The sequence below is a fragment of the Sulfitobacter sp. TMED3 genome, from assembly GCF_002167505.1.
Lineage (GTDB): Bacteria > Pseudomonadota > Alphaproteobacteria > Rhodobacterales > Rhodobacteraceae > Sulfitobacter > Sulfitobacter pontiacus.
Genome location: NZ_NHBI01000035.1, coordinates 1 through 54079 on the forward strand (window position 1 = coordinate 1; position 54079 = coordinate 54079).

Sequence of the window (54079 nt, forward strand, 5' to 3'; positions counted from 1 at the left end):
TCCGCCCGGCCGGCCCCCCCCCCGCCAGCGCCCCCATATTGCCGATGTCGATGCCTGCGCAGAACGCCCGGCCCTCGCCCGAGATCACGACGACACGCGCGTTCGATGTAGCGACCTCGTTCCCGGCGGCGATGACGGCGTCGATCATATCCTGATCAACGGCATTCATTTTATCGGCGCGGGTCAGGCGCACATGGGCGATGTGATTGTCATAGGTAACGGAAACGCGGCTCATTGGGTCCTCCTTGAATTTTCGTGAGTTTGGGCATGAAGCCTGCGTGTTGCAAAGCGAAACGCTACGGCACCCAAAACCGCGCGCGGGCATGCTGATGTCACTTGCCCGAAGCANGNCAGATGCAGTAGCTGATCCCCATGACNCAGTATCGCCTCACCCCGCTTGCCGACGCCCTGCCCTCTACCGTGCCCTTTGTCGGCCCCGAAACGCAGGAGCGCGCCATGGGGCGCGCCTTTGATGCGCGGTTGGGGGCGAACGAGAACGTCTTTGGCCCCTCTCCCCGCGCGATAGAAGCNATGGCGCAGGCNCAGCAGTGGATGTACGGCGANCCGGAAAGCCACGACCTGCGCGCAGCACTTGCGGCGCATCATGGTATCTCGCCCGCCAACATCATCGTGGGCGAAGGGATTGACGGGTTGCTGGGCTATCTGGTGCGGCTCATGGTGACGGAGGGTGACGCGGTCGTGACCTCGGACGGGGCCTATCCGACATTCAATTATCACGTGGCAGGCTTTGGCGGTGTGCTGCATAAGGTGCCCTATGNCGGTGATCACGAGGATCCNGCGGCCCTATTTGCCAAAGCTGCCGAGGTAGANGCCAAGCTGGTCTATCTGGCGAACCCCGACAACCCCATGGGNAGCTGGCATGANGGGCCCGTCATTTCCAGCGCNCTAGAGGCATTGCCGAAGGGCTGTCTGCTGGTGCTGGACGAGGCCTATATCGATTGCGCCCCCGAGGGCACCGCCCCCGATCTTGNCGCCGATGACCCGCGTCTGATCCGGATGCGGACCTTNTCCAAGGCCCATGGTCTGGCGGGNGCGCGGGTNGGCTATGCCATCGGCGCACCGGATCTGATCACAGCCTTTGGGAAGGTGCGCAACCATTTCGGGATGAACCGCGCGGCCCAGGCCGGGGCGCTTGCNGCCTTGCAGGACAGCGACTGGCTGGCCCANGTGCAGGCTCGAATCGCTGANGCGCGGGACCGGNTTGCGCAGATCGCTGCGGATAACGGGTTGGTTGCCCTTCCCTCTGCCGCGAATTTCGTGGCGATTGATTGCGGGGCGGACGGCAGCTTTGCCAAGGCNGTGCTGGACGGTTTGGTGGCNCGCGGCGTCTTTGTGCGCATGCCCTTCGCNGCGCCGCAGAACCGCTGTATTCGGGTCAGCTGNGGCACGCCAGAAAACCTTGATGCCTTTGCCGCGGCGTTGCCGGGTGCCCTTGAGGATGCGAAAAAAGGCTGACGTAGCGCATATCCCGCCTATGCTGGGCCATGAACCAGTTGCGAGGTGGCATCATGCGCTCTTCAGACCGCGGCCAATCGGCCCCTAACTATACCAGCGCCTGCGTCGTGATGTTCGGCGTCAATATACTGTGGGTTTTCGTTGTGATCTGGGCGCTGTGGGGCTTGCTGGCGGTGGCGCTGTCGGGCTGGGCCGTCAATGCCATGATCGATCGCATAGCCGCGCGACGGGGCTAGGCCCCGCCGATCACCTTCGCCGCCGCCTCTAGCGCGCCGGAGCCGCGTTTGATCCCGAGTGCGGACATCCCGGCCTCTATNCCGCCGAGCATCCCCATGATCATCTGACCNTTCACGTGCCCCATGTGGCCCAGACGGAAGAAACCGTGGCTTTCGGGGCTGCCCTTGGGGGCCATGCCCAGACCGATGCCGAGGGTCAGGCCGATGTTGCCTTCGACCCAGTCGCGCAGCTCNGTCGCNTGGGGGGCCTTGAGCCGCAGNGCTGTCACCGCNTGGCTGCGCAAAGCGGGATCGGCGATGTTCANGGAAAGATCGCCCTCTGCNCCCCANGCGTCNCAGGCCGCCCACACNGCGCGNGCCAANGTCTCGTGACGCTGCCAGACGGCTTCCAGCCCNTCGTCGTGGATCATATCCAGCGCTGCGCGCAGGCCGTAAATATGGTGCGTCGGGGCTGTGCCGCAGTGGTACTGGTAGAACTCCTCGGGATTGGCGCGCGGGGTCCAATCCCAGAAACGGCTGACCCGTGACATCGCATCGCGCACCGCAGCCGCACGGTCGTTAAAAAAGACAAAGCTCACGCCGGGCGGGACCATCAGCCCCTTCTGGCAGGCCGTGACCATGACATCGGCGCCCCAATTGTCCATCTCGAAGCGGTCGCAGGCGAAGGACGCGATACAGTCCACCATCAGCAGCGCGGGGTGATCCGCCGCATCCAGTGCCGCGCGCAGACCGGCGATGTCATTGACCACCGAGGTCGAGGTATCCACATGCACGGCCAGCACGGCTTTGATCTCGTGGTTGGTGTCCGCCTCAAGACGATCGGCGATCCGGTCGATGTCCATTGTGGATTGCAGGCCGAAATCCATCACCTCGACGTCTGCCCCGATGCCTGTGGCGGTATCGCCCCAGCCGTGACCGAAACGCCCTGTCGCGGGCACCAGCACCTTGGCACCGGGGGCTACGACATTGCTCAGCGATGCCTCCCAGGCGGCGTGGCCGTTGCCAATATACATCGCCACCTGATGCTGCGTGCCCGCGATACGGCGCAGATCCTCCATCAACGGCGGCATCATATCGACGATCTCACCGGCATAGATATTGGGGGCCGGACGGTGCATCGCGTTCAACACAGCCTCTGGCATGACCGACGGACCGGGGATCGCGAGGTAGCCGCGCCCTTGTGACAGGTTGGGAAGTTTCGGCATGACACGGGGGCCCTTCAGCAGGAAAAATCTCTTGCAACTTATCCGCAGCAAGCGCCGCGTCAATCACACAAAGCGCGCAGGCAGCTTGCCCTGCCCCCAAGGGCTGCGTAAACCCGTAGCTGTATATGCCCAAAGGAACCGGCCTTTATATGAGTGATGTGACCTATACCTCGCGCGAACTGCTGACCTGGCTTTGGCGCGACTATCTGAAAAAGCATATGTGGGTGCTGCTTGTCGCGGTCATCTTCATGTCGATCGAGGCCTCGACCATGGGCGGCTTGGCAAAGCTGATGCAGCCGATGTTCGATCAGGTGTTCGTCGCTGGTGAGAAAGGCGCATTGCTGTGGGTTGGTTTGGTGCTGGTGGGCATTTTCGTCCTGCGCGCCGTGTCGGGTGTGGTGCAAAAGGTGCTGCTGACACGCATCAAGCAGAAGTCGGCGGCTGATATGCGGATCGATCTGCTGGACAGGATGATGGTGCAGGACGGGGCCTTTCACCAACAGAATCCGCCGGGGTTTCTGATCCAGCGCGTGCAATCGGATGTGAATGCCATCGGGTCGGTCTGGCAGGCGGTGATCACCGGTGCCGGTCGCGACTTGATCGGGCTGATTGTGTTGCTCGGCGTCGCGATCTCTATCGATCCGGTCTGGGCGCTGCTGGCCTGCATCGGCTTGCCGCTGATGGTGATGCCCGCAGCATTGGCGCAGCGCTTTGTGCGCGCGCGGTCGCGCGAGGCACGGGATCTGGGCGCGACCCTGTCGACACGGCTGGACGAGGTTTTCCACGGCATCGTGCAAATCAAGCTCAACGCGCTCGAGAAGTATCAGGCCAAGCAATACCGCGACCTGACCAGAACTTATATCCGCACCGAGGTACGTGCCTCCTTCGGGAACTCGGCCATTCCGGGGATGATCGACATCATCTCGGGCCTCGGGTTCATGGCCGTGATCCTTTATGGCGGCAACGAAATCATCGAGGGCGAGAAAACCATCGGTCAGTTCATGACCTTCTTTACCGCGATGGGGTTCACTTTTAACCCGCTGCGTCGTCTGGGCGCGATCAGCGGGTTGTGGCAGACGGCCGCTGCCGCGCTGGAACGTCTGAAAGAGCTGATGGACGAGCCGGTACACCTCACCTCGCCCGCCAAACCCACGCCTGTGCCCACCACCCCACCGCATATCGCGCTTGAAGGGGTGAGCCTGTCTTACGGTGATGCCAAGGTGCTGGACAATCTCACGCTGCATGCGGCGGCGGGCGAGACGACGGCGCTTGTCGGTGCATCTGGCGCGGGGAAATCGACGATATTCAACCTGCTGACCCGTCTGATCGACCCGCAAGAGGGCAACGTCAGCATCGCGGGCGTCCCGCTGACAGAGATGGACATCCCCGCGCTGCGCGGCTTGTTCTCTGTCGTGACGCAAGAGGCGCTTTTGTTTGATGAAACCCTGCGCGAGAATATCGTATTGGGCCGCGAGAATGTATCTGACGAAGAGCTGCAGCAGGCGCTGGATGCGGCGCATGTGTCGGACTTTTTGCCCAAGCTCGAACACGGGCTGGAAACCCGCGTCGGCCCGCGCGGCTCTGCCCTGTCGGGGGGGCAGCGCCAACGTGTCGTGATCGCCCGCGCCCTGCTGCGCAACACACCGATCCTGCTGTTGGACGAAGCCACCAGCGCGCTGGACGCGCAGTCAGAGAAAGTCGTGCAGCAAGCGCTGGACCGTCTCTCGCAGGGGCGCACCACCTTGGTCATCGCCCACCGTCTGTCTACAATCCGCGGCGCGGATAAGATCGTTGTGATGGACCGTGGCCGCGTCATGGACGAAGGCAAACACGAAGACCTTCTAGCCCGTGGCGGCATCTATGCCGATCTCTATCGGCTTCAGTTCGAGGATGGAAAAACCGTCAGCGACGGACGCAATCTAGCGGCGATGCGGCGCATGGAACGCGGCCTCAAACCTGTCGAGCCGAACCTGCTGCAACGTATCGGGCTCCGGCTGTTCGGCAACTAGGCCAACACCCGGCACGCTGATCACTTGGCATAGCCCTCGGCCAGCTTGGCCGGGGCCACCCCCGCGAAATAGCGGATCAATGTCCATAGGTTACGCGCCCCGCGACGCAACCAGCCCTGCCGCGCGTATTTGTCGGCCGACGTCACCGCAGTGACGTCCAGCCCCAGCAGATGGCCGCGCAGGGCACGAGCCAGCGCCACATCCTCCATCAGCGGCTGATCAGGATACCCACCAACCGATTGATACAGCGCACGTGGCAGCAGCAGCCCCTGATCCCCATAGGGAAGCCCCAAACGGCTACGCAGGTTCGCCCAAGCGGCCACCGCTTTGCCGGCCATGCCGCCTTGGTCAAATTGAAGCTGGCACCAGCCCGCTTTCTGCCCCCGCAGATGCGCGGTGACAGGCCCCGTCCACCCCGGTGCCAGCCGCGTATCGGCGTGTAATACCAGCAGCCAGTCGGATTGCGCTTTCGCACAGCCGCGCCGCAACTGTCCGCCCCGCGATGCCGGACCGGTGACGATCTCTGCGCCCCATGCGTCTGCCAATGTCAGGGTCATGTCGGTTGATCCCCCGTCGCTGATGATCAGCTCGCGGATCAGCCCCGCCTCCAGCCCCTCCATCAGGGCGGTCAGGCAGCCGGTCAGGGGCGCTTCGGCATTCAAGGTCGGAATGACAACAGATATAGGCGCGCGCATGGTTGCCCCTTTCAGCTTCGAACTGCGCTGCTATATGTCATGTTAACCATTGAAAGGACAAGCGATATGACCAGCCGCCGCATCCTGAGACTGTCAGGCCCCGACACCCGCGAGTTTCTGCAGGGCCTTGTGACCAATGATATCCGCAAGCTGGATCAGGCCCCGATCTATGCCGCGATCCTGACGCCCCAAGGCAAATTCATCACCGATTTCTTCCTGTCCGCCGACGGGGACAGCGTTTTGCTGGACGTGGCCGAGGCAGATGCCGACGCGCTGGTGCAACGCCTGACCATGTACAAGCTGCGGGCTGATGTCACCATAGACGCGACCGGCCTGCATCTGCACCGCGGGCTAGAGAACGCACCGGACGATGCCTATAGCGACCCCCGCGATGCCCGCATGGGCTGGCGCGCCTATCGCGACACACCGCAAACCGATGACACCACCGATTGGGACGCGCTGCGGGTGACCTATATGATCCCTGAAACCGGGGCAGAACTTACCTCGGACAGCTTCATCCTCGAAATGGGGTTCGAGCGGCTGAACGGCGTGGATTTTCGCAAGGGCTGCTATGTCGGACAAGAGGTAACGGCCCGCATGAAACACAAGACCGAGCTGCGCAAAGGCTTGGCCCAGGTCGAGATCAGCGCGCCGGTAGAACCCGGCACGGACATCACCGCCGATGGCAAACCTGCCGGTACGATCTTTACCCGCACCGGCACCCATGCGCTGGCCTATCTGCGGTATGACCGCGCCAAGGCGGCGATGCAGGCGGGGGATGCCACGGTGACCATGGTGACGGACGGCTAAGGCCCCGCAACGGCCCTGCGTAAATATTAGGCACGCCAAGATGACGGCGTGCGCAGCCCGCCGGAAAAGTTGCATATCAGCAACAAATACCCGCGATTGGGGAGATCCGAGGCTTCCAAACCCAATACCCCGCCTGCCCCGCAACGCAAAAGAGCCCCGGCGTTCACCGGGGCTCTGCATCGCAGCGAAGCTATGACGTAGCGTCACACCACAGCTTACGCGCGTTCGGAATATTCCATCGTTTCGGTGTTCACGATGATATCTTCGTCCTGTCCGACGAAGGGCGGCACCATCACTTTGACGCCGTTATCAAGCACCGCTGGCTTGAAGGAATTCGCCGCTGTCTGGCCTTTGACGACCGGTTCAGTTTCGACAATTTTACAGGTTACTTTTTGTGGCAAGGACGCGTTCAGCGCCTCTTCTTCGTGATACTCGACCACGACCATCATACCGTCCTGCAAGAAGGGGCGACGCTCTCCCAGAAGCTCGGCTGAAAGCTGCACTTGCTCGTATGTTTCGGTGTCCATCAGAACCAGCATACCTGCGTCTTCATACAGGAATTGTTGGTCTTTTTGCTCTAGCCGGACCTTTTCAACCTTGTCGGCGCTGCGGAAGCGTTCGTTCAGTTTCGACCCGTTGCGCAGGTTGCGCATTTCGACCTGAGCAAAGGCGCCGCCCTTGCCCGGTTTGACATGATCGACCTTGACCGCTGCCCAGAGACCACCGTTATGCTCGAGCACATTTCCTGGCCGAATTTCGTTCCCGTTAATCTTTGGCATGTATCAGCACCATAGCAATGAAGTTGAAGAGAGATTGGACCGACCTATATATATCAACGTCGACCCCCGCAAGACAGCGCACCCGATGCTGCAACCGCGAAAGCTATGCAGTAAATGCATGAGTGTTATGCAATAAAGGTGTATCCGAATCGAGCTCTTTCGGTCATAAGGAACCCCACGCCTAAATGACAAGAGCAAGAATAATAGAAAGGACGACGAGATGAAAGATTTCGTTGATGGCACTGCCTTTAACAATGAACAAGGTAACCGTGCCCGCAAACTTTTCGCAGCTGTGGTACTGGCTGCATTGGACGATGCGATTGCCGATGACAAAAAATACGGCAACGGTCCTGAACAGATTGCCCGTTGGGCCCGCTCCCGCGATGGCCGCGAAGTATTGAGCTGCGCGGGCATCGACCCCAACGAGCGTGTTGTCGAAGGTCTGATGGACTTTGTTGGCAAAGGTGTCCGTACCTCTGTCGCCCTGTCCCGCGAAGAGTCCGAGCGTCGCCACGCTGCACAACAGGCTGAAGCTGCCTGAAGACTGCCAAAAGTTTGAACAAAAAGACGCGGCTCACGGGCCGCGTTTTTTTTGGCTAAATGCGATTGTTCTATGCCGGAAAGCGTTGCGCCCGCCTGATGCGCAAACGGGCAAGGTGTGACGCCCGAGCCCCTTTATCCACTAAGATGCGCGTTCGCGCTAAAGGCTCTTTATTCCAGATCTTGCGACGTCAGGGCGCGGTGAATTTCACGGCGCACTAGTTTGCGGACGTTGCGGGTGATCCGTTCACCCAAGGCCCCCTGCAGCTCTGTGCGGACAATTTCAGACACCAGATCACGCAGCATCTCTTCGTCCAGATATTCATCCGGCCCGAAACCGAGCGTTGCATCATCATCCTGCGCCGCTTCGGCAGCCGCGTCGGTGGTATCGGTCACAGTCGCATCTGCTGCGGTCACGCGGGTGGCAAAGGGGCCGTCCACTACGCGGTCTTGGGGTTCGGCACGCTCTTGGGGTGCATGGGCCTCGACTGCATCGTGCCATCCCATATCCTCGCCCAGCAGGGCCTCTTCCGCATCGTTTGGGGCGGCATCGGACACAGGCGCGCCGGTGGCGTCGAATTCAACGTCGTCTTCCCAGGCCATCGCGGGGTCTTCGCTGCCGGAGTAATCGCTTTTGCCGGGCTCGTCAGGTTCCCAGTTTTCGGGAATGCGGCTGATCGCTGTTTCGAGGGCCGCGATTTTCGCGCTCAACCGGTCCGGCGTCGGTGGCACATCATCGACGAGCTCGGATGAGCCAAGGTTGAGCATATCGGTGGAGTATGCCGCAGCACGTGGCGCGCTAAAGGCCAACTTGCGCGGCGGCTCGGTCGTATCCTGCGGCTTGCCATCCCCTGCGGGCGTAGCGAACTGGGCGCGAAAACGCGGTTCGCGGCCGGAAATAAACTTAAAATCTTCGGCAACTTGATTGCGATCCGAGGCGGACAAATCCGCCCCCTCGTCCGTCTCAAGGTCGGTATCCATGTCCTGCATCGCATCCTGATAGGACGCCGACCGGGGCTGAACCGCCTCTGGCTTCGCCTCTTTCCGAGGGGCGGCCACAGGCGCGTCATTGGACACGCGCAAGGACGGCGTCAGCACAAGTTTCTCTTCAATCGCAGGCGCTTCCGACGGCTTCTGCGCCGGTTTGCGATCCTCTGAGACCAGACGGCGGATCGAAGACAGAACGTCTTCGACCTCTGCATTTGTGACGGTTTCGGACATATTTAATCACCACTCGTTCTTCGCGAATAGTCTAACCCGAAGGTTGGCTTCTCACAATGGGGGTGGTGAAAATGTCAGTCTTTTTGCAGCGCCTTCAGCACACGATCCAACTGCTTCCCCTCTTTGGAGTATTTCGTCGGGCCGTCCTTAACCATATTATAATAGGCGGATGGATCATAGATCTGCACCGGCAGTTTCAGGTCCTGCGCGGTCAGCTGACCCGTCGCGGAGAGCACGGAATAGGCCGCAACATAAAGCTGCGATTGCGCCGACACACGGGCAGAACGGGCGTCGAGCAAGGATTGCTCTGCGTCCAGCACATCAAGTGTGGTGCGCGCGCCCAAGCTGGCTTCCTCGCGGATACCGTCAAAGGCGATCTGTGCGGCGCGGACCTGACGCTGGGAGGCTTCGATCTGCGCCCGGGCAGAGGCAAGCCCCGCATAGGCATCGCTGACCGCGCGCTCCACGTCTTTAACCACCACATGCAGGTTGCCGCGCTGTGCGTCGCGCTGCGCCTGGCTTTTGCGAACACCGGCCGACAAGGCACCGCCTTGATAGATCGTTTGCCCGACCTGAAAGCCGATCGACCCGCTGCGTGTCGAGGCTTGGGAATCAAACGTCTCGGTCAGACCGTAAGACCCCTGCACCGAGACATTGGGCTTCAGCGCGGTTTCGTTGCTGCGTACCAGCAGATCGGCAGCCGCGACCTGGTGCTGGACGGTCAGGATATCGGGGTGCTGACGCACCGCCAGTGCCTTGGCGGTCGCGATGCTGTTGGACAGTTTCGGCAGGCTTGGTGGCGGGCTTAGACGACCGGGCTCACGCCCCACGGCGACCTTGTAATAGGCTTTCGCGCTGATGAAATCGCCCTGCGCACCGGCAAGATTGCTCCGCGCGGCGGCCAGCTGTGCTTCGGCAAGCGATACGTCGGTGCGGGTCACCTCCCCCACTTCGAAACGGTCACGGGCGGCGCGCAATTCCTGCGTCAGAACCCGCACGTTATTCTCGGCCAGAGAGACAAGCTGCTGCGTCTGGATCACGGTCATATAGGCATCAACGGCGCGCAGCAGAATCTGCTGTTCGGCGCTGACCAGCGTTTCGCGCGTGGCAAGCACGGTTTCTTTTGCCGCCTCGATCGCATAGCGCGAAGACCCGAAGTCATAGACCAGCAGCGACGCCACAAGATTCACCGATGTCGTCAGTGAATCGGTAGAGCTTTTGAAACCCGCCGGGATGGTGCTGGTGCCACCGCTGACCGACCGATTATAGGATTGCGTCAGGTTCCCCGTCCATTGCAGCACCGGCTTGAGCGCGGATTTCGCGATCGCCACATCTTCGTCTGCGGCGCGCAACACGGCGCGGTTCTGGTCCAGCAGGCCCGAGTTGTTATAGGCCCCGACCAGCGCATCGGCCAATGTCTCTGCCTGTGTGGCCATCGGTGCCAGCAGCCCCAAACCGACGCAGGACGCCGCGATCATGCTGCGGACGGACCGCATCTTGCCCGTATTCATCATATTTTACACTCCATCGGTGTCACTGCATCTGCCGTCATCTGCAGCAGTTCTGATAGCTTAAAGCTCGAATTCTTTCACGCGGGTAAACCCGTCCAGGACAGGTGCGGCGGCGTTGAAACTTTTGCGCCAGCTGATGCCACGTTCGCTTTTGTAGCCCAAACGCACCTCGCCCAGGGGGCCGTCCATGAACAGGCAAGCGATCCGCCCGCCATCCTTGAGCTGCGCCANCAGCGCTTCGGGCACGTCNGCNACGCCGCCTTGCACGATCACNACNTCATAGGGCCCATGNTGCTGCGCCCCTTCGGCCANCGGNCCGTGGTGCACGATGACATTGTCGATNTCCGCGTTGATCAGGGTTTCCTGCGCTTCTTTCGCCATCTGCTCGTCATCCTCGACGGCNACGACCGCTTCGGCCATATGTGCGATCACGGCAGAGGAATAGCCGTAGCCACAGCCGATATCGAGCACCAGNTCGTCATTCTCGACCCCAAGATCGTCCAGCATCTTGGCCAGCGTCCGCGGCTCAAGCAGCACGCGTCCTTCGCCCAAGCTGATGTTTTCGCCCAGATAAGCNGCCTCGCGGCGGGCCACCGGCACAAAATCCTCGCGCGCCACCTTNAGCATCGCATCAATGATCGGGAACTTGGTAACATCCGAAGGGCGCACCTGAGTATCAACCATCATGGTGCGGCGGGCTGTGAAATCTGTCATCAGCTAAACTCTTTCGTTCAGTTATTTGTCTCGTGAGATGCCACATCACCGCCCGCCGGGCAACGGCCAGTCGGGTCAATAGGCGCAATTTTCCGTGTTTGGCGGATNATACGGTTAAAANATAGAGGATGCCATAGCCACGACGCATGNCNCGCGCGGTCAGCCTGTGAGAAACNTAATTTANANAGGGNAATATAGTGGAGGCGAGTAGGAGAATCGAACTCCTGTACACGGATTTGCAATCCGCTGCGTAACCACTCCGCCAACTCGCCTNGGCCGCGATGACGCGGCTGGCACATGGGCCACTGCCCCTATGCGTTTGGCGCTTATCCCGATTTTCTGGGGAAATGTCTAGCCCAGTTTAAAGCAAAACGGCGGGAAAAATATCTCCCGCCGTGAAATGGTCNATTANAGNGAAATGACGGGCTTGTCGTCTTCTTCGGGCGCGTCGAGCTGCAGGTGGTGATCTTCGAGGATCAGGATGTTTTCCGCCCCCACAACCGCGCTTTTGGTTTTGTAGCCGATGACATCCTCGATCTCCATCTCGGGGTTGCGCGCCATCANGATCGTCTCTTCNGACGAGAAGTTGGTCAGCCCGCGGGCGAACTCGTTCCCCTGCTCATCATAGACGTGCAGCACGTCACCTTTGGAGAATTCGCCNTGGATCGACACCAGATCATCACGCTGCAAGCCGCGCTCCTTGGCNGTGATCGCGCGGACAGCCTCGTCCGTGACGACCAGCGTTCCGGCAACCTGCAAACGGTTGCTNAGCCAGATCATCAGCGGCGACGCGGCCTTGGCCGACGCCAGACAACGGGTGTGGCGGCGTTCGTTGTTCAGTACCGAGGAAATCGGGCGTTCNATGATNCCGTCGGCGATGATCGTCTCGACACCGGCGTTCTGTGCCATATTGGCCGCCAGCATCTTGGTCAGCATGCCGCCGCTGCCCAATTCGCTGATGCTTTTGGTGGATTCGAGGTGTTCGGACACATCTTCGATTTCCTCNATGAACTGGGCACCGGGTTCGGAGGGGTCACGGTCATACAGGCCTTCGACGCTGGTCAGGATGATCAGGTGATCGGCCTCGACCATCTGGGCCACCTTGGCCGAAAGGCGGTCATTGTCGCCCACTTTCAAGTCGCGTGTGGCGATGGAATCGTTTTCATTGATGATGGGCAAGATCTGGTTTTCAAACAGCCGCAGCATGGTGTTCTTGATGTTCAGAAAGCGGCGACGCTCTTCCATGTCTTCGACGGTCACCAGCATTTGCGCCACGTCAAAATTGTATTCATTCGCAACCTGACGGTAGGCGTTCATCAGCAGTGGCTGACCACAGGCGGCCGCCGCTTGCTTGTCCAGAATACCGGCCTCTTCGGGGCGTTTTCCGATCATGTTCAGGCCAAGCGCGACCGAGCCTGAAGAGGTCAGGATGATCTCGTATCCCTGGTCCTGAAGGTCCCCCAAATCCGCCATGAGACCGTTCATGAAAGCATAGCGCAATGTCAGCTTTTCTTCATTGGCCAACAGGCTGGATCCGATTTTAACGACGATACGTTTCTTCTTGGACACGGGGAGATTTCTCCGGTTTATTGTTAAATTTCAACGCGTCATCCCGCGCGACACAGAATGCCGCAACGCAGAAAAACGCTGTGATTCGGGGATGTATAACATGTGGACACCAAGCATTTGCAACCGCCAAGCTNGNGCGCGCGGGATTACGCCACGCTCAGGCCGTGGTTTTCAGCCCTTCTAGCGCGGTACGGGTCGCGGTGGGAATNTCGGTCGGNCGGTGGTCGTCGCGGTTTACATAGACATGCACAAAGAACCCTTCGGCAGAGGCGTTTTCCTCGTCGTTCCGGAACAGGCCCAGCTCCATCCGGACGGAGCTTTTGCCAAGCTGCGCCACCCGCAGCCCCGCTGTCACGCGGTCGGGGAAGGCCATCTCTCCGAAATAGCGGCAACCGGTTTCCACGACGAGCCCGAAGGCGGGGCTGGTCTGCGGGTCCAGCAGCCCCCGTTCGATCAGCCAGCCGTTTACGGCCGTGTCAAACAGCGCATAGTGCACGACGTTGTTCATATGCCCATAGGTGTCATTGTCGTTCCATCGCGTCTGCAATGGATAGAAATCCGCGAAATCGGCACGGGTGGCAGCGGGTGCGCGGGCAGCCATTACCAAGCCGCCTCGTAGATCGCCTGAGCATCGGCCTGTGTCACCTCGCGCGGGTTGTTCACAAGCAGACGGGCCTGCACCATCGCGTCTTCGGCCATCTTGGGGATCGCGGACCGGGGGATATCGACATCGCGCAGGCGCGGCGGCAGCCCAAGCCGCTTGGACAGATCCGTCAGCGCATCAACGAAGGCGGCGGTGCGGGCCTGACCGCCTTCGACNTCTGCCAGGTCGGGGAAGGCATCGGCAGCGATCTCGGCATAGACACTGCCCGCTTGNGGCGCGTTGAANCGCAGCACGTGGGGCAGCACCAGCGCGTTGGACAGCCCGTGNGGGATATGGAAGGTGCCACCNATGGGATAGGCCAGCGCGTGTACCGCCGCGACGGGGGCATTGGCAAAGGCTTGCCCCGCCAGCATCGACCCCAGCAACATCGCGCCGCGGGCCTCAAGGTTGCTGCCATCCGCAACGACGGTTTCGATATTGGCCCCCAGCAGGCGTAGCGCCTCGCGGGCGAGAAGCTTGGACACAGGGTTGTTGTTGGCATTGACCGAGGCATAGGATTCGATCGCGTGCACCATCGCGTCAACGCCTGTGGCCGCGGTGATCGACGCAGGCAGACCGACGGTCAGGGAGGCGTCCAGAATGGCCATGTCAGGCAGGATCACGGGCGAGGATACGCCGCGCTTTTCCTCTGCCCCGACGGTGATGATCGACACAGGTGTGACCTCTGACCCAGTGCCAGCGGTGGTGGGGACCAATACCAGCGGCAGGCGCGGCCCCTTGGCCTGCCCTACCCCCCAAGCGGCATCCAGATCCTCTTCAGAGCCAAGCAAAAGCGCCACAAGCTTGGCCACATCCTGCGATGACCCGCCGCCAAAGCCGATGACTCCGGTCGCCCCCGCGCTGCGCCCTGCCTCTACCGCGCGCATCAATGTCTCGCGCGAGGGGTCGGCCTCTACATCATCGAAGACGGTGACCTGATGACCGGCTTTCTCAAGCGCGTCGATGCAAGGGTCGCACAGGCCCAGTTTGCGCAAACCGGGGTCGGTGATCAACAGGCACGCCTTGCCCAGCAACCCGCCTGCCAGCGCGGCGATACGCACGGCGGCCCCGTTTTCGAATACGACGGATTTTGTGGTGTTGAATACAAAAGGGTTCATATGCCCGCGCCTCTCCCATAGCTGGCTGCAGCGTTCCTCCGCGCCGCGACTTGGGGGCATTAAAGGGAATTATCCTGCACGCGCATAGCCGTTATTTCGGTTTCTTTTTTCACCCTGCGAAACTGAGGTAAGAGCCTGGCCCGCTACGCGGCCGATGTGGATAACCGCCCTGCGCGATTGGGTTTTTCGACGCGGCACTCAGGGCTCACGTGGATAAATCGGGCGCGTTTGACACATCAGACAAGCCGTCAGGCCCCTCAGGGCAAGCGGCGGACTTCGTTGGTCTGGCTGCGCAGATACTCCATCACCGCGGGACGTACCGATTGATCTCCGCGATCACGTGCGGCATGGATCACTTCGCGGATTTCCCCCAGATCAGAGCGGTGCAACATGCTTTTGACCGGCCCGATGGACGCGGGACGCATGGACAGCGTTGTGATCCCGATGGCAGCAAAGCACAGCGCCTCAATGGGGCGGCCCGCATCCTCGCCACAGAACGACAGTGGCGTACCGGTTTCGCGGCAACGGTCTACGATGTTCTCTAGGAAGGTCAGGAAACTGACGTTCAACGTGTCATAGCGGCGGCGCACCAGCTCGTTCTCGCGGTCGGCGGCAAAGAAGAACTGCTTCAGATCGTTGCCCCCGATCGACAGGAATTCGACCTCTTCGAAGAACTTCGTCGGGGCAAAGGCCAGCGAGGGGGTCTCCAGCATCGCGCCCACTTCGATTTGCGACGGCAGCACATGGCCCAAGCGCGCCTCGCGGGCGAGCGTCTTGTCCACCTCGGCACGGGCGGCGCGGTATTCTTCGAACTGCGCGACAAAGGGGAACATCACCGACAGGGGGCGCCCGTTCGCCGCACGGATCAACGCCTGCAACTGCATCCGCATCATGCCCGGTTTGTCCAGCCCGACGCGGATCGCACGCCAGCCCAAAGCGGGGTTCGGTTCGTCGTTGGGCTTCATATAGGGCAGCACCTTGTCCGACCCGATATCCAACGTCCGGAACACCACACGTTTGCCCGACGCGGCATCCAACACACGGCTATAAAGCGCGGACAGCTCCGACCGTTTCGGCATCTGGCTGCGCACAAGGAACTGAAGCTCCGTGCGGAACAGCCCCACCCCTTCGGCCCCTGACCCGTCAAGCGAGGGGAGATCCGCCATGAGACCCGCGTTCATATGCAGCCCGACCCGCGTGCCGCATTTGGTGATCGCCGGTTTGTCGCGGATCGACGCATAGCGTTCCTGCGCCTCGGCCTGCATCGCGATTTTGTCGCGGAAGGCAGAGGCAACGGTTTCCTCGGGGCGCAGATGCACCACGCCCTGTTCGCCGTCCACCATGATCCGGTCGCCGTTCAGCGCATCATTGGTCACGCGTGAGGCATGCACGATCAGCGGGATCGCCAGCGCCCGTGCGACAATCGCGGCATGGCTGCCAACCGATCCGCCCTCCAGCACGATACCGCGCAGGGAACGGCCGTATTCCAACAGCTCAGCCGGTCCGATGTTGCGCGCCACCAGAATAGGATCGGTGGGCATCTCGGCCCCCGTGTTCGACCCCTGCCCTGTCAGAATACGCAGCAAGCGGTTGCTGAGGTCATCGAGATCGGACAGACGTTCGCGCAGATAGGCGTCGGCGGCCTGCCCCATACGGGCGCGCGCCAGAGATTGCTCTTTCTCGACAGCCGCTTCGGCAGACAGGCCACGGCCGATGTCTTCCTCCATCCGGCGCAACCAGCCTTTGGAGTTGGCGAACATCCGATAGGCTTCAAGCACCTGTTGCTGGTCTTTGTCCCCGCCTGCCATCGCCATCATCTGATCCACGCTGACGCGCAAATCATCGACAGCCTCGTTCAGGCGCGCGGTTTCACTGGCAGGATCGTCGGCCACAAGCTTTGACACGACAACGCGCGGCTCGTGCAGCCAGACGTGGCCTTCGGCAACGCCCTCTTGCGCCACGGTGCCGCGGATCAGAACCGCCTGACTGTGCCGCGCCGACATCGCGGCACCCTCGCCGACAAAGGCCCCCAGCTCGGTCATTTCGGCCAGTACCATGGCGACCACTTCCAGCGCATAAACCTCGTCAGCCGAGAATTCCCGTGCGGCTTTGGATTGCACCACCAGAACGCCCAGCATCTCGCCCAAGCGCTGCACCGGTATCCCCAGAAAGCTTGAATACAGTTCTTCGCCCGTTTCCGGCATAAAGCGGAAACCGGGGGCCTGCGGGGCATTTGGCGTGTTGATAATACGTTTGCGTTTGGCGACGCGGCCGACCAGCCCCTCGCCCATCTTCATGCGCGTCTCGTGGACCGCATCGGCCTTCAGCCCTTCGGTCGCGCAAAGTTCCAGCGTGTCTTCATCGCGGAACAGGTAGATAGAACAGACCTCGCAACCCATAGAGGACGCGATCAGATGCGTGATCTTGTCCAGCCGCGCCTGCCCTGCATCATCACTGGCCATGGCATCGCGTAAGCGACCCAACAGCTTGCGGCTTTCTGTCTCTATCCCATCAGCCATGTGATCATTTCCCCCCGGCGATGCCAGCTTAGATCACAGGCGTCCCAAAATTGAAACGCCTGATATCATTGACATCTATCATCTGCTCCCCGAGGCCGGAAGATGCGTTTTCCCCTGTTGCGGGAAAACGCTGTGATCTTCGCAGATGGGGTGCCCGGGAATTAGGCGCGTTTGTCCAGCTCGAACGCGTCATGCAGCGCCTGAACCGCCAGCTCCATGTATTTGCGGTCGATCAGAACAGAGATTTTGATCTCGGAGGTGGTGATAACCTTGATGTTCACACCCTCGTTCGACAACACCTGAAACATCTTCGCCGCAACGCCGGTGTGGCTGCGCATGCCGATACCCACGACCGACACTTTCGCCACATCTGTGTCCGCGATCAGATCGTCGAAATTCAGCTCGCCCGATTTTTTCGCGGCATCAATCGCGACTTCCGCGCGTTTGATCTGATCGACGGGGCAGGACCACGTCATATCGGTGCGCCCCTCTTCCGAGATGTTCTGAACGATCATATCGACGTTCACGCCACCATCGCTGAGCGCGGTAAAGATCGCGGCGGCAATGCCGGGGCGGTCCGCGACCGATACCAGCGTCATCTTTGCTTCGTCACGCGAAAACGCGATACCGGATACTACATTGCTTTCCATAATTTCCTCCTCGGCGCAGACCAGCGTTCCAGCCTCGTCTGATTGTTCCTCAAAACTGCTCAGCACGCGCAGCTTGACCTTGTACCGCATGGCCAGTTCGACCGACCGGGTTTGCAGCACCTTGGCCCCCAGCGACGCCAGTTCCAGCATCTCTTCAAAGGCGATCTTGTCGAGCTTGCGCGCCTTGGCGCTCACCCGCGGGTCGGTGGTGTAGACCCCATCCACATCGGTGTAGATATCGCAACGCTCTGCATCAAAGGCAGCGGCAAAGGCGACGGCGGTGGTATCCGACCCGCCACGCCCCAGCGTGGTGATCCGGCCCTCGGGGGAAACGCCCTGAAAGCCCGCGACAACCGCGACGCGCATGCCTTCGCCGAATTTCGCCATGATGTTTGCAGGCGGAATTTCCTCGATCCTGGCCGAGGAATGCGCGGAGGTCGTCTTGACCGGCACTTGCCAGCCTTGCCAGCTGCGCGCCGGTACGTCCATTTCCTGCAAGGTCAGCGCCATCAGGCCCGCGGTGACATTCTCCCCCGAGGAGACGACAGCGTCATATTCGCGCGCGTCATATAGCGGAGAGGTTTCGTTCACCCAGCCGACCAGCTCGTTCGTCTTTCCCGACATGGCGGAAACGATGACGATCACGTCATAGCCCTTGGCCACTTCAACGCCCACGCGTTTGGCCGCGCGGCGGATACGGTCCAAGGTGGCCACCGACGTGCCACCAAACTTCATCACCAGAACAGGCATATGTCCCCCGTTGCAAAACTCCGGCGCGGTGTACGCGCAAGCGCCGCCCTTAGCAAGCCCGCAGGCCGCTGTCGTAACGCAGGGAAATTATGTGTGAACCGCAAGTTGCAAGGTGGCGGGGCGGGGTATCCGCCCGCCCAAGGTCGCCTGCGACCCGCCGTCTATGACGTGGTGCGTTTGGCCCGAAACGGCAGCGGTGTCAGCGGGATACCCTCTTCGATCAGGGCGACGGCTTCGTCCAGACGCGCCTCGCCATAGATTGACCGGTCGGGCGCATCTCCGATGTGGATGGCACGGGCTTCACGCACGAAATCATCGCCCACATATTCCGAGGAGGTTTCGACCTCTTTGCGCAGCGCCTTCAGCGCCTCTTCCAACGCGCTTTGAGGTTTCGATAGCACCGGCACTGCGGCGTCCGGCTTTTGACCACCCTCACCGCGGTTCTCGCGGCGCTCGCCGGTTGTGACACGGGGGGCCATCATGCCCTTGGTCACCTTGGTCGACCCACACAGCGCGCAGGTCAGATGCCCCGCCTGCGCCAGCGCATCAAAGGCGGCGGCAGATTTGAACCAGCTTTCAAACTTGTGGTCCTGATCACATTTCAGCGAAAACTTGATCATCGCGCCCGCAGGCATCCTCTCGTCGTTAAGATATGTTAAAAATGGGGGCGCAAGCCGGTCCCGTCAAGCGGCTCAACTCCGGCCGCGCGGATCGAAGTCCCGGATCATGCGCGCCAGCTCGGGCTCTGACACCATTTTGGCGGCCTTCTTGCGCGACATCCACTTGCGGCGCCGCTGGCCGGCTTCGGGGTATTTATCGGCGGTGATCTTGACCTCTACGGGATAGAGCATGGCCACCACCGGCAACATCTCTCCGTCGTCCATTTCCTTTGTGTAGGAATAGACGCCAAGGCAGCCGCCCGTGACCCGCCCGCGCACGCCCGCTTCTTCCCATGCCTCGCGCGCGGCGGCGGCACCGGGGGTTTTGGCATCCATCGGCCAGCCTTTCGGCACAATCCAGCGTTTCGCCCCCCGAGACGTGATCAACAGCACCTGCAGCTTGCCTTGGCGCACGCGGTAACACAGCGCGGCGAACTGTGTTCGCACCTCTCCCTTGCGGGCACCTTGCAGTGATATAGGCAGCTGTTTCATGCGGGGCATTCTGTCTCCGGGGTGGTACGGCAACAAAAGCCTACCCGTGCCGTGATGACAAGACCAGTCGCCCTTGCACGCCCCTACGGCATGGCGGATACTGCGGGAATGAAACGTTTTTTGCCGCTCATTTTTGCAGCGCTGCTGCCCACCCTCACGCAGGCAGAGCAGCCTTCGGTGACGGTCTTTGCGGCCGCCAGCCTGCGCGGTTCCCTGGACGAGGTCGCGCGCCGCTATGACGGCGATGTGGCGCTGTCTTTTGGCGGGTCCGGCACGATGGCGCGGCAGATCGATGCGGGTGCCCCTGCCGATGTGGTCTTGCTCGCCGCACCGGTCTGGATGACATGGCTGCGAGATCGCGGCGCGGTCCAGGCTGACGCAGTGGTTGATCTGCTGGGCAATTCGCTTGTGGTGATCGCCCCCGCAGACAGCAATATCGCCCCGGACCCCGCCGATCTGGCGGGTGCCCTTGGCGATGCACGGTTAGCGATGGGCCAAAGGGACGCCGTGCCCGCTGGTATCTATGCGCGCGAATGGCTTGAGGTTACCGGACAATGGGACGCGATTGCCCCGCATCTGGCAGAGACGGATAACGTGCGCAGCGCACTGGCTTTGGTCGCACGGGCAGAGACGCCTTTGGGCGTGGTTTACCGCACCGATGCTTTGGCCGAACCGCAGGTCCGCATCCTTTACGATATCCCGCAGGGGACACACAGCCCGATCACCTACCCCGCCGCCGCGCTTTCTGACAGCGGCGCGGCCTTCATGGCGCATCTGCAGTCCGACGACGCCCGCGCGGTCTTTGCCCGCCACGGCTTCAAGCCGCTGCCCGAATGACCGCAGACGCCGCCGCCTGGGACGCGCTGCGCCTGTCGCTTTGGGTCGCCTGTTGGGCGACCCTGCTGGCGATCCCGCTGGCGCTTTGGGTGGCGTGGCTGCTGGCGCGGCGGGATTTCTGGGGCAAGGCGCTGCTGAATGCCGCCGTGCATCTGCCGCTGGTTTTGCCGCCTGTGGTCACGGGATATCTGCTGCTGTTGGCATTCGGGCGGAACGCGCCCTTGGGCCGTGCACTGGACACCATCGGATTGCAACTGGCGTTCCACTGGTCCGGCGCGGTGCTGGCGGCGATCATCATGGGGTTCCCCTTGATGGTCCGCGCCATGCGCCTCGCGATAGAGGCGGTAGACCCCAAGCTTGAAGACGCCGCTGCCACGCTCGGTGCCCCCCGCGTGGCGGTTTTCGCCCGTGTCACCCTGCCCCTGATCTTGCCCGGTGTGCTGGCGGGGACCGTGATGGGCTTTGCCAAAGCCATGGGCGAATTTGGTGCCACGATCACCTTTGTCGCCAATATCCCCGGCCAGACGCAAACCCTGCCAAGCGCCATCTGGGCCGCCTTGCAGATACCCGGTGGCGAGGGTCAGGCGGTGGCGATGGTGCTAATGTCTTCGGCCATCGCGGTCAGCGCCGTGCTTCTGTCCGAGCTGCTTGCCCGCCGCGTTGCCAAAAGGATCGCAGGCGCATGACGCTTTCCCTGTCCCTGTCGCACCGCTTTGACGGCTTCGCGCTGGACCTCGCGCTTGAGGCCGGGCCCGGCATCACCGCGCTGTTTGGCCGGTCGGGGGCCGGAAAATCCACCGTAATCAACGCTGTTGGCGGCTTGCTCCACCCCGACCGCGGGCGCGTCGTGATCGAGGACGAGGTGCTGCTGGACACCGAAGGCGGCATCTATGTCCCCCCGCACAAGCGCCGCCTTGGCACCGTGTTTCAGGACGCGCGACTGTTCCCGCATCTCAGCGTGGCGCAAAACCTGATGTTCGGTGCCCGCTATGCGCCGCGCGGCAGCAGCGGCCCGTCTCAACGCGACGTGGTGGCACTGCTTGGGCTAGAGACATTGCTCGACCGCGCGCCTGCCACGCTGTCAGGCGGTCAAAAGCAGCGCGTCGCCTTGGGCCGCGCCTTGCTGAGCCACCCGCGCATGTTGCTGATGGATGAACCGCTCGCCAGTCTGGACGGGCCCCGCAAGCAAGAGATTTTGCCCTTTCTCGAACGGCTGCGCGACGGGCCGCTGGGGCTGCCGATCCTGTATGTCAGCCACGCGGTGGACGAGATCGCGCGGCTGGCCGATACACTGGTGTTGATCCAGAACGGGACAGTCCAGGCGCAAGGCCCGCTGTTCGATGTCATGTCAGACCCCGCCGCCGTGCCCCTGCTTGGTGTCCGCGAGGCGGGTGCCGTGATCGAAGCGGATGTCCTTGAGCATGGGAATGACGGGATCACGACCCTGCGGATCAGCGCCGGAGAGCTTGAGCTGCCCGGCGTGCACGCCGATGCCGGTGCCCGCGTGCGGCTGCGGGTGCTGGCCCAGGACGTGATCCTGTCCCTGACCCGCCCCGAGGGGCTGAGCTCGGTCAACGTGCTGCCCGTCACGGTCGAGGCGGTTCACCCCGGCGACGGTCCGGGCGCGGCCATTGCCCTGCGTGCGGGGCGTGACCGGTTGCTCAGCCGTGTGACGGCACGCGCTGTCGCCGAGCTTGGCCTGACACCGGGCATGACCTGCTATGCGATCCTCAAGGCCACCACGGTCGCGCCGGGCAGTATCGGGCGCTAGGCGATCTTGCGCAGCCCGACCTTCGCGCGCAGCCGCTCGACCAGTTCTTCGTGGGGGACATCCGCATCAATCGCCAGCTTGCGCAGCCCGAAATGCACATGGGCCATATCTTCGTAATAGCTGGTATAGGCATAGTTGGTCGCCGCACCGGCCACCGCCCCCAGCACCGGCACCGCCTGCGCGGCCAGCTTCTGCCCCAAGACCAGCGCCAGACGCGGGGCCACTTTGGCAATCACCGCCTGCATGGCGCGCCCGCTTAGCGCGACCCGCGCCGATAGGAATGCCAGATCGGCCCCGTCATCCTCTGACAAGGGCCCCGCGGCGCTGAACACCTGCACGCAATCGAACTGCACATTCTCGGCATGGGCATCAAAGCCGTGTTCCACCGCCACCCCCTGAATAACGCGGAGCAACAAGGTCGTCGTCACCGGCAGCTCTGCCAGTGCCGTAGGCAGGCCACCTGCGCCGCCCGCCGCCCCCATCGCCGCGCTGACCGCCTGGTTCAGCCAGCTTTTCTGGTCCGGCACCATCGACCGCGTCGACGTCGCTGCCTTCATCGCCTGGCCCAATGCCTTGACGGTGGCGCTTTCAAGATTGCGGCGCACGGGCGAGGGAAGCTTGTCGATCAACCCCTCGGCGCTGCCGCCGATGACGTTCAACACATTAATACCCACACCGCCCGCGCTTTTGTAGCGCTTGGCGATCTGGTCCAGCCGTGCCTCTACGTCAATGGTGCTGGGTAGGTTGCTTTCAATCTGCATGGGGTGGGGCCTCCGCCTGTTTGGCTAGAATGTGGGCCATCCCGCCGCCGCTTTCAATGTGGCCAAGCGGTGACATCGCCCGCGATACCTTCCCACGCGCCATCGACCAGCGCGCGACCCAACACCCGTTCAGGGTTCGTTGGCGGCGGCATCACCACATCGGTCAGCAAGGTAAAGCCGAAGCGGTTATAGTAAGGCGCATCCCCCACCAGCATCACGCGCGACCACCCCAGCGGGGCCGCTTGCGCCAGACTGCCCTCGATCAGCAAGGCACCCAAGCCTTCGCCCTGCCGCGTCGGGTGCACGGCAACGGGCCCCAACAACAGCGCGGCATGGGCACCGATACAGACCGGCCAATAGCGGATGGCCCCGGCAAGGATACCGCCCGCGTCACGTGCCACATGGTTCAGCCCCGCCACAGGCGGCACCCCGTCGCGCAGGCGATAGGACGACAACGCTTCGCGTCCCGGCGCAAAGCAGGTGTCGTATAACGCTTCGACTTCCCAGTGATCGGCAGCCGTCTCGGGGGTAATATGATACAAGGCGTGGCCCTCTGGACGGTTTTCCTGTGGCGCTGCCTTTATCATGGCGCTAGCCATAGGTGCAAACCATGAGGAGAGTTTGATGTTCTACCGCCCGCAAGACGGCCACCCCCTGCCCCATAACCCGTTCAACGCGATTGTCACCCCACGCCCGATCGGATGGATTTCCACCCGAGACGCGGACGGGAACGACAATCTGGCCCCCTATTCGTTTTTCAACGGGGTCGCCTATACGCCGCCGCAGGTGATGTTTGCCTCTACCGGGACCAAGGCCGATGTGGACGGGACCAAGGACAGCATGGCCAACATCCGCGAGACCGGCGTCTTCTGCGTGAACATTGTCGAATACGCGATGCGCGACGCGATGAACGCCTCCTCTGCGACGCTGCCCCATGGCGCGGATGAATTCGGCCACGCTGGCGTCGAAAAGGCGAGCTGCGACCAGATCAATTGCGCCCGTGTGGCGACCGCCCCTGCCAGCCTGGAATGCCGCATGACCCAGATGGTCAAGATCGAGGGAGAGAATAACTTTGTCGTCTTCGGCGAGGTCGTCGGCGTCCATATGCGCGACGATTGCATCAAGGACGGGCGCTTTGATGTGACGACCTTCCAACCGCTGTCCCGCTTGGGCTACCGCGATTATGCCCGCGTGACCGACGTGTTCGAGATCATCCGCCCCGACGATTGATCCCGCCCCATTCCGAAAAGCGAAAAGCCCCCGATGCGGACTGCATCGGGGGCTTTTTGTTTCAGTCGGTCGGGCGGTTTAGTGACCGCCAAGAATGCCGGTACGGACCTGATAGTTCGCCGCGATCTCGTAGTCGGGATCATCGTCGCTATCGATCATCAGATGCCCGGCCTTCTTCAGCAAACGGTGACAATCGCGGCTGAGGTGGCGCAGCTGGATGCGCTTGCCCGCGCCTTCGTATTTCGCGGCAATCGTCTCGATCGCTTGCAGGGCGGATTGGTCCACAACGCGGCTGTCCTCGAAATCGACGATCACCTCGCTGGGGTCGGCCTTGACGTTAAAGAGCTCGGCGAAACCTTCGGACGATCCAAAGAACAGCGGCCCCTGAATCTGATAGACCTTGGCCCCTTCGGGTGTGGTGTATGTCTTGGCGTGGATGCGCCGCGCATTGTTCCACGCATAGGCCAGCGCCGACACGATCACACCGACGACCACCGCGACCGCAAGGTCTTCGTAGACGGTGACGACAGTGACCAGCAGGATCACGAAGGCATCGGTCAGTGGCACTTTGCGCAGGATCCCAAAGGAGTTCCACGCGAAGGTGCCGATCACGACCATGAACATCACCCCGACCAGTGCTGCCAGCGGGATCTGTTCGATCAGTGGCGCGCCGACCAGAATGAACAGCAGCAAAAAGACCGCAGCTGCAATCCCCGCAACCCGCGTGCGCCCGCCGGATTTCACGTTGATCATGGACTGACCGATCATGGCGCAGCCGCCCATACCGCCAAAGAAGCCGGTCACGGTATTGGCCACGCCCTGCGCGATACATTCCTGGCTGGCCCCGCCGCGGGTGTTGGTCAGGTCGCTGACAAGGTTCAACGTCAGCAGCGATTCAATCAAGCCGATAGCCGCAAGGATCACCGCATAGGGCAGGATGATATACAGCGTCTCGAGCGTGAAGGGTGCCAAGGCGGTGCCGTACAGGCCGACACCTTCGCCAAACGGCATGTGGAACGTCGGAAAGCCACCCTCGATCGAGGCCAGATCGCCGACCCGTGGCACATCCATGCCTGTCGCGATCACCAGAATGGCGATGATGCCGATGCCTGCCAGCGGTGCGGGGATCAGCTTGGTGATGCGCGGCATGACCCAGATGATCGCCATCGTCGCGGCGACAAGCGCCAGCATAAGGTAAAGCGGCCCACCCGACAGCCATTCGCCACCCGACATGCCGTGACCTGTATCAACCATCGTGCCCGGTACTTTGAACTGACCCATCTGGGCAAGGAAGATCACGATTGCCAGACCGTTCACGAACCCCAGCATAACAGGGTGCGGCACCAGCCGCATGAATTTGCCCCACTGCATGACACCTGCGAAAATCTGGATCAGCCCCATCAGCACGACAGTGGCGAACAGATATTCGACCCCGTGCTGCGCAACCAATGCGACCATCACAACGGCCAAAGCCCCTGTCGCCCCCGAGATCATCCCCGGACGCCCGCCGATCAACGCGGTGATCAACCCCACCAGAAAGGCCGCATAGAGGCCCACCAACGGGTGGACCCCCGCGACAAAGGCAAAGGCAACCGCTTCGGGCACAAGGGCCAGGGCGACGGTCAGCCCCGACAGCAATTCGATGCGCAGCCGCGACGGAGAGAACCCCTCTCCCGGCATCCATCTCAGGTCGGTCACATCAAGATTTTTGGTAAAACTACGGAACGTGGTACGCGCCATCGGGCATCCTTCGGGTCAAATCGCATCAATAAGTCGGAAAGGTCTTTGCGGCCTCCTAGCTGAAACGTGAACAAAATGGAAGCCACGCGACGGTGCGGGCCGGATTCAAGGCTTTCCCTATGGGCCAAGCTTGATACTCTGCGCACAACTCAATCCAAGGGCGACTTCATGACTCAGACGAAAATTGCCGTGATCGGCGGCTCCGGCATCTATGACATCAACGGGCTGGAGGGGGCCGAATGGCTTACCGTGGAAAGTCCCTGGGGCCCGCCCTCCGATGCGATCCTGACCGGCACGCTGGACGGGGTAGAGATGGCCTTTCTGCCGCGCCACGGACGCGGACATGTGCATGCGCCCTCTACCGTTCCCTACCGCGCCAATATCGATGCGCTGAAACGGCTCGGCTGCACGGATGTGATCAGCGTCTCGGCTTGCGGGTCGTTCCGCGATGAAATGGCGCCGGGAGATTTTGTGATTGTGGACCAGTTCATCGACCGCACCATCGCGCGGGAGAAATCTTTCTTCGGCACCGGCTGCGTGGCCCATGTCAGCGTGGCGCACCCCACCTGCCCACGTTTGGGCGACGCCTGCGAAACCGCTGCGCGCGACGCGGGCATCAACGTGCACCGCGGCGGCACCTACCTTGCGATGGAGGGGCCGCAGTTCAGCACATTGGCGGAATCCAAGATGTACCGCGAAAGCTGGGGGGCGGATGTGATCGGCATGACCAATATGCCCGAAGCGAAATTGGCCCGCGAGGCAGAGCTTTGCTATGCCTCGGTCGCGATGATCACGGATTACGACAGCTGGCATCCGGACCACGGCGAGGTCGATGTGACCAAGATCATCGAGACGTTGATGGGCAATGCCGACAAGGGCCGTCAGCTGGTCGCGCGCCTGCCCAAACTGCTAGGAGCCGACCGCACCCCCTGCCCGCACGGCTGCGACCGTGCGTTGGAATATGCGATCATGACCCAGCCCGAAATGCGCGACTCGGCCCTTGTGGCCAAGCTGGATGCCGTCGCGGGGCGCGTGCTTTAGGCGCACTGCAAACGCCGTCGCAGCGCCCGTGGCGGGTGCTGTGGCAGGTGAGTTTATTTGGCAAAATGAAGCGGGGCCTTGCGGCTTTGACGTGATGTCCCGCGGGGCCGCGCTGAGGAAGATGCTTGCTGACAGGGAGCGGGTCGCTTAACGCTGTGGCGCGGTTGTTGCGCTGGTGTGGCGACCGACCAAAGCCCAACGACCGGAGCACTGCATGAAACAGGTTCAAGATTACATCCGTACCATTGTCGATTTCCCTCACGAAGGGATCATGTTTCGCGATGTGACCACGCTTTTCGCCGACCCGCGCGGGTTCCGGATGGCCATCGACCAGATGCTGCACCCCTATGCCGGTATCGACATCGACAAGGTCGTCGGGCTTGAGGCGCGCGGCTTTATTCTGGGCGGCGCGATCGCGCATCAGCTGTCCGTCGGCTTTGTGCCTATTCGCAAGAAGGGCAAGCTGCCCGGTCGCACCATCTCTCAGGATTACAAGCTGGAATACGGCGAGGCAATTGTGGAGCTGCACGACGACGCGATCAAACCCGGTGAGAAGGTGTTGGTTGTCGACGATCTACTGGCCACCGGTGGCACCGCCGAGGCGGGGATCAAGCTGATCCAGCGTTTGGGCGGCGAGATCGTGTCCTGCGCCTTTATCATCGACCTGCCGGAACTTGGCGGGCGCAAGCGGCTGGAAGCGATGGGGATGGAGGTCAACGCGCTCTGTGCCTTTGAAGGCGCGTAAACCGCATTGCCGAGACTTTATTCCGGCGCGGGGAACATCGCGCCGGGGTTCATGATCCCGTTCGGATCCAGCGCCGCCTTGATCGCGCGCAACGCAGAGAGCTTTGCCGGATCGCTATAGCGTTCGAGGTCNTTGACCTTGAGCCGCCCGATCCCGTGCTCCGCACTGACAGAGCCGCCGAGCTCGTGCACCAGATCATGGATCGCCGTCTTGATGGGCAAGCGATCCTCCAGATGATCCTCGCGGCTTCGGCCCTGCACCGGGAAAACGTTGTAGTGCAGGTTGCCGTCGCCCACNTGGCCGAAACAATTGATCCTGAAATCGCCCAGCGCGCCGACCTTTTCCCCCGCGCGGATGATAAATTCGGGCAGCGCGCCCAAGGGGACCGAGATATCGTGGCTNGAGATCGACCCGATCTGGCGGTTGGCGTGGGGCATCATCTCGCGGACGGCCCAGAAATCTTCGGACTGCTGCTGGCTTTGCGCGATGAGCCCGTCTGTCACCAGCTCCGCCTCGAAGGCGGCGGCAAACAGNGTCTCGAGCGCCGCCATCGGTTCCAGATCACCGCTGAGGCCCANTTCGATCAGCACGCTCCATTCNGGCGGGGTGTCGAAGGGCTGGCGNAGTTCGGGCATCTTTTCGGTGAGGAAATCCAGCCCGACGCCGTTCATGATCTCGAACGCGCTGATCATCTCGCCCAANTGACTGCGCGCGAGCGACAGCAGCTTCAGCGCCGCCGCCGGAGAGTTCACGACCAGCAGCGCGGTCCCCGTCTTGGCGGGCCGCGGGTAGAGTTTGAGCGCAGCGGCGGTGATGACGCCAAGNGTGCCCTCGGCACCGACCAGCAGGTGACGCAGATCGTAGCCGGTGTTGTTCTTGCGCAGCCGTGTCAGGCCGTTCCATATCTGGCCATCGGGCAGCACGGCCTCTAGCCCCAGACAGAGATCACGGGCGTTGCCATAGCGCAGCACGCCGGTGCCNCCCGCATTTGTCGCCAGATTACCCCCAATGCGGGCAGAGCCCTGAGCCGCGAGGGTCAGGGGAAACANGCGATCCGCNGCNTCGGCGGCGTCNTGCACGTCNGACAGGATCATCCCCGCTTCGGCTACCAGCACGTTTTCATCNGGGTAGACTGCGCGAAGTTTGTTCATGCGTTCCAGCGACAGGATCAGCGGNGCGGGGCCAGAGTCTGCCACCTGGCCGCCCACAAGTCCGGTACCTCCGCCATAGGGGATCACGCCGACCCGTGCTGCATTGGCATGGCGGATCAGGGTCGCNACCTCTTCGACCGTGCGTGGCAGNGCCAGCACNGCCGATTTTCCGGCATACAGCCCGCGGGGTTCTTCCAGATAGCGGGGTTCGACCGCGCGGAAGACGTCGGGCGACAGATCGGCACGCAGCGCGGCCTCGAATGCGGGATCGGCGGGGTTCAATGTCATGGCCTATTGATCGCGCCAAGCGGGGCGGGATGCAAGCGGCTTTGGTCCTCGCTAATGCAGGATCGGCGGCTTTGACGGGTCAGAGCCGGGGGCCTCCATCCGCGGGGTTTTTTCCAGCGGGTCCATCTGGGGCAGATCAAAACGCAGCCCGACTTTCGACAGTTTTTCAACCGTCGGATCAGAGGGCGCGAAGAAGCCCACATCCATNGCCCCCGCATCGATACCCGAGAATGTCAGCGCCTCGGAAGCGGCACGAACCAGCGCGTCTTGCGCGCGCGGGATGGCCCCGACAAAGCCCAGCAGATGCCCGCGCCCGCCGCCNGTGTATTCAACCCCGACCAGCCACGCCCCTGCCGCCATGCCTGTGGCGGTCGCCAGCTTGGCATCAATCGCGGCAATCAGCGTTTCGGGCAGGCCCTTGGGCGGCAGAACACGGTCGATGCGCGCCTCGACCTCTCCGGCTTCATGGGCGAGTGTGTCGCGCAGCCAAGCCACGGCGCTGTCGGGCAGCANGATCGCCGAAGGNGCGACATCNAGGTTCACCGCCATGCCAAGCGGTTGGCCATCCAGCATCCCCGCAATCGCGCGCCCCGACAGNGCCACATAGGGCNCNGGCTGCCCGACATAGGCCGCAAGCCGTTCNATCCGGTCAAAGACCAGCACATAGGCGTCNTCNAGCAGGACAGGGCTGACCTGATCGGCNTCCGGTTCGGCTTCGAGCAGCAGGAAAAGCTCCACATCGGCCATGCGTTCGTAGAACCGCAGGCGGGCAGCGTCATCGCTTTCATCGGCCATCATGGCGGCATGGGCGATGTCCAGGGGCGTCGCTTCAGTCATCCAGTACATTCCTTACAGCAGCGCGGAGCCGGGGAAGCACGTCCTCCTCGAACCACGGATTTTTCTTGAGCCAACCGGTATTGCGCCACGACGGATGAGGCAAGGCAAAGACGCCCTTCGGGTGGTTTTGCCAATCGGCGACGGCGCGGGTGACTGTGGTGAACCCAGGCAGGTGATAGCGCATGGCATAGGCCCCGATCAACACGGTCAGCCGGACATCGGGCACGGTATCCAGCGCCCGGGCCCGCCATGTTTTCGCACAGATCGGCGGAGGCGGCAGATCGCTGCCCTTGGCGTCATAACCCGGAAAGCAAAAGGCCATGGGGATGATCGCCACGCGGCTGCGGTCGTAAAAGGTCGTCTCGTCCACGCCCAGCCAGTCGCGCAGCCGTTTGCCCGAGGCATCCCAGAAGGGGGTGTTTGCCTCATGCACTTTCAACCCCGGCGCTTGCGAGGCGATCAGCAGCCGCGCGCCGGGTTGGAACCAGACCACCGGATTGGGCCGGTGCCCCGTCGCCGTAGCCGCAAAGCGGTCGGCGCAGAGGGTGCATTGGCTGAGTTCGGGGCGGATGTCGGTCATGGTGGTAGACCTAAGCGGTGGCGCGCCGGTTTCAAAGGGGGCGGTGACGCGGTGGTGTTTGACCATCGTTTCGAGACATTTCGAAATGAGCTTGACGCGGCCAATCATTTCTATATTTCTAAAAACATGAAAATGAATCCCGCCTCCCCCCATGACCTTTCCTTGGCCGCTGCGCGCTTTGCCGCGCTCGGGTCAGAACAACGGTTGCAAGTTCTCCGTTTGCTGGTGCGCGCAGGCCCTGACGGGCTGACCATCGGCACGCTGGGTGATCGCGCGGGCATCACCGGGTCGACGCTGACCCATCATCTGAAACTGCTTGTGGCCGCGGGGCTGGTGCGCCAGCAGCGGCAGGGGCGTAGCACCATCTGCGCGGCGGTATCCCATGACGCGGTACAGGATCTGTCCGAGTTCCTGATGACAGAGTGTTGCGCCGACGCCGCGGTCCCCTGCCCTGATCATCCCCACGGTTAACACCACAGATAGCGAAAGTCCCCCATGTCACACAGTCACCATCATCACGTCGATCCCGACAGCGGCGACGGCAAGATTGCCCTCGCGGTGGCGATCAACCTCGGCCTCACGGTCGCGCAGGTCATCGGCGGGATCGTCGCGGGCAGCCTGTCGCTGATCGCCGATGCGCTGCATAACTTCAGCGACGCCATCGCGCTGATCATCGCCTTTGCCGCGCGCAAGATCGCCCGTCGTCCAGCCAATGCAGATATGACCTTTGGTTACGGCCGGATCGAGGCGGTCGCGGCGCTGATCAACTATACCACGTTGATCGTGATCGGCCTGTATCTGGTCTATGAGGCCGCGATGCGCTTTGCCAATCCCGAACCCGTGGCGGGCTGGATCGTGGTGATCGTCGCCGGCTTCGCCTTGCTGGTGGATCTGGGCACCGCCGCGTTGACCTTTCGCGCATCGAAATCCAGCGTGAACATCCGCGCGGCCTTTTTGCACAATGTGGCGGATGCCTTGGGGTCGGTCGCCGTGATCGTGGCGGGGACGCTGATGATCCTGTTCGGATGGGCTTGGGTGGACCCGTTGGCCACGCTGCTGATTGCCGGATACATCCTTTGGCAATCCGCGACCGAACTGCCGCAGGTGGCACGGATCCTGATGCTTGCCTCGCCCGATGCGCTGCGCACCGAAGACGTGATCGCGGCACTGCGCGACCAGCCTGGCGTTACAGATGTCCATCATGTGCACCTGTGGCTGATGGAGGAACACGGCGCTGCCTTTGACGCCCATATCGTTGCCGAACAAGGCACCGACCCAAGCGCCCTGCGCCAAGCGTTGAAATCCTACCTGAAGTCCGAGTTCGATCTGAACCACGTCACGCTGGAGCTTGAGACCCAGGATGCCCAATGCCACGACGCCAAGGTGATCGGTCACTAACACCCGCACCCCTCGACCTTTCGTATAGCGCGCCCTGCAAACCATCGCCGATGGCACTGCCTTCGGGCGCGTGGGTCGTTTTGGCTCCTTGTAAATTCGGCCCCAACTACGACATAATATAGTCAAAATAGAGGGCTAGACACCGACCAAGGCTCGGGAAACAGGGCGCGACATACCCGCAACAGCACCAATCGGAGCAGGCATGCTGGAATTCGACAACGTCTCCAAGTCCTTTTGGACTGGCACGCAACACAAGGTCATTCTCGACCATGTGTCATTTCGCGTGGATTTGGGTCATTCCCTTGGCATCCTCGCCCCGAACGGCACCGGCAAGACGACCCTTATCAATATGATGGCGGGGCTGGAAAAGCCGGACGAAGGCGAGATCCGGCGCGGCTGCAACATCAGCTTCCCGCTGGGGTTCATGGGCGGTGTCGTCAACAAGGTTTCCGCGGTAGAGAATGCCCGCTATATTGCCCGTCTCTATGGGCTGGACCCTGACTACGTCGAAAGCTTTTGTCGCTGGCTGTGTGGGTTAGGGGAATATTTTGACCAGCCCGTCGGGACATATTCGGCCGGGATGAAATCACGGTTTTCGTTTTCACTGCTGCTTGCGCTTGATTTCGACATCTATTTGATCGACGAAGGCATGCCGAGCACCACAGATGTGGAGTTCAACCGCAAGGCGGGCGAAATTCTGCAAGAACGGCTGCGCACGACGACGATCATCATCGTTTCGCACCAAGCCGAGACGTTGGAACAATTCGCGCGGTCCGCTGCTGTCTTGCTTGGCGGAAAGCTACATATCTTCGACACCTTGGAAGAGGCCAAACAGCTGTATGACTACGAAACCCAAGGCTAGAAAATTCCGCATCAAACGTGCGACCCCCGCTGCGGCCCCCAAGGGGAACGACGCGGTCGAACGTGATGCCCCCGCGGCAGCCACGCCAAAGCCGCAGGCCCCCGACGCGCCACGCGCTGCGGCTGCAGCGCCCAGCCAAGCTGCCGCAGCCTCCGCCGCGCGCCCGACCCCGCCCTCCGACGCCCGCAGCGGCGAGGTGTCATCAGCGACCGAAGTCAGCGGAGAGCAGGACATCGACGCGATCCGCCGCGAAGGGCTGACCGGCCGCCAGCTGCGCATGGCCCGTCGCGTGGCGCAAAAACACGGGCTTGCCCCGACCTCTGACTTCGATGCGGTGCGATTGCTGCGCGCCGAAGGGATCGACCCGTTCCAACGCTCCAACATGCTGGAACTGGTCGTTCCTCAGGACAAGCAATCCACCGGGACGGCATTGCAGAAAGGGCGCATCCAGCTTCCCCAGACAGTCCCTGCCGGGGGGCGCAATCTGCCCTCGACCGACGTTAATCCGATGGAACGCCGCATGCGCGAGATCTCGGACATCCAGCGTGACATCACCAGGCGCCGCCGCCGCAAGATGGCGTTGCTTATGGTGCGTCTCGCGTTCTTTGTAGGGCTGCCCACAATCATGGGCGGGTATTATTTCTACAACATCGCCACGCCGATGTATGCGACAGACAGCCAGTTCCTGATTATCCAGAACGAAGGCACGGGCGGGCTTGGCCCCCTTGGCGGGCTGCTGCCGACGCAGTTTGCCAACTCCGCCGATAGTATCGCGACACAAAGTTACCTTCAGTCAAAAGACGCGATGCTGCGGCTGGACCGAGATGTCGGCTTTATGAAGCATTTCTCGGACCCCGCGATCGACCCGATCCAGCGGATGAACCCTGACGCGTCGAACGAGGAAGCGTATAAATACTATAAGGACAACGTCAAAATCGGATACGATCCGACCGAAGGTATGATCCGCATGGAGGTGATTGCCGCCGATCCCGAGGTCGCGAAAGACTTTTCCGAACACCTGCTGCAATATGCCGAAGAACGCGTGAACGCCCTGTCGCAACAAAAGCGCGAAGACGGCATGCGCGACGCCCGCGAAGCCTTTGAGCAGACGGTCGCCAAACGCCGCGCGGCGCAGGAAGCGCTGATCAAGCTGCAGGTCGACAACGGGGTGGACCCGCAGGCGGTGATCGCATCGATCCGCGGGCAGATCACCAATTATGAAACCTTGCTGCTGGAAAAAGAGCTTGAACTTGCCGCCCTGCTCGACAACCCGCGCCCGAACCGCGCCAAGGTGGACGGTGCCCAAGGCGACGTGCGCCGGCTTAGCGCGCAGCTGGACAAGCTGAACGAACGCATGAACAGCGCGACCGAGGGCACCAACTCGCTTGCACAACAAGCGGTCAGCTTGCAACTGGCGCAGGCCGATCTGGCAGCGGCAGATGCCGCCTTGCAGGCGTCCCAGACCCAGATGGAACAAGCCCGCACAGAGGCCAGCCGCCAGGTCCGATATCTGACCGTCGCGGTGCGTCCGGTGGCGTCGCAAAGCGCCTCATACCCACGCAAGTTCGAGAACACGATTTTGACATTCCTGATCTTTGCGGGCATCTACCTCATGCTATCGCTGACCTCCTCCATTCTAAAAGAACAGGTAACAAAATGACCCAAGTCACCGTTGGAAATGTCGTCATCGGGAATGATCGCCCGCTGACGGTGATCGCAGGCCCCTGCCAGCTGGAAAGCGAAACCCACGCCCAGATGATCGCCGGCCAGATGAAAGAGGCATGCGATGCCGTGGGCGCCCAGTTCGTGTTCAAGGCGAGCTATGACAAAGCCAACCGCACCTCCCTTGGTGGCAAACGCGGGCTTGGCATCGACGAAGGTCTGGCTGTGCTGCAATCGGTGGGCAAATCCATCGGCGTGCCCGTCCTGACCGACGTGCATACCGAAGCGCAATGCGCCATCGCGGCCGAGGCTGTCGACATCCTGCAAATCCCCGCCTTCCTGTGCCGCCAGACCGATATGCTGCTGGCCGCGGGCAATACGGGCAAGGTCGTGAACGTCAAAAAGGGTCAGTTTCTTGCCCCGTGGGATATGCCCAATGTCGTCGCCAAGATCGAATCCACCGGTAACAAACGCATCCTGCTGACCGAACGCGGCACCTCCTTTGGCTACAACACATTGGTCGCTGACATGCGCAGCCTGCCGCAGATGGCGCAAACCGGATACCCTGTCGTGATGGACGCGACCCATTCAGTCCAGCAGCCCGGCGGGCAAGGTGGCTCCAGCGGCGGACAACGCGAGTTCGCCCCCGTCATGGCCCGTGCAGCGGTCGCGATTGGCGTGGGCGCGGTCTTTATCGAAACCCACGAAGACCCGGACAACGCACCGTCGGACGGGCCGAACATGATCTATCTGGATCAGATGCCTGCGCTGGTTGCGTCGTTGATGAAATTCGACGCGCTGGCCAAGGAATACCCCCTCACCTTCTAAGGGGCCATCCTGCCAATACTAGACCTTCGCGGCGTTTCCGAATGCCGCGATCAGCCCTGCGTCCTTTACACCCGGCGCGCTTTCCACACCGGAAGAGACATCTACCTGCCGTGCGCCGGTCATACGGGCGGCCTGAGCCACATTGTCAGGGGTCAGCCCCCCTGCCAGCATCCACGGCTTGTCCCATGTGCGATCTGCGATCAGGCGCCAGTCAAAGGACAATCCATTGCCACCGGGCAGCGCTGCCCCTTTGGGCGGTTTCGCGTCGATCAGGATCTGGTCCGCCACGGCCATATAGGCATCAATCTGTGGCAGGTCATCTGCATCGGCCACACCGACCGCCTTCATCACCGGCAGCCCATAACGCGCCTTGACCTCGGCGACACGCTCGGGCGTTTCCTTGCCGTGTAGCTGCAGCATATCAATAGGCACAGCGGCCGTCAGCGCGTCCAGAAAGGCGTCATCCGCGTTAACCGTCAACGCGACCTTACAGAGCCCCATTGGCACCTCTACAGCCAGTTCAGCGGCTTGATCAATCGTGACGTGCCGGGGGGATTTTTCAAAGAAAACAAAGCCGACATAGCGCGCACCGGCCGCAGCGGCCGCCGCAATATCCTGCGTGCTGCGCAAGCCGCAGAATTTCACGTGCAAATTTTGGGTCATCGGATGGTTCCCGCGCTAAGGGGCATAGGCCCGCTTAGCTTGCTTGATCCAGCAGCGCCAGAACCTCGTCCTGGTCCTGATACTTCTCGCCCTTCAGGCGTGCGACTTCACGTTCCAGACGGCGCATTTCGCGGGCCTGACGTGCGGCTTCGGCACGTTGGCCGTATTCGCGGATCCATTCCCAGACGAAACCCACCAGCAGACCGGCGATGATGCTGCCCAGAATGACAATGAACAGCGGCACCTGAATTTCAGGGTTCAACGCGAACCAGCCCGATACCTCGGTCGGTAGCAACTTCAGCGACACCATNGACCGGTTGGCCAAGGCAACCGCGATCAGTGCAATGGCGAAGATTGCGATGCAGAGGTAGCGAACATAACGCATTAGGAATTCCCGTTTAAACGATCTCTAAGCAGTTTACCGGTCTTGAAGAACGGCACGTGCTTTTCTTCTACATGAACNGTTTCCCCAGTGCGAGGGTTCCGGCCCACACGGGCGTCACGTTTTTTCACTGAAAAGGCACCAAAGCCGCGCAGCTCTACCCGATCACCNTCGGACATCGCGCCGGTNATCTCTTCGAAGATGGTATTTACGATCCGTTCCACGTCGCGCTGATAGAGATGGGGATTGTCGTCGGCAATCTTCTGGATCAGTTCTGACCGGATCATTTAACGTCCTCCGAGGTGCGCAATTAATGTCTTAACTACATGGGACTATAGCAAACCAAACGCGTTCGTGAAGTCATGCATATTTCTATTATTGCGATTAAGTNGCGGGAAGTCGCTGTTTTCCAGTCATTTTTTAGTCACATTTCACNCAACCACNCGGAATAGCGCTGCCAGCCGCCCTTCCNTGCCCCNCGCCACAGATTGCGATTCGNAACGAAAAAGGGCCCCGCAGTCTGCACTGCGAGGCCCCTGATCTGTGCAACAAGCGCTAAGGCTTATTCGTCGCCTTTCAGAGCGGCACCCAGGATATCACCCAAGGATGCGCCGGAGTCAGAGGAGCCATACTGCTCGACTGCTTCTTTCTCTTCTGCGATTTCACGTGCTTTGATCGACACGCCCAGACGGTGCGCTTTCGCGTCAACGTTGGTGATGCGTACGTCAACCTTGTCACCAACCGAGAAACGCTCGGGGCGCTGTTCGGCACGGTCACGCGACAGATCGGAGCGACGGATGAAGGCTTTCATGCCTTCGTATTCGACTTCGATGCCACCGTCTTCGATGGAGGTCACGGTCACAGTCACAACGGAACCGCGCTTCACGCCGCCCACTGCTTCTGCGAACTTGTCGCCGCCCACACCTTTGATCGACAGGCTGATGCGTTCTTTTTCCACGTCAACTTCGGAAACAACGGCCTGAACCGTGTCACCTTTGCGGTAGTCCTGGATCGCTTCTTCGCCGCGCTGGTCCCAGCTCAGGTCNGANAGGTGAACCATGCCGTCGATGTCGCCTGGCAGGCCAACAAACAGACCGAATTCGGTGATGTTTTTGACTTCGCCTTCAACTTCGGTGCCTTCTGGGTGTGTTTCAGCAAACACTTCCCATGGGTTGCGCATNGTCTGTTTCAGACCAAGGGAAACGCGACGCTTGGCGCCATCGATTTCCAGAACCATGACTTCGACTTCTTGGCTGGTGGAAACGATTTTGCCGGGGTGTACGTTCTTCTTTGTCCAGGACATTTCGGAAACGTGAACCAGACCTTCAACGCCTGGCTCCAGCTCAACAAATGCACCGTAATCGGTGATGTTGGTGACGCGGCCAGTGTGCGTGGATTCCAGCGGGTACTTGGCTTGAACCAGATCCCATGGATCTTCTTGCAGCTGTTTCATACCCAAGGAGATGCGGTGCGTCTCTTTGTTGNTCTTGATGACCTGAACCTTGATGGTTTCGCCGATCGACAGGATCTCGGATGGGTGGTTCACACGGCGCCATGCCATGTCTGTGACGTGCAGCAGGCCGTCAACACCGCCCAGATCAACGAAGGCACCGTATTCGGTGATGTTCTTGACCACACCGTCAACTTCCTGACCNTCGGTCAGGTTGCCGATAACTTCGGCACGCTGTTCGGCACGGGATTCTTCAAGNATTGCACGACGCGAAACAACGATGTTGCCACGACGACGGTCCATTTTCAGAACTTGGAACGGCTGCTTCAGACCCATCAGAGGGCCGGCATCGCGCACGGGGCGCACGTCAACTTGNGAACCGGGAAGGAAGGCAACTGCGCCGCCCAGATCAACGGTAAAGCCACCTTTAACGCGGCCAAAGATCGCGCCTTCAACGCGCTCTTCTGCGGCATAGGCTTTTTCCAGACGGTCCCAGGCTTCTTCGCGACGGGCCATCTCGCGNGAGATNACAGCTTCNCCACGGGAGTTTTCTACCTGACGCAGGAATACTTCGACTTCGTCGCCGACTTCCACTTTGGGTGCTTCGCCAGGCTCGGCAAATTCTTTCAGTTCAACGCGGCCTTCCATCTTGTAGCCTACGTCGATAATAGCTTGGCCCGCTTCGATCGCGATAACCTTGCCTTTGACAACAGAGCCCTCTTCGGGCGTGTCCATTTCAAAGCTTTCTTCCAAAAGTGCTTCGAAGTCTTCCATTGAGTTCATAGCCATGTAGCTTGATTTTCCTTTAGCATTTGGTTTCTGGCCGCGCGGTTGTCTCCGCCGGTCTGTGGTTAAAATTGTCATCCGCGATGGGATTCGATCCGCAAAACAAAGAGGGCCGGATGAAACCGACCCTGCCTGATATCTCGCGCCCGAAACGTGTATCCGCCCCTTAGACAGTCGCGCGTATAGCCCNGTTTCGGGGCAAAGGCAAGGGCNGGCACGGGTGANCCCCTGTTCACAAAGGTTCATACCGGGCGATGTCAGCAAAAAGGGCAGACCGTAGCCTGCCCTTGTCCATTTGGTCATCCGCGCAAAGTGGTATCAGCTTTCAGTCGGGCCGCCCGCCTCTTTCCAGCCGGGGAAACCGCCGATATTGGTGACATTGGTATAGCCCATGTCGTGCAGCGTCTTACCCGACAGCGCGGCCTGACCGCCCGCGCCGCAGATCAGGTAAATTTCTGCGTCTTTTTCGAAGATCGGGTTATACATCTCTTCCTTGTTGGGGTCGGCGCGGAATTCGATCATGCCGCGCGGCACACGATGCGCGCCCTTGATGGTCCCGCTTTTAGCGATGTCGCCGGAATCGCGCACGTCGATAAAGACACCCTTGCCTTCGGCATGTTTTGCAATCGCGTCCTTGGCGTCCATCTTGGGGACAACGGCATTCGCATCGTCGAGATAGTCTTGAGCGGTCTTCATAGTCAGCACCTCTTGTTTATTCCTATCGTGCCCAGCCTATCGCCAGACACGTCCCAGACCAACGTCATGCACCGACATTCGTTCCACCGCGTCTAGTCACCTCTACGTGCGGCCACCAGTTCGATGGCGCGGGCCACGGCTGTTTCGATATCCATGGTCGAGGTATCCATCAGCTCTGCATCCTCGGCGGGCTTCAGCGGTGCCTCGGCGCGGGTGCTGTCGCGGGCATCGCGGGCCTGCACATCGGCCAGCACCCCTTCCAGCGTGACCTCGGCCCCCTTGGCGCTAAGCTCGGCAAAGCGGCGCTGTGCACGGACCTCGGGCGTGGCGGTAATGAACAGCTTGACCGGCGCATCGGGGCAGATCACCGTACCAATGTCGCGCCCGTCCAGCACCGCGCCCCCTGCCCGCATGGCAAAGCTGCGCTGGAAATCGACCAAAGCGGCCCGCACAGCGGGGATCGCGGCCGCGCGGCTCGCGGCCTCTGCCACGGCATTGGTGCGCAGATGGTCATTCTCAAGATCATCGGCTTGCAGGGTCAAGGCGGCCTCTTCGGCGGTCATACCCTCCAGCACTTTCGCCCCTACGGCGCGATAGAGCAGGCCGGTATCCAGATGCGCAAAACCGAAATGCGCCGCAACAGCGCGCCCGACAGTGCCCTTGCCCGCCGCAGCCGGCCCGTCAATCGCAACGGTAAAGCCCAGCATCACGCATCCCCCCGCGTCACATCCGCGCCAAGGCGTTTCATCAGCGGCTCGAAGATCGGGAAGGACGTGGTGATCGGCGACCCGTCATCCACACTGACAGGGGACGTTGCGGCCATGCCAAGGATCATAAAGGACATCGCGATGCGGTGGTCCAGCTGGCTGGCGCAGGTGGCCCCGCCCGGCACGTTCCCGTGCCCCCGTCCGGTGACCGCCCACCAATCGGGGCCCTCGTCCACTTCGATCCCGTTGGCGCGCAGCCCCTTGGCCATCGCGTCGATCCGGTCGCTTTCCTTGACCCGCAGCTCTTTCACGCCACGCATCATCGTCTGGCCCTGCGCAAAGGCGGCCACGACAGAGAGCACCGGATATTCGTCGATCATCGACGCCGCGCGCGCCGGCGGCACCTCGATCCCTTTGAGGTCGGGCGAGAATTTGGCGCGCAGGTCGGCGACAGGCTCGCCGCCCTCGGTCCGCTCGTTCTCATAGGTCAAATCGGCCCCCATCTCGCGCAGCGTGGTGAACAGCCCTGCCCGTGTCGGGTTCAGCCCGATCCCCGGCACCAGCACGTCGGATCCCGGCACGATCAAGGCAGCACAGACCGGAAACGCAGCCGAGGACGGATCGCGCGGCACATCAACATGCTGGGCCTGTAGCTCTGGCTGGCCGGTCAGAGTGATCACACGGCCCTCATCCGTGTCTTCCACCGAGATCTCGGCACCGAAGCCCGCCAACATCCGCTCCGTATGATCGCGCGTGGCCTCGGCCTCGATCACGACGGTCTTGCCGGGGGCGTTCAGCCCTGCCAGCAAGACGGCGGATTTCACCTGTGCGGACGGCACTGGCACGGTGTAGCGCACGGGCACCGGGTCAGCCGCCCCCACGATGGTCATGGGCAAGCGTCCGCCCTTGCGCCCGACAGATTGCGTGCCGAACAGAGCCAGCGGATCGGTGACCCGCGCCATGGGGCGGCCGTTCAGGCTGGCGTCGCCGGTGAATGTCGCGGTGATGGGGGAGGTCGCCATTGACCCCATGATCAAGCGCACCCCTGTGCCCGAGTTTCCGCAGTCGATCACCCCGTCCGGTTCTGCGAAACCGCCCACGCCCACACCGCGCACAGACCAGTTACCACCGCCCATATTGGTGACTTCCGCGCCAAAGGCCTGCATCGCCTTGGCCGTGTCCAGCACATCGTCGCCTTCAAGCAATCCGCTGATGGTGGTTTCGCCGATGCACATCGCGCCCAAAATCAAGGACCGGTGCGAGATCGACTTGTCCCCCGGCACCTCGGCCACGCCGGACAGCGGGCCGCAAGCGGTAGAGGTCATCGGGACGGGCGTGGCGTGGCTGGACATGGATAACCCTCAAAAAAACTTCCTGAAAGCCCGTCTTAAACCAGCGATCCCGCCCCGTCCATTGCCAGCGTTCTTGGCCCGCGCCCGCCCGCTCAGGTCTTGCGGAAAGTCAGGTAGTGCGGCACGCGCCCTTCGCGCAGGGCTTTTTGTTCGTAGCGCGTGGAAATCCAGTCGCCCCAGGGTTCTTTCCAGTCGCCGGGGCGTTCCGCCAGCCATTCGAACCCGTGGCGCGGCACCTGTTCAAGCGTCTGGCGCACATAGTCTTCGATGTCCGTGGCCACGCGAAAGATCGCGCCGGGCTTTAGCACCTTTGCCAGCGGCTCAAGGTGTTCCGGTGTCACAAAGCGGCGCCGGTGATGGCGCGTTTTCGGCCACGGATCGGGGTACAGCAGGAAAGCGCGGTCAATCGACGCCTCTGGCAGCACGTCAAAGATATCGCGTGCATCGCCCGGATGGATCGCCACGTTNTCGACACCCGCGCGGCGGATCTTGCCCAACAGCATCGCAACCCCGTTGATGTAGGGCTCACAGCCGATGATGCCCACGTCAGGGTTTTGCGCGGCCTGATGCACCATATGTTCGCCGCCGCCAAAGCCGACCTCGAGCCAGACGGGTTTGCCGCCAAACAGCGTCGGCAGGTCCAGCGGGGTACGGTCGGGGTTCGCGTCCCAATCGACAGGACCGGGCGACAGCGCCTCTAGATCCTCTTCGATATAGCCTTTCTGGCTTTGCTTAAGCGATTTGCCTTTAAGGCGACCGTAGAAATTGCGGCGGGGGCGTTCAGGATGTGTCATGGCGCTGGCTTTAGCCTGCGCGGGGGACGGGCGCAACATTTCGCGTAAGCCCGCGCTGCAAAAGCCCACGCGCCCCATGCGCAACNGCGGTGCCGCCCCTTTGAGGCACAGCAAACCCGGAACGATCACGCCGACTTTACNTTGAGCTACAGNGNTCTACCTGACCNNGAACCGATAATAATGCAGCGGAGGACATGCGAATGCGGGAACTGGCAAGCCGNCTNGGACTACGAACGGACCCTACGATATTCTTTGTTTCCGCCCTGTGTACCGCCCTATTTGTACTGGCTCTTGTACTTGCCCCTGAACCGATCGGGGATGCTTTCGCCGCAGGCCGCGCCTGGATCGTATCGCATCTGGGGTGGTTCTTTATTCTTGGCGTCAACGTCTGGCTGGGCTTTCTGATCTGGGCCGCNATGAGCCGTCACGGCCATATCCGCCTTGGCCCGCGCGACAGCCGCCCCGACTATACAAACCTGTCGTGGTTCACCATGCTTTTCGCGGGCGGCATCGGCACCGTGCTGATGTTCTGGGGCGTGGCCGAACCGATCAGCCATTTTTCGGACCCGCCCCTGCCNGGCGTTGAACCNTTNACGGAACAGGCCGCACAAGANGCCATCTCTATCGCCACNTACCACCTTGCGCTGCACACCTGGACGATCTTCGCGCTGCCCGGTCTNGCCTTTGCCTATTTCATCAACCGNTATGANCTGCCCGTNCGGGTCAGTTCGGTCTTTTACCCGCTGTTGAAAGAGNGCATCCACGGCCCTTGGGGNAAGGCGATCGACATTGCGTCGATCCTCGGCACGCTGTTCGGCGTCGCGGTCTCGCTTGGGCTGGGGTCATCGCAGATCGCAGCGGGTCTGTCGGCGCTGTTTGGGTGGAACGACGGCGTGCCGCTGCAGGTCGGCATCCTGACCGCGCTGACCGCCGTTGCCGTGGTGTCTATCGTGGCGGGGCTCGATAAGGGGGTGAAGCTGCTNTCCAACCTCAATATNGGCATGGCCGTGGCGTTGATGGTCTTTGTGCTGGTGACCGGTTCGACCCTGTTCCTGCTNCGCGGCATGGTCGAGACCTTTGGCCTGTACCTAAGCAACCTGCCACGGCTCGCCTTCTGGAATGATATGCTTGCCGATACCAACCCCTCGAATGGGGATTGGGGCTGGCANGGCAGCTGGACGGTNTTCTACTGGGCCTGGACGGTCACGTGGTCGCCCTTCATCGGGCTTTTCGTCGCGCGGATTTCGCGGGGGCGCACGATACGGGAGTTCGTCTTTGGCGTGCTNCTGGCNCCGTCCCTGTTCACGCTGATCTGGTTCTCTATCTTCGGCTGGCAAGCGATGGAGATTGACGGCATCGGCACCGCCGCGCGCACGGCTCTTGGCGCGCAGGCCGGTTCGCTGAGCGNNGCAGTGGCTGATTCCGTCCCGCTTGCCATGTTCGCGTTTTTCGAAAGCTTCCCTTTCGCCGATATTGTGCAGGGTATCGCCGTGCTGGTGGTGGCNATCTTCTTTGCAACATCCTCGGATTCCGCGTCNCTGGTTGTCGACATGCTGTGCACCGGTTCGCCCGAACCCGGCCCCACCCGCCAGCGGGTGTTCTGGGGCGTGTCNGAAGGGCTGGTCGCNGCGATGCTGNTGATCCTTGCAGGGGACTTGGGGCTGACCGCCTTGCAACAGGTGATCACGGTCGTCGGCTTGCCGATCTTCCTGCTGGTCTTTGCGATGATCCCNTCGCTGATCAAGGGGTTCCGGACCGAAGATATNGACCACGTNTCTATCGGCAANCGCCCCGGNCTNGNNGANCTGTAACANCCCCACCAACNCAAAAGGGCAGCCCATCGGGGCTGCCCTTTNTTGTACCAAGAAGCAGTAATTACAACGCGGCTTTCAGCGCATCGACCAGATCGGTCTTTTCCCAGCTAAAGCCGCCATCCGCTTCGGGCGCGCGNCCAAAGTGGCCGTAGGCCGCGGTGCGTTCAAAGATGGGGCGGTTCAACTGCAGATGCTCGCGGATGCCGCGCGGTGTCAGGTCGATGATCTGGCGGATCGCCTTTTCAATCGCCGCATCCGTGACATCCGCGTCGCCACCATAGGTATCGCAGTAGATCGACAGNGGNTTGGACACGCCGATGGCATAGCTCAGCTGGATTGTACACTTTTCGGCNAGACCGGCAGCCACGACGTTTTTCGCCAGATAGCGCGCNACATAGGCGGCAGAGCGGTCAACCTTCGTCGGGTCTTTCCCCGAGAACGCGCCGCCCCCATGAGGTGCCGCACCGCCATAGGTATCCACGATGATCTTGCGCCCGGTCAGGCCCGCGTCGCCGTCAGGGCCNCCGATGACAAANGTCCCNGTCGGGTTNACCCACCATTCGGTGTCGGGNGTGATCCAGCCTTCNGGCAGAACCTGGGTGATATAGGGTTCGACGATGTCGCGGATGTCGGCACTGGTCTGGCCTGCATCGGCGTGCTGCGTCGACAAGACGATAGAGGACACGCCAACAGGCTTGCCGTCTTCATAGCGCACGGAAAGCTGGCTTTTGGCGTCGGGGCGCAGCGTTGGCTCTGTCCCGTCTTTGCGCACTTCGGCCAGACGGCGCAGGATCGCATGGGCATAGTGGATCGGCGCCGGCATCAGCTCTGGCGTCTCGTTGGTGGCGAAACCGAACATGATGCCNTGATCGCCCGCGCCTTCTTCCTTGTCGCCTGACGCATCCACGCCTTGCGCGATATGCGCCGACTGCGGGTGCAGCAGNTTGGTGATCTCGCAGGTGGCGTGGTGGAATTCATCCTGCTCGTAGCCGATGTCCTTGATGCAGGCGCGGGCGATGCCGTCGATCTTGCCAAGGTATTCATCCAGCTTGTCCTTGTTCGACAGGCCAACCTCGCCGCCGATGACCACGCGATTGGTGGTAGCAAAGGTCTCCGCTGCGACACGCGCTTCGGGTTCTTCGGTCAGAAAGGCATCAAGTACGGCGTCGGAAATCCGGTCGCAGACCTTATCCGGGTGGCCCTCGGAAACGGATTCCGAAGTGAACGTGTAGTTTTTGCGGGACATTTAGTGCTCCAATAGATTTCTTAGCCACGTCAGGAAGCCGTTGTGGCCGATTAACGGGGCTTAGCTTTGCCTGCCCNTTTGGTCAAACTTTAAGTTGCGTCGTCGGCGCAGGATAACAAGNGCAAACCCCGCCAAAGTGATGAAAAGAAACGGCCATTCNCCCCATCTGCTATAGGGTGTCGCAGGGCGTGGNGCGGGCAGAGGGGCATCCAGAAAGCCTGCCTCGTTCAGGGCCAAACTCTTTGTGATGCGGCCCCAGGGGTCNATCATCGCCGAAACGCCCGTGTTGGCGACGCGTGCCATGGGCAGACCTTGCTCTATCGCGCGCATCCGGGCCTGAGCCAGNTGCTGCAACGGCCCCTGCCCCTTGCCGAACCACGCATCATTCGTGAGCTGCATCAAGAACGCGGGCCGCGCCGGTGCGGCGTTGACGTCCCGNGCAAAGACGGCCTCGTAGCAGATCAGGGGCAGCGCNTGGCCCAANNGCCCCAGATCCATCANATCTGCCCCCGGACCCGAGGAAAACCCNNTGCCAAACTGCGCCGCCATGCCGCGCAGACCGATACGGCCCAACAGNTCGCCAAAGGGGATNTATTCGCCAAAGGGCACGAGGTGGTGCTTGTCATAGGTCTGCACAACCTCGGCGTCTGGCCCCAGCACCACGGCCGAGTTGTANTAGGCCATGTCGCCGCGCCGCTGCACCCCCAGCACCACAGGCGTACCGGCGGCCGCTTCGCTGATATAGGTCAGCGCGCCATGGGCCAAATCAAGCGGCCANGCGATGGCGGTTTCGGACCAGAGNATCAGATCAGGCGCCGCATCCCCCTGCGCAGGCGGNGCAGCGGTCAGCGCCAGCTGACGATCAAAGAATTCGGGAATTTTGACGGGGTCCCATTTGTCTTTCTGCGCNGCATTCGGCTGNACCATACGGATCATATGGTCGGTGATCGGNGCGTCGCCCCCNNNAAAGGGNACCGTCAACGCCGCCACGCCCAAGACCCGCGCGCCCCAGACAGCGCCCTGCCGNAGCAATGNGCCCCGCGCGCGCTGTACCACCGCTACAGCCAGCGCGACAAAGGCAAGGGTCATGCCGTAGGGCCCCACCAGCGCAAGCCCCTGCCCCGGCCAATGGTTAACCAAAGACTGAGAGAACATCCCCCAAGGGAAGCCGGTGAACAGATAACCGCGCAGCATTTCGGCGGCGGGCAGGACGAAGATCAGCGGCCAGACCTGTGCCGACAACCGGCGGGACACGTAGAACGCCAAAGCCCAATACAAGGCCAAACCGCCCGTCAGCCCCGCCACAGCAAAAGGTGCCATCCAGGCATAGCGTTCAGGGTCGACCATGAAGGGCGANACCAGCCANGACCATCCATGCAAGAAATAGCCAAAGCCAAAGCCCCAGCCGATCGCTGCGGCCTGCCGAGGCGTCCCAGCAGCGCGGTAGATCAACAGAACAGCCGCAAGTGCAGCCAGCAAGACCAGNGGCAAATCATAGGGTGCCTGCCCAAAGGCCGCGACAACGCCCGCAAGCACCGCGGCCCCGAACCGCATCCAAGCGGCACTGCGCAAAGTCATCAGTGAGNTCCGGCCATACGCACGCGCAAACGCTTGATCCGGCGCGGATCNGCGTCGATCACCTCGAACTCGGGGCCATCGGGNTGCACGACCACTTCGCCACGTGCCGGCACCCGTCCCGACAGCATGAAGACCAACCCGCCGAGGGTGTCGATCTCTTCTTCGTCGACATCATCGTGGTCGGTCAGCGAATGNCCAATCTCGGCCTCGAAATCATCCAGAGGCGTCTTGGCCAGNGCAAGGTAGCAGCCGGGCTTTTCGACCGTCCAATANTTGCCTTCGTCCACGTCGTGTTCGTCTTCGATCTCGCCGATGACCTGTTCGATCAGANCCTCGATCGNNNCCNNCCCGTCGNCNCCGCCGTATTCGTCAATCACCAGCGCCATATGGCGCCGTTCGGCCTGCATCTTGGTCAGCAAGACGCCNATGGTCATGGACGGCGGCACGAACAGCAAGGGACGCAGCATCGCCTGNAGGTCAAATTCGGTGTTTCGGCCATTAAATCCGTGGGTCAGNGCCAGATCCTTGAGGTGGGCCATGCCAACGGGGGTATCGAGCGTGCCGTCATACACCGGCAGGCGCGTCAGACCGCTGTCCTTGAACACGCCGACCAGCTCATCCAGCGTCGAGGTCACCGGCACCGCGGTGATATCCGCCTTGGGCACCGCCACATCATCCACCCGCATCCGGCGCAGGTTCATCATGCCGCGGGTCGACAGCCTGTCNGTCTGTGCCGCGGTGATCTCCTCCTCTTCCTCGTTGTCCGACGCGCTNAGTGCGCCCATGACCCGGGAAAAGAAGCCACCGGATTTCGGGGTGTCTTCGGTTTCTTCGGCCTCGGAGGCCGGTATGATGTCTTCCAACTGCGCGCTCTGCNCCGCCTCAGATGATCCGTCTGTGTCGCCCATCGGGTCCTGTCTTTATGTGTTTAGGCAGGCGGTTGCACTGCGTCGTCTCTATATGGGTCATCCAACCCCAATTTGCCAAGTATTTCTACCTCTAACCGTTCCATCAGGGTCGCATCCCCGTCCCGTTCGTGGTCATACCCCAACAGGTGAAGCAGCCCGTGCACGATCAAATGGGTCACGTGATCGGCCATCGGGCGGCCTGCGGCCTCTGCCTCGGCGTGGCAGGTGTCATATGAAATCGCGATGTCGCCCAGTTCCAGCATATTGTCGAACCCCGGCGTGACCGGCAGCGGAAGTTCGCCGTCGCGCNCGGCACCGCGTTCCTCGGCGGGCCAGCTGAGCACATTTGTCGGCGTGGGCTTGTCGCGGAAATCTGCGTTCAACGTGGCGATATGTGCATCGTCGCAGGCCAGCACCGTCACCTCGGCGGTGTCGGCATCNAGCGACAGATGCGCCAATGNGGCGCGCATCGCGCGGGGGCATAGGGTATCAAGGTCCAGANNGGCCCAACGGGGGTCTTCCTCTATCACGTCAAGCGCCTGCATCAGCGCCCCACCGGGGGCCAGCCCCCGGCCCCCCGGAGTTTATTTGGCAAAATGAAGCAGCCGGGCATCACGCGTGGCCTGCATCTGCTTCATAGGCTTCGATGATCGCGGCCACGAGCGGGTGGCGCACCACNTCTTTCGAGGTGAAGTAGTTAAAGCTGATCTTGGGGATCGTCTTGAGCAGCCGTTCCGCGTCCTGCAANCCCGATGGCACGCCGCGTGGCAAGTCGATCTGGGTCCGGTCACCGGTGATCACCATNCGCGAGCCTTCGCCCAGACGGGTCAGGAACATCTTCATCTGCATCGAGGTCGCGTTCTGCGCTTCGTCCAGCACGACGAAGGCGTTGGACAGGGTGCGCCCGCGCATGAAGGCNAGCGGCGCGATCTCGATCTTTTTCTCTTCGATCAGNTTGGCCAGTTGNTTNCCGGGCAAGAANTCATTCAGCGCGTCATAAAGGGGCTGCATGTAGGGATCGACCTTGTCNTTCATGTCACCGGGNAGGTAGCCCAGCTTCTCCCCCGCCTCCACGGCAGGGCGCGACAGGATGATGCGGTCCACGTGGCCCCCGATGAACATCGACACGCCGACGGCCACCGCAAGATAGGTTTTACCCGTACCGGCAGGGCCGATGCCGAAGGCCAGTTCGTTGTCGAACAGTGATTGCACATAGGCTTTCTGCGCGGCCGTGCGGGGTTCGACGCGTTTCTTGCGGGTCTGGATTTCGACGCCGCCCAAATTCGGCATCTCGATCTGGTCGCCCGGGCGCACCCCCGTCCCAGCNGCNGAATCGCCCATGCGCAGCAAACTGGTGACATCGGCGGGCTCCACACTGCGCCCGCCTTCCAGTCGGGCGTAAAGCCCTTCGAGCACAGAGGCCGCGCGGGTGGTCGCGTCTTCCTCTCCCATCACCGACAGATGGTTGCCCCGACGCACGATCTGGACCTCAAGCGCCGTCTCTACGGCGGTCAGGTTGGCGTCATAGGGGCCGCAGAGATCGATCAGAAGCCGGTTGTCCGGAAATTCGAGCTGCTGCGCGTGAGAAGCGGGAGGCGTCATTGTGTCACTAGATGGCAAAGCGTTTTCCTAATTGGAGGTGTCTTTGGATTAATATGGGTCCCATATTCAAACTATGTACCCCTTTGAGCCGACAAAAAAGGGCCGGAGCGTAAAACGCGCCGGCCCGATCCTATGTGCAGGAGTGGTCGCAAGATCAGTTGGGATCTCGGACGCGCGAGCCGCCTTTGAAGTCGCCCGCCGTATATGTGGGCTGGGCCACGCCAGAGCAGACCGGCTTGCCGTATTTGTCCAGTCGCTGGCTCAGGTAGCCTTCGACGCCGTCGTCGATGATCCAGTGGTCGCAGCCGTTGGGATCGACCCAGATGCCGGCCTGAAGCTGGCTCAGGTGCTTTTTGTCAAAGCCACGGTCGACGGTTTTATCGGCGGGATAGCCCCGGCCTTCGTAGTCAGCGCAGGCACCCAGTGTCAGGGCGCAGGCGGTGACCATCATAATCTTAGCTTTCATCACGTTACTGTCCCCTTAGCGAATGCAGATGATTTCGACGCGGCGGTTCTTGGCCATACCGCCCGCTGTGCCATTGGACGCCGCTGGCATCCGTTCGCCATAGCCACGGACATCCGCGATGCGGGCCCCCGATTGCTGGGCGATGCTGGCAACCGCATTGGCACGGTTCAGCGACAGCTTCATGTTATAGGCATCCGACGCGCGGCTGTCTGTGTGCCCGCTGATGATATAGGACACGGCACCCGTGGTCTTGAAGAATTCAGCCAGACGGGCGCGGCCCTGCGGGTGCACACGGTAGCTGTCGGTGTTGAAAAACTGGTCCGTATTCATCACGCCGCAGACGTTACCCCGGCGGCAGACCGGAATACCCTGACGGGTGACATGCGGTGTCATATAGCCTTCGGCACCGTCATCCATGACCCAATGTTCACACCCATCGGGGTCAACCCAGATCGTCGGAATATACTGGCCCTTGTCGCGGCCCTGTTGAGATCTTGTTTGTGCATCGGCAGCAGATGCCTGAAGCACGAATGTTGCGGCAATCATCGTGCCCGCAAACAGCCGTAGCCCCTTGGAAATTGTATTAAACACAGCCCTCGTCCTTTTCTTACTGTCCCCCAGTCGGAAGACCCACAGATACCCCAGGCACCACGGTCGTCCGCTATATGTTGTGAGATTAAGAGGTAAACGCGCTTCTGTGAAGCGCGAATGCGGCCATATTTACTATATTACTGCCACACTTACGCCATTTTCCGGCCATTGCAGTCATTTTGGTCTACAATCATCGCGGGCAAATCGCGAGCGGTGACACCTAAATCTGACGCGCCGTCAGCGAATTGGTTTTGGCGTCAACGATTCTGACGCGGACAACGTCGCCAATTTCGGCCTGCGCCTCGTCGATATGCACAGAGTGGAGGTATTCGGATTTCCCCACCATCTGCCCCGCCTCGCGGCCCGTTTTTTCGACAAGAACAGAAACATCGCGCCCCACCATGCTGTTCTGGATCTCGCGCTGTTGACCGGTGATCAGCCCTTGCAAGCGCTGGAGGCGTTCGTCGGCTATGGCGGCCTCTACCTGCGGGCGTTCGGCGGCGGGGGTGCCGGGACGGGTCGAGTATTTGAACGAATAGGCGTAGCCGTATTTCACCTCGCGGACGAGCTCCATCGTGGCTTCGAAATCCGCGTCGGTTTCTTCGGGGAAGCCGACGATGAAATCGCCCGACATCACGATATCGGGGCGCGCGGCGCGGATGCGTTCGATCAGCCGCAGATAGCTTTCGGCGGTGTGGCTGCGGTTCATCCGCTTGAGGATACGGTCCGAGCCAGATTGCACGGGCAAGTGCAGATAGGGCATCAGCTTGTCGATCTCGCCATGGGCGGCGATCAGCGCATCGTCCATATCGTTGGGGTGGCTGGTGGTGTAGCGGATACGCTCTAGCCCGTCGATCTTGGCCAACTCCTTGATCAGGCGGGCGAGCGTGTAATCCGCCCCCTCTTCCCCCACGCCGTGATAGGCATTGACGTTCTGGCCCAGCAGGGTGACTTCGCGCACGCCGCGTTCTACCAGTTCGCGCGCTTCGGTCAGCACGCGGGTCGCGGGGCGCGAGACTTCGGCCCCGCGGGTATAGGGCACCACGCAGAAGGCGCAGAATTTGTCGCAGCCTTCCTGCACGGTCAGAAACGCAGAAGGCGCACGCGTCGCTTTGCCGCGGCCTTTCAGCTTTTCGAATTTATCCTCTTCGGGGAAATCCGTATCAAGCGCGGTTTTGCCAGAGCGCACGCGCGCCTCCATCGCGGGAAGGCGGTGATAGGATTGCGGCCCCACGACCAGATCAACGGCCGGCTGACGGCGCATGATCTCTGCCCCTTCGGCTTGCGCCACGCAGCCTGCGACGCCAATCTTCAGATCGGGGTTCAGTTCTTTAAGCGGCTTCAGGCGGCCCAGTTCTGAATAGACTTTTTCTGCTGCCTTTTCACGGATGTGACAGGTGTTCAGCAGGATCATATCGGCGTCAGCTGCGGTCTTTGTCTCGACGTAGTTATCGCCCAGAGACTCGGCCATACGTTCACTGTCGTAGACATTCATCTGGCAGCCGTAGGTCTTGATGAACAGCTTTTTTGGCGCGGTCATGGCAGGGTCCGTTGATCAAAGGTGCAAAAGCGCGGTCTAACAGCGCCAGCGTTCTCTTGCAATGCGTCCCGATTTGACAGATTTAGAGCACAGTGCAAATAGAGCCGGGGTGTCATGCAGTACCGCAGTCTTGACCATTTTATCAGTGACAGCAAAGCGGTGCTGAGCAGGGGGCCCATTGCCCTCATCATGGTCGAGGACGCGATAGAGATCGAGACGACGCTGCGCCATCACCAGCAGCTTGGCTTTGCCACCGTTGTCGCCTTTATGCCCGCCAGCTTCGCGCTGGCCCGTGATGTCGCCGAAAGCAAAGGCGTGCTGCGCGTGGACTACGACATGGACCGCGAGGGCGCGCTGGAAAATGCCGTAAACGCCGTGATCGAGGCGGCACCGGGGCAATGGCTTTATACCTGCTACAACGCCGAATATCTGTTCTACCCTTTCTGCGAGACGCGCACCGTGGGGGAACTGCTGGCCTTTCACGCGGAAGAGCGCCGCGATGCGATGCTCACCTATGTCGTTGATCTTTATGCAGATGATCTAGGTGCCGCCCCGAACGCGGTATCGCTGGACAACGCCTTTCTGGACCGGTCCGGCTATTACGCGCTGGCGCGGCCTGACGGCACGCCGGACAACCACCCCAAGGAACGGCAGCTTGATTTCTTTGGCGGATTGCGTTGGCGGTTCGAGGAACATGTGCCCGCCGCGCGGCGCAAGATCGACCGTATCTCGCTGTTCCGCGCCAAGCCCGGCTTGCGGATGCGGGACGATCACACCTTCACGGACGAAGAATACAACACCTACGCCTGCCCGTGGCACCACAATATCACGGCATCGATCTGTTCTTTCCGCACGGCCAAGGCGCTCAAGTCCAACCCGGGCAGCAGGGATAGTATCGCCAGCTTCAAATGGCACAACTCCGCGCCGTTTGAATGGCATTCTCGCCAACTGCTGGATCTGGGGTTGATGGAACCGGGGCAGTGGTTCTGAACGCAGGGGACCGGTGAAAACCGTGCCCTTGACCGAACGGCCCTAGCCCTTGCGGCGCAAACGGATCACCACATCGACCGAGGCGATCTCGGCCCCTTCGGGGGCGTCGGGCAGTTGCGCGATCACCAACTGGTCAGAGGGCGCATCGGACAGGCGTGCCTCGTCCTCCCAGAAAAAATGGGGGTGATCATGGGTGTTGGTATCGAAATAGCTTTTGGACCCGTCAACCGTGACTTCCTGCATCAGCCCCGCGTCACAAAAGGCGCGCAGGGTGTTGTAGACCGTTGCCAGCGACACGGCATCGCCCTGCCCCTTGGCCGCGTCAAACAGGCTTTCGGCGGTGACATGGCGGTGCTGACCGTCGCCCACCAACAGATGCGCCAGCGTCATGCGCTGCCGCGTGGGGCGCAGGCCCGCCTTGGCAAGCCACTCAGAACTGATCTGCTGTGTTGTTTGGGTCATTGGCTATAAGTACCTCTCATGCGCTATATATAAGGGGCAATGGGGGCGGTTTTCAAACGGAAATCCGGAAACTCTTGCCAGCGCCGCCTTTCGCCGTCGCGTAAATGCGGTGTGCCTGCGCCCTTGCGGGCCTGCGGCGCGCAATGCTAAACCTGCCGGGATTTGAAATTCAGCCCTCAGGAGCCGCGATAATATGGCCGACTACCCCACCAGCTTTGACAAAGAAGCCCTGCTCAAATGCGCCCGTGGCGAGCTTTTCGGCGAAGGCAATGCGCAACTGCCCGCCCCGCCGATGCTGATGATGGACCGGATCACAGACGTCTCCGCCGATGGCGGTGCCCATGGCAAAGGCCACATCACGGCGGAATTCGACATCACGCCCGACCTGTGGTTTTTTGACTGCCACTTCCCCGGCAACCCGATCATGCCCGGCTGCCTTGGCCTGGATGGCCTGTGGCAGCTGACCGGCTTTAACCTGGGCTGGCGCGGCTGGCAGGGGCGCGGCTATGCGCTTGGCGTGGGCGAAGTGAAGCTAACCGGCATGGTACGCCCTGACCGCAAGATGCTGACCTACAAGATCGACTTTACCAAAGCGATCCAGACCCGTCGCCTGACCATGGGCGTTGCCGATGGCATCGTCGAAGCCGACGGCGAAGTGATCTATCAGGTCAAGGACATGAAGGTCGCGCTGAGCGAGAGCTAAGCCCACCCGTCAGATCATCGCT

Annotated in this window: 56 protein-coding genes, 1 tRNA gene and 1 riboswitch; of the genes, 19 read left to right on the forward strand and 38 right to left on the reverse strand. The window is 61.5% G+C overall.

What is annotated here, in order from left to right:
* A partial coding sequence (locus CBB63_RS09520) for an enoyl-CoA hydratase-related protein (protein WP_286698970.1) occupies positions 1–235 on the reverse strand: 235 nt, incomplete at its 3' end.
* 137 nt (positions 236–372) lie between these two features.
* Between CBB63_RS09520 and CBB63_RS09525 the strand changes: the two genes are divergently transcribed.
* Together CBB63_RS09525 and CBB63_RS09530 are read left to right on the forward strand one after the other, a co-directional pair.
* Entirely contained in the window at positions 373–1476 is a 1104-nt protein-coding gene (locus CBB63_RS09525; RefSeq protein WP_286698971.1) for a pyridoxal phosphate-dependent aminotransferase, read from the forward strand.
* A 53-nt stretch (positions 1477–1529) separates the two neighbouring features.
* Positions 1530–1712: a hypothetical protein gene (locus CBB63_RS09530; protein ID WP_037954492.1), complete on the forward strand. Its 183-nt coding sequence runs from the start codon at positions 1530–1532 to the stop codon at positions 1710–1712.
* Here the strand turns inward: CBB63_RS09530 and CBB63_RS09535 are convergent.
* Positions 1709–2917 carry a pyridoxal-phosphate-dependent aminotransferase family protein gene (locus CBB63_RS09535; RefSeq protein ID WP_286698972.1) on the reverse strand — a complete coding sequence of 403 codons (1209 nt, stop codon included), beginning with the start codon at positions 2915–2917 and terminating at the stop codon, positions 1709–1711. The genes CBB63_RS09530 and CBB63_RS09535 overlap by 4 nt on opposite strands.
* A gap of 149 nt (positions 2918–3066) precedes the next feature.
* Here CBB63_RS09535 and CBB63_RS09540 point away from each other — a divergent pair, with 149 nt between their 5' ends.
* Complete coding sequence (locus CBB63_RS09540) at positions 3067–4926, forward strand: ABC transporter ATP-binding protein (protein ID WP_286698973.1); 1860 nt, start codon at positions 3067–3069, stop codon at positions 4924–4926.
* A 20-nt stretch (positions 4927–4946) separates the two neighbouring features.
* On the opposite strand, the gene CBB63_RS09545 is transcribed toward CBB63_RS09540, so the two are convergent.
* Complete coding sequence (locus tag CBB63_RS09545; protein ID WP_286698974.1) at positions 4947–5621, reverse strand: TIGR04283 family arsenosugar biosynthesis glycosyltransferase; 675 nt, start codon at positions 5619–5621, stop codon at positions 4947–4949.
* Positions 5622–5687: 66 nt separating this feature from the next.
* Between CBB63_RS09545 and ygfZ the strand changes: the two genes are divergently transcribed.
* Positions 5688–6431, forward strand: coding sequence for a CAF17-like 4Fe-4S cluster assembly/insertion protein YgfZ (gene ygfZ, locus CBB63_RS09550; RefSeq protein WP_286698975.1), 744 nt, complete (start codon positions 5688–5690; stop codon positions 6429–6431).
* A 215-nt stretch (positions 6432–6646) separates the two neighbouring features.
* Here the strand turns inward: ygfZ and efp are convergent, their stop codons facing one another.
* Positions 6647–7210, reverse strand: coding sequence for an elongation factor P (gene efp / locus CBB63_RS09555; protein ID WP_286698976.1), 564 nt, complete (start codon positions 7208–7210; stop codon positions 6647–6649).
* Between the two features lie 220 nt (positions 7211–7430).
* On the opposite strand from efp, the gene CBB63_RS09560 reads away from it, so the two are divergent.
* Positions 7431–7751, forward strand: coding sequence for a DUF6280 family protein (locus tag CBB63_RS09560; protein WP_005849321.1), 321 nt, complete (start codon positions 7431–7433; stop codon positions 7749–7751).
* Between the two features lie 170 nt (positions 7752–7921).
* On the opposite strand, the gene CBB63_RS09565 is transcribed toward CBB63_RS09560, so the two are convergent.
* From CBB63_RS09565 to CBB63_RS09615, 11 genes are all read right to left on the reverse strand, one after another.
* Positions 7922–8971, reverse strand: coding sequence for a hypothetical protein (locus CBB63_RS09565; protein WP_286698977.1), 1050 nt, complete (start codon positions 8969–8971; stop codon positions 7922–7924).
* 74 nt (positions 8972–9045) lie between these two features.
* Positions 9046–10485, reverse strand: a complete 1440-nt coding sequence (locus CBB63_RS09570; protein ID WP_278425617.1) for a TolC family outer membrane protein — start codon at positions 10483–10485, stop codon at positions 9046–9048.
* Between the two features lie 57 nt (positions 10486–10542).
* Positions 10543–11196: a protein-L-isoaspartate O-methyltransferase family protein gene (locus CBB63_RS09575; protein WP_286698978.1), complete on the reverse strand. Its 654-nt coding sequence runs from the start codon at positions 11194–11196 to the stop codon at positions 10543–10545.
* Positions 11197–11394: 198 nt separating this feature from the next.
* Positions 11395–11468: transfer RNA gene (locus CBB63_RS09580), tRNA-Cys, on the reverse strand.
* A gap of 136 nt (positions 11469–11604) precedes the next feature.
* On the reverse strand, positions 11605–12765 hold the full coding sequence (gene proB, locus CBB63_RS09585) for a glutamate 5-kinase (protein ID WP_286698979.1): 1161 nt from the start codon (positions 12763–12765) through the stop codon (positions 11605–11607).
* A gap of 157 nt (positions 12766–12922) precedes the next feature.
* Positions 12923–13366, reverse strand: a complete 444-nt coding sequence (locus CBB63_RS09590; RefSeq protein ID WP_286698980.1) for an acyl-CoA thioesterase — start codon at positions 13364–13366, stop codon at positions 12923–12925.
* Positions 13366–14526, reverse strand: coding sequence for an iron-containing alcohol dehydrogenase (locus CBB63_RS09595; protein ID WP_286698981.1), 1161 nt, complete (start codon positions 14524–14526; stop codon positions 13366–13368). The genes CBB63_RS09590 and CBB63_RS09595 overlap by 1 nt, the downstream gene beginning before the upstream one ends.
* A 257-nt stretch (positions 14527–14783) precedes the next feature.
* Complete coding sequence (gene ptsP / locus CBB63_RS09600) at positions 14784–17045, reverse strand: phosphoenolpyruvate--protein phosphotransferase (protein WP_286698982.1); 2262 nt, start codon at positions 17043–17045, stop codon at positions 14784–14786.
* A 161-nt stretch (positions 17046–17206) separates the two neighbouring features.
* Positions 17207–18445 (reverse strand): aspartate kinase, encoded by a 1239-nt coding sequence (locus tag CBB63_RS09605; protein WP_005849367.1) that lies wholly within the window; start codon positions 18443–18445, stop codon positions 17207–17209.
* A 161-nt stretch (positions 18446–18606) separates the two neighbouring features.
* Positions 18607–19065 carry a DUF1178 family protein gene (locus CBB63_RS09610; RefSeq protein WP_286698983.1) on the reverse strand — a complete coding sequence of 153 codons (459 nt, stop codon included), beginning with the start codon at positions 19063–19065 and terminating at the stop codon, positions 18607–18609.
* A 72-nt stretch (positions 19066–19137) separates the two neighbouring features.
* Complete coding sequence (locus tag CBB63_RS09615) at positions 19138–19596, reverse strand: NUDIX hydrolase (protein ID WP_286698984.1); 459 nt, start codon at positions 19594–19596, stop codon at positions 19138–19140.
* 108 nt (positions 19597–19704) lie between these two features.
* On the opposite strand from CBB63_RS09615, the gene modA reads away from it, so the two are divergent.
* Genes modA through modC form a run of 3 tightly spaced genes read left to right on the forward strand, consistent with a single transcriptional unit; the run spans position 19705 to position 22204 of the window.
* Positions 19705–20433: a molybdate ABC transporter substrate-binding protein gene (gene modA, locus CBB63_RS09620; protein WP_286698985.1), complete on the forward strand. Its 729-nt coding sequence runs from the start codon at positions 19705–19707 to the stop codon at positions 20431–20433.
* Positions 20430–21119, forward strand: a complete 690-nt coding sequence (gene modB / locus CBB63_RS09625) for a molybdate ABC transporter permease subunit (protein WP_286698986.1) — start codon at positions 20430–20432, stop codon at positions 21117–21119. Before modA ends, modB begins: the two co-directional genes overlap by 4 nt.
* The gene (gene modC, locus CBB63_RS09630) at positions 21116–22204 is read left to right on the forward strand and encodes a molybdenum ABC transporter ATP-binding protein (RefSeq protein ID WP_286698987.1); all 1089 of its coding nucleotides are present in this window, start codon (positions 21116–21118) and stop codon (positions 22202–22204) included. The genes modB and modC overlap by 4 nt, the downstream gene beginning before the upstream one ends.
* On the opposite strand, the gene CBB63_RS09635 is transcribed toward modC, so the two are convergent.
* Both CBB63_RS09635 and CBB63_RS09640 read right to left on the reverse strand, forming a co-directional pair.
* Complete coding sequence (locus CBB63_RS09635; RefSeq protein WP_005849379.1) at positions 22201–22965, reverse strand: EcsC family protein; 765 nt, start codon at positions 22963–22965, stop codon at positions 22201–22203. The genes modC and CBB63_RS09635 overlap by 4 nt on opposite strands.
* Before the next feature lie 53 nt (positions 22966–23018).
* On the reverse strand, positions 23019–23552 hold the full coding sequence (locus CBB63_RS09640; RefSeq protein WP_286698988.1) for a GNAT family N-acetyltransferase: 534 nt from the start codon (positions 23550–23552) through the stop codon (positions 23019–23021).
* A 37-nt stretch (positions 23553–23589) separates the two neighbouring features.
* Here CBB63_RS09640 and CBB63_RS09645 point away from each other — a divergent pair, with 37 nt between their 5' ends.
* Positions 23590–24195 carry a flavin reductase family protein gene (locus CBB63_RS09645; protein ID WP_037953841.1) on the forward strand — a complete coding sequence of 202 codons (606 nt, stop codon included), beginning with the start codon at positions 23590–23592 and terminating at the stop codon, positions 24193–24195.
* A 78-nt stretch (positions 24196–24273) separates the two neighbouring features.
* Here the strand turns inward: CBB63_RS09645 and CBB63_RS09650 are convergent, their stop codons facing one another.
* Complete coding sequence (locus CBB63_RS09650; protein ID WP_005849385.1) at positions 24274–25935, reverse strand: SulP family inorganic anion transporter; 1662 nt, start codon at positions 25933–25935, stop codon at positions 24274–24276.
* Positions 25936–26103: 168 nt separating this feature from the next.
* Here CBB63_RS09650 and CBB63_RS09655 point away from each other — a divergent pair, with 168 nt between their 5' ends.
* Positions 26104–26976 (forward strand): S-methyl-5'-thioadenosine phosphorylase, encoded by an 873-nt coding sequence (locus CBB63_RS09655; protein WP_286698989.1) that lies wholly within the window; start codon positions 26104–26106, stop codon positions 26974–26976.
* A gap of 214 nt (positions 26977–27190) precedes the next feature.
* Entirely contained in the window at positions 27191–27721 is a 531-nt protein-coding gene (locus tag CBB63_RS09660; RefSeq protein WP_005849390.1) for an adenine phosphoribosyltransferase, read from the forward strand.
* A gap of 17 nt (positions 27722–27738) precedes the next feature.
* Here the strand turns inward: CBB63_RS09660 and CBB63_RS09665 are convergent, their stop codons facing one another.
* The 3 genes from CBB63_RS09665 to CBB63_RS09675 form a co-directional block, all read right to left on the reverse strand.
* Positions 27739–29160, reverse strand: coding sequence for an FAD-binding oxidoreductase (locus CBB63_RS09665; RefSeq protein WP_286698990.1), 1422 nt, complete (start codon positions 29158–29160; stop codon positions 27739–27741).
* A gap of 51 nt (positions 29161–29211) precedes the next feature.
* The gene (locus CBB63_RS09670) at positions 29212–29997 is read right to left on the reverse strand and encodes an SseB family protein (protein WP_286698991.1); all 786 of its coding nucleotides are present in this window, start codon (positions 29995–29997) and stop codon (positions 29212–29214) included.
* Positions 29990–30685, reverse strand: a complete 696-nt coding sequence (locus tag CBB63_RS09675; protein WP_286698992.1) for a uracil-DNA glycosylase family protein — start codon at positions 30683–30685, stop codon at positions 29990–29992. Before CBB63_RS09675 ends, CBB63_RS09670 begins: the two co-directional genes overlap by 8 nt.
* 18 nt (positions 30686–30703) lie before the next feature.
* On the opposite strand from CBB63_RS09675, the gene CBB63_RS09680 reads away from it, so the two are divergent.
* The 5 genes from CBB63_RS09680 (at position 30704) to kdsA (ending at position 35327) form a co-directional block, all read left to right on the forward strand.
* Entirely contained in the window at positions 30704–31048 is a 345-nt protein-coding gene (locus CBB63_RS09680) for an ArsR/SmtB family transcription factor (RefSeq protein WP_286698993.1), read from the forward strand.
* A 24-nt stretch (positions 31049–31072) separates the two neighbouring features.
* Positions 31073–31975 carry a cation diffusion facilitator family transporter gene (locus tag CBB63_RS09685; protein WP_286698994.1) on the forward strand — a complete coding sequence of 301 codons (903 nt, stop codon included), beginning with the start codon at positions 31073–31075 and terminating at the stop codon, positions 31973–31975.
* A 202-nt stretch (positions 31976–32177) separates the two neighbouring features.
* Positions 32178–32837, forward strand: coding sequence for an ABC transporter ATP-binding protein (locus tag CBB63_RS09690; RefSeq protein ID WP_005849402.1), 660 nt, complete (start codon positions 32178–32180; stop codon positions 32835–32837).
* Positions 32815–34497 carry a KpsE/RkpR family capsule polysaccharide export protein gene (locus tag CBB63_RS09695; protein ID WP_286698995.1) on the forward strand — a complete coding sequence of 561 codons (1683 nt, stop codon included), beginning with the start codon at positions 32815–32817 and terminating at the stop codon, positions 34495–34497. Before CBB63_RS09690 ends, CBB63_RS09695 begins: the two co-directional genes overlap by 23 nt.
* Positions 34494–35327 carry a 3-deoxy-8-phosphooctulonate synthase gene (gene kdsA, locus CBB63_RS09700; protein ID WP_005849405.1) on the forward strand — a complete coding sequence of 278 codons (834 nt, stop codon included), beginning with the start codon at positions 34494–34496 and terminating at the stop codon, positions 35325–35327. Before CBB63_RS09695 ends, kdsA begins: the two co-directional genes overlap by 4 nt.
* Before the next feature lie 18 nt (positions 35328–35345).
* On the opposite strand, the gene CBB63_RS09705 is transcribed toward kdsA, so the two are convergent.
* From CBB63_RS09705 to trmB, 8 genes are all read right to left on the reverse strand, one after another.
* Positions 35346–35990: a phosphoribosylanthranilate isomerase gene (locus tag CBB63_RS09705; RefSeq protein ID WP_009825116.1), complete on the reverse strand. Its 645-nt coding sequence runs from the start codon at positions 35988–35990 to the stop codon at positions 35346–35348.
* A 34-nt stretch (positions 35991–36024) separates the two neighbouring features.
* The gene (locus tag CBB63_RS09710) at positions 36025–36375 is read right to left on the reverse strand and encodes a LapA family protein (RefSeq protein ID WP_009825117.1); all 351 of its coding nucleotides are present in this window, start codon (positions 36373–36375) and stop codon (positions 36025–36027) included.
* Positions 36375–36659 (reverse strand): integration host factor subunit beta, encoded by a 285-nt coding sequence (gene ihfB / locus CBB63_RS09715; RefSeq protein WP_286698996.1) that lies wholly within the window; start codon positions 36657–36659, stop codon positions 36375–36377. Before ihfB ends, CBB63_RS09710 begins: the two co-directional genes overlap by 1 nt.
* 275 nt (positions 36660–36934) lie before the next feature.
* On the reverse strand, positions 36935–38596 hold the full coding sequence (gene rpsA, locus CBB63_RS09720) for a 30S ribosomal protein S1 (protein WP_502695900.1): 1662 nt from the start codon (positions 38594–38596) through the stop codon (positions 36935–36937).
* 330 nt (positions 38597–38926) lie between these two features.
* Complete coding sequence (locus CBB63_RS09725; protein WP_260003470.1) at positions 38927–39304, reverse strand: rhodanese-like domain-containing protein; 378 nt, start codon at positions 39302–39304, stop codon at positions 38927–38929.
* Between the two features lie 92 nt (positions 39305–39396).
* Positions 39397–40011, reverse strand: a complete 615-nt coding sequence (locus tag CBB63_RS09730) for a (d)CMP kinase (RefSeq protein WP_132997715.1) — start codon at positions 40009–40011, stop codon at positions 39397–39399.
* Positions 40011–41363 (reverse strand): 3-phosphoshikimate 1-carboxyvinyltransferase, encoded by a 1353-nt coding sequence (gene aroA, locus CBB63_RS09735; protein WP_074634656.1) that lies wholly within the window; start codon positions 41361–41363, stop codon positions 40011–40013. Before aroA ends, CBB63_RS09730 begins: the two co-directional genes overlap by 1 nt.
* Before the next feature lie 92 nt (positions 41364–41455).
* Positions 41456–42196 carry a tRNA (guanosine(46)-N7)-methyltransferase TrmB gene (gene trmB, locus CBB63_RS09740; protein ID WP_502695899.1) on the reverse strand — a complete coding sequence of 247 codons (741 nt, stop codon included), beginning with the start codon at positions 42194–42196 and terminating at the stop codon, positions 41456–41458.
* 161 nt (positions 42197–42357) lie between these two features.
* On the opposite strand from trmB, the gene CBB63_RS09745 reads away from it, so the two are divergent.
* The gene (locus CBB63_RS09745) at positions 42358–43968 is read left to right on the forward strand and encodes a BCCT family transporter (protein ID WP_286698999.1); all 1611 of its coding nucleotides are present in this window, start codon (positions 42358–42360) and stop codon (positions 43966–43968) included.
* Positions 43969–44032: 64 nt separating this feature from the next.
* Here CBB63_RS09745 and metK read toward each other — a convergent pair whose 3' ends face one another.
* From metK to miaB, 8 genes are all read right to left on the reverse strand, one after another.
* On the reverse strand, positions 44033–45217 hold the full coding sequence (gene metK, locus CBB63_RS09750; RefSeq protein WP_286699000.1) for a methionine adenosyltransferase: 1185 nt from the start codon (positions 45215–45217) through the stop codon (positions 44033–44035).
* Between the two features lie 4 nt (positions 45218–45221).
* Positions 45222–45269: riboswitch (SAM-SAH riboswitch) on the reverse strand.
* 8 nt (positions 45270–45277) lie between these two features.
* Complete coding sequence (lnt, locus tag CBB63_RS09755) at positions 45278–46795, reverse strand: apolipoprotein N-acyltransferase (protein ID WP_286699001.1); 1518 nt, start codon at positions 46793–46795, stop codon at positions 45278–45280.
* Positions 46795–47703 (reverse strand): transporter associated domain-containing protein, encoded by a 909-nt coding sequence (locus CBB63_RS09760; RefSeq protein ID WP_286699002.1) that lies wholly within the window; start codon positions 47701–47703, stop codon positions 46795–46797. The genes lnt and CBB63_RS09760 overlap by 1 nt, the downstream gene beginning before the upstream one ends.
* A gap of 20 nt (positions 47704–47723) precedes the next feature.
* Positions 47724–48248 (reverse strand): rRNA maturation RNase YbeY, encoded by a 525-nt coding sequence (gene ybeY / locus CBB63_RS09765; RefSeq protein ID WP_286699003.1) that lies wholly within the window; start codon positions 48246–48248, stop codon positions 47724–47726.
* A 67-nt stretch (positions 48249–48315) separates the two neighbouring features.
* On the reverse strand, positions 48316–49305 hold the full coding sequence (locus tag CBB63_RS09770; protein ID WP_286699006.1) for a PhoH family protein: 990 nt from the start codon (positions 49303–49305) through the stop codon (positions 48316–48318).
* A gap of 154 nt (positions 49306–49459) precedes the next feature.
* Complete coding sequence (locus tag CBB63_RS09775) at positions 49460–49771, reverse strand: hypothetical protein (protein ID WP_005849430.1); 312 nt, start codon at positions 49769–49771, stop codon at positions 49460–49462.
* A gap of 15 nt (positions 49772–49786) precedes the next feature.
* Positions 49787–50362: an OmpA family protein gene (locus tag CBB63_RS09780; RefSeq protein WP_005849431.1), complete on the reverse strand. Its 576-nt coding sequence runs from the start codon at positions 50360–50362 to the stop codon at positions 49787–49789.
* Between the two features lie 220 nt (positions 50363–50582).
* Complete coding sequence (gene miaB, locus CBB63_RS09785; protein WP_286699004.1) at positions 50583–51902, reverse strand: tRNA (N6-isopentenyl adenosine(37)-C2)-methylthiotransferase MiaB; 1320 nt, start codon at positions 51900–51902, stop codon at positions 50583–50585.
* Positions 51903–52016: 114 nt separating this feature from the next.
* On the opposite strand from miaB, the gene CBB63_RS09790 reads away from it, so the two are divergent.
* The gene (locus tag CBB63_RS09790) at positions 52017–52892 is read left to right on the forward strand and encodes a glycosyltransferase family protein (RefSeq protein WP_286699005.1); all 876 of its coding nucleotides are present in this window, start codon (positions 52017–52019) and stop codon (positions 52890–52892) included.
* A 42-nt stretch (positions 52893–52934) separates the two neighbouring features.
* Here CBB63_RS09790 and irrA read toward each other — a convergent pair whose 3' ends face one another.
* Complete coding sequence (gene irrA / locus CBB63_RS09795; protein ID WP_005849434.1) at positions 52935–53354, reverse strand: iron response transcriptional regulator IrrA; 420 nt, start codon at positions 53352–53354, stop codon at positions 52935–52937.
* A 193-nt stretch (positions 53355–53547) separates the two neighbouring features.
* Here irrA and fabA point away from each other — a divergent pair, with 193 nt between their 5' ends.
* Positions 53548–54057, forward strand: a complete 510-nt coding sequence (gene fabA, locus CBB63_RS09800) for a bifunctional 3-hydroxydecanoyl-ACP dehydratase/trans-2-decenoyl-ACP isomerase (protein WP_005849435.1) — start codon at positions 53548–53550, stop codon at positions 54055–54057.
* Positions 54058–54079: the final 22 nt, after the last annotated feature.

Excerpts from the sequence above, each read along its gene's own strand:
- ptsP (WP_286698982.1), bottom strand. The coding sequence starts at position 17,045 with ATGGCTGATGGGATAGAGACAGAAAGCCGCAAGCTGTTGGGTCGCTTA.
- CBB63_RS09690 (WP_005849402.1), top strand. The coding sequence starts at position 32,178 with ATGCTGGAATTCGACAACGTCTCCAAGTCCTTTTGGACTGGCACGCAA.
- CBB63_RS09685 (WP_286698994.1), top strand. The coding sequence starts at position 31,073 with ATGTCACACAGTCACCATCATCACGTCGATCCCGACAGCGGCGACGGC.
- miaB (WP_286699004.1), bottom strand. The coding sequence starts at position 51,902 with ATGACCGCGCCAAAAAAGCTGTTCATCAAGACCTACGGCTGCCAGATG.
- CBB63_RS09640 (WP_286698988.1), bottom strand. The coding sequence starts at position 23,552 with ATGATAAAGGCAGCGCCACAGGAAAACCGTCCAGAGGGCCACGCCTTG.
- CBB63_RS09565 (WP_286698977.1), bottom strand. The coding sequence starts at position 8,971 with ATGTCCGAAACCGTCACAAATGCAGAGGTCGAAGACGTTCTGTCTTCG.
- kdsA (WP_005849405.1), top strand. The coding sequence starts at position 34,494 with ATGACCCAAGTCACCGTTGGAAATGTCGTCATCGGGAATGATCGCCCG.
- modA (WP_286698985.1), top strand. The coding sequence starts at position 19,705 with ATGAAACGTTTTTTGCCGCTCATTTTTGCAGCGCTGCTGCCCACCCTC.
- CBB63_RS09560 (WP_005849321.1), top strand. The coding sequence starts at position 7,431 with ATGAAAGATTTCGTTGATGGCACTGCCTTTAACAATGAACAAGGTAAC.
- CBB63_RS09540 (WP_286698973.1), top strand. The coding sequence starts at position 3,067 with ATGAGTGATGTGACCTATACCTCGCGCGAACTGCTGACCTGGCTTTGG.
- CBB63_RS09645 (WP_037953841.1), top strand. The coding sequence starts at position 23,590 with ATGTTCTACCGCCCGCAAGACGGCCACCCCCTGCCCCATAACCCGTTC.
- CBB63_RS09610 (WP_286698983.1), bottom strand. The coding sequence starts at position 19,065 with ATGATCAAGTTTTCGCTGAAATGTGATCAGGACCACAAGTTTGAAAGC.
- CBB63_RS09675 (WP_286698992.1), bottom strand. The coding sequence starts at position 30,685 with ATGATTGGCCGCGTCAAGCTCATTTCGAAATGTCTCGAAACGATGGTC.
- CBB63_RS09705 (WP_009825116.1), bottom strand. The coding sequence starts at position 35,990 with ATGACCCAAAATTTGCACGTGAAATTCTGCGGCTTGCGCAGCACGCAG.
- CBB63_RS09680 (WP_286698993.1), top strand. The coding sequence starts at position 30,704 with ATGAAAATGAATCCCGCCTCCCCCCATGACCTTTCCTTGGCCGCTGCG.
- CBB63_RS09545 (WP_286698974.1), bottom strand. The coding sequence starts at position 5,621 with ATGCGCGCGCCTATATCTGTTGTCATTCCGACCTTGAATGCCGAAGCG.
- irrA (WP_005849434.1), bottom strand. The coding sequence starts at position 53,354 with ATGACCCAAACAACACAGCAGATCAGTTCTGAGTGGCTTGCCAAGGCG.
- CBB63_RS09790 (WP_286699005.1), top strand. The coding sequence starts at position 52,017 with ATGCAGTACCGCAGTCTTGACCATTTTATCAGTGACAGCAAAGCGGTG.
- aroA (WP_074634656.1), bottom strand. The coding sequence starts at position 41,363 with ATGTCCAGCCACGCCACGCCCGTCCCGATGACCTCTACCGCTTGCGGC.
- modC (WP_286698987.1), top strand. The coding sequence starts at position 21,116 with ATGACGCTTTCCCTGTCCCTGTCGCACCGCTTTGACGGCTTCGCGCTG.
- CBB63_RS09650 (WP_005849385.1), bottom strand. The coding sequence starts at position 25,935 with ATGGCGCGTACCACGTTCCGTAGTTTTACCAAAAATCTTGATGTGACC.
- CBB63_RS09605 (WP_005849367.1), bottom strand. The coding sequence starts at position 18,445 with ATGCCTGTTCTGGTGATGAAGTTTGGTGGCACGTCGGTGGCCACCTTG.
- CBB63_RS09570 (WP_278425617.1), bottom strand. The coding sequence starts at position 10,485 with ATGATGAATACGGGCAAGATGCGGTCCGTCCGCAGCATGATCGCGGCG.
- CBB63_RS09725 (WP_260003470.1), bottom strand. The coding sequence starts at position 39,304 with ATGAAGACCGCTCAAGACTATCTCGACGATGCGAATGCCGTTGTCCCC.
- CBB63_RS09730 (WP_132997715.1), bottom strand. The coding sequence starts at position 40,011 with ATGCTGGGCTTTACCGTTGCGATTGACGGGCCGGCTGCGGCGGGCAAG.
- CBB63_RS09775 (WP_005849430.1), bottom strand. The coding sequence starts at position 49,771 with ATGAAAGCTAAGATTATGATGGTCACCGCCTGCGCCCTGACACTGGGT.
- CBB63_RS09695 (WP_286698995.1), top strand. The coding sequence starts at position 32,815 with ATGACTACGAAACCCAAGGCTAGAAAATTCCGCATCAAACGTGCGACC.
- CBB63_RS09660 (WP_005849390.1), top strand. The coding sequence starts at position 27,191 with ATGAAACAGGTTCAAGATTACATCCGTACCATTGTCGATTTCCCTCAC.
- CBB63_RS09655 (WP_286698989.1), top strand. The coding sequence starts at position 26,104 with ATGACTCAGACGAAAATTGCCGTGATCGGCGGCTCCGGCATCTATGAC.
- ygfZ (WP_286698975.1), top strand. The coding sequence starts at position 5,688 with ATGACCAGCCGCCGCATCCTGAGACTGTCAGGCCCCGACACCCGCGAG.
- CBB63_RS09615 (WP_286698984.1), bottom strand. The coding sequence starts at position 19,596 with ATGAAACAGCTGCCTATATCACTGCAAGGTGCCCGCAAGGGAGAGGTG.
- CBB63_RS09530 (WP_037954492.1), top strand. The coding sequence starts at position 1,530 with ATGCGCTCTTCAGACCGCGGCCAATCGGCCCCTAACTATACCAGCGCC.
- CBB63_RS09635 (WP_005849379.1), bottom strand. The coding sequence starts at position 22,965 with ATGCAGATTGAAAGCAACCTACCCAGCACCATTGACGTAGAGGCACGG.
- efp (WP_286698976.1), bottom strand. The coding sequence starts at position 7,210 with ATGCCAAAGATTAACGGGAACGAAATTCGGCCAGGAAATGTGCTCGAG.
- modB (WP_286698986.1), top strand. The coding sequence starts at position 20,430 with ATGACCGCAGACGCCGCCGCCTGGGACGCGCTGCGCCTGTCGCTTTGG.
- fabA (WP_005849435.1), top strand. The coding sequence starts at position 53,548 with ATGGCCGACTACCCCACCAGCTTTGACAAAGAAGCCCTGCTCAAATGC.